This is a genomic window from Kineococcus aridisoli, assembly GCF_050871885.1.
Classification (GTDB): Bacteria; Actinomycetota; Actinomycetes; order Actinomycetales; family Kineococcaceae; genus Kineococcus.
The window spans coordinates 1-53,777 of sequence record NZ_JBJLSF010000020.1; the positions used below are offsets into that span (position 1 = coordinate 1).

The 53,777-nt window shown below is 76.8% G+C and carries 58 protein-coding genes, 1 tRNA gene, 1 other RNA gene and 1 pseudogene; 44 read left to right on the forward strand and 17 right to left on the reverse strand.

What is annotated here, in order from left to right; all coding sequences use genetic code 11:
* Window positions 1-332, reverse strand: a 332-nt coding sequence (locus tag ACRYM2_RS07815) for a hypothetical protein (RefSeq protein WP_432521269.1), incomplete at its 3' end; no start/stop codon positions are given.
* Window positions 333-371: 39 nt separating this feature from the next.
* On the opposite strand from ACRYM2_RS07815, the gene ACRYM2_RS07820 reads away from it, so the two are divergent.
* Together ACRYM2_RS07820 and ACRYM2_RS07825 are read left to right on the forward strand one after the other, a co-directional pair.
* A complete protein-coding gene (locus ACRYM2_RS07820; RefSeq protein WP_432521271.1) occupies window positions 372-1,145 on the forward strand; it encodes a tetratricopeptide repeat protein in 774 nt (257 codons plus the stop codon).
* 2 nt (window positions 1,146-1,147) lie between these two features.
* The gene (locus tag ACRYM2_RS07825) at window positions 1,148-1,681 is read left to right on the forward strand and encodes a DUF6912 family protein (RefSeq protein ID WP_432521273.1); all 534 of its coding nucleotides are present in this window, start codon (window positions 1,148-1,150) and stop codon (window positions 1,679-1,681) included.
* A gap of 3 nt (window positions 1,682-1,684) precedes the next feature.
* Here ACRYM2_RS07825 and ACRYM2_RS07830 read toward each other — a convergent pair whose 3' ends face one another.
* From ACRYM2_RS07830 to ACRYM2_RS07840, 3 genes are read right to left on the reverse strand one after another with little or no spacing between them, the layout of a single operon-like run.
* Window positions 1,685-2,185, reverse strand: a complete 501-nt coding sequence (locus ACRYM2_RS07830) for a DUF2505 domain-containing protein (RefSeq protein ID WP_432521274.1) — start codon at window positions 2,183-2,185, stop codon at window positions 1,685-1,687.
* A 2-nt stretch (window positions 2,186-2,187) separates the two neighbouring features.
* Entirely contained in the window at window positions 2,188-2,469 is a 282-nt protein-coding gene (locus ACRYM2_RS07835; protein ID WP_432521275.1) for a hypothetical protein, read from the reverse strand.
* Window positions 2,466-2,603 (reverse strand): hypothetical protein, encoded by a 138-nt coding sequence (locus ACRYM2_RS07840; RefSeq protein ID WP_432521277.1) that lies wholly within the window; start codon window positions 2,601-2,603, stop codon window positions 2,466-2,468. The genes ACRYM2_RS07835 and ACRYM2_RS07840 overlap by 4 nt, the downstream gene beginning before the upstream one ends.
* Window positions 2,604-2,699: 96 nt before the next feature.
* Between ACRYM2_RS07840 and ACRYM2_RS07845 the strand changes: the two genes are divergently transcribed.
* Together ACRYM2_RS07845 and ACRYM2_RS07850 are read left to right on the forward strand one after the other, a co-directional pair.
* Window positions 2,700-7,682 (forward strand): NAD-glutamate dehydrogenase, encoded by a 4,983-nt coding sequence (locus tag ACRYM2_RS07845; protein WP_432521279.1) that lies wholly within the window; start codon window positions 2,700-2,702, stop codon window positions 7,680-7,682.
* 46 nt (window positions 7,683-7,728) lie between these two features.
* A complete protein-coding gene (locus ACRYM2_RS07850) occupies window positions 7,729-9,231 on the forward strand; it encodes a sensor histidine kinase (RefSeq protein ID WP_432521346.1) in 1,503 nt (500 codons plus the stop codon).
* A 62-nt stretch (window positions 9,232-9,293) separates the two neighbouring features.
* Here the strand turns inward: ACRYM2_RS07850 and ACRYM2_RS07855 are convergent, their stop codons facing one another.
* Window positions 9,294-9,542 (reverse strand): WhiB family transcriptional regulator, encoded by a 249-nt coding sequence (locus ACRYM2_RS07855; RefSeq protein ID WP_166615777.1) that lies wholly within the window; start codon window positions 9,540-9,542, stop codon window positions 9,294-9,296.
* A 390-nt stretch (window positions 9,543-9,932) separates the two neighbouring features.
* On the opposite strand from ACRYM2_RS07855, the gene ACRYM2_RS07860 reads away from it, so the two are divergent.
* A complete protein-coding gene (locus tag ACRYM2_RS07860) occupies window positions 9,933-10,352 on the forward strand; it encodes a hypothetical protein (protein WP_432521280.1) in 420 nt (139 codons plus the stop codon).
* A 24-nt stretch (window positions 10,353-10,376) separates the two neighbouring features.
* Here the strand turns inward: ACRYM2_RS07860 and ACRYM2_RS07865 are convergent, their stop codons facing one another.
* The 4 genes from ACRYM2_RS07865 to ACRYM2_RS07880 all read right to left on the reverse strand — a co-directional run bounded on the left by ACRYM2_RS07865 (window position 10,377) and on the right by ACRYM2_RS07880 (window position 16,627).
* Window positions 10,377-11,354, reverse strand: a complete 978-nt coding sequence (locus tag ACRYM2_RS07865; protein ID WP_432521282.1) for an RNA polymerase sigma factor SigF — start codon at window positions 11,352-11,354, stop codon at window positions 10,377-10,379.
* Window positions 11,288-11,704 (reverse strand): ATP-binding protein, encoded by a 417-nt coding sequence (locus ACRYM2_RS07870; RefSeq protein WP_432521283.1) that lies wholly within the window; start codon window positions 11,702-11,704, stop codon window positions 11,288-11,290. The genes ACRYM2_RS07865 and ACRYM2_RS07870 overlap by 67 nt, the downstream gene beginning before the upstream one ends.
* Window positions 11,705-11,816: 112 nt before the next feature.
* Window positions 11,817-12,347: a GNAT family N-acetyltransferase gene (locus ACRYM2_RS07875; RefSeq protein ID WP_432521284.1), complete on the reverse strand. Its 531-nt coding sequence runs from the start codon at window positions 12,345-12,347 to the stop codon at window positions 11,817-11,819.
* Window positions 12,344-16,627: an FtsK/SpoIIIE domain-containing protein gene (locus ACRYM2_RS07880; RefSeq protein ID WP_432521285.1), complete on the reverse strand. Its 4,284-nt coding sequence runs from the start codon at window positions 16,625-16,627 to the stop codon at window positions 12,344-12,346. The genes ACRYM2_RS07875 and ACRYM2_RS07880 overlap by 4 nt, the downstream gene beginning before the upstream one ends.
* 158 nt (window positions 16,628-16,785) lie before the next feature.
* Here ACRYM2_RS07880 and ACRYM2_RS07885 point away from each other — a divergent pair, with 158 nt between their 5' ends.
* The 23 genes from ACRYM2_RS07885 to ACRYM2_RS07995 all read left to right on the forward strand — a co-directional run bounded on the left by ACRYM2_RS07885 (window position 16,786) and on the right by ACRYM2_RS07995 (window position 34,975).
* Window positions 16,786-18,021 carry a TadA family conjugal transfer-associated ATPase gene (locus tag ACRYM2_RS07885; protein ID WP_432521286.1) on the forward strand — a complete coding sequence of 412 codons (1,236 nt, stop codon included), beginning with the start codon at window positions 16,786-16,788 and terminating at the stop codon, window positions 18,019-18,021.
* A complete protein-coding gene (locus ACRYM2_RS07890; RefSeq protein ID WP_432521288.1) occupies window positions 18,021-18,890 on the forward strand; it encodes a type II secretion system F family protein in 870 nt (289 codons plus the stop codon). The genes ACRYM2_RS07885 and ACRYM2_RS07890 overlap by 1 nt, the downstream gene beginning before the upstream one ends.
* Window positions 18,887-19,771, forward strand: a complete 885-nt coding sequence (locus ACRYM2_RS07895) for a type II secretion system F family protein (RefSeq protein ID WP_432521290.1) — start codon at window positions 18,887-18,889, stop codon at window positions 19,769-19,771. The genes ACRYM2_RS07890 and ACRYM2_RS07895 overlap by 4 nt, the downstream gene beginning before the upstream one ends.
* A 92-nt stretch (window positions 19,772-19,863) precedes the next feature.
* Complete coding sequence (locus tag ACRYM2_RS07900; RefSeq protein ID WP_432521291.1) at window positions 19,864-20,061, forward strand: hypothetical protein; 198 nt, start codon at window positions 19,864-19,866, stop codon at window positions 20,059-20,061.
* Window positions 20,058-20,462, forward strand: a complete 405-nt coding sequence (locus tag ACRYM2_RS07905; protein WP_432521293.1) for a TadE/TadG family type IV pilus assembly protein — start codon at window positions 20,058-20,060, stop codon at window positions 20,460-20,462. Before ACRYM2_RS07900 ends, ACRYM2_RS07905 begins: the two co-directional genes overlap by 4 nt.
* Entirely contained in the window at window positions 20,459-20,896 is a 438-nt protein-coding gene (locus ACRYM2_RS07910; protein ID WP_432521294.1) for a pilus assembly protein, read from the forward strand. Before ACRYM2_RS07905 ends, ACRYM2_RS07910 begins: the two co-directional genes overlap by 4 nt.
* Window positions 20,893-21,375, forward strand: coding sequence for a pilus assembly protein TadG-related protein (locus ACRYM2_RS07915; protein WP_432521295.1), 483 nt, complete (start codon window positions 20,893-20,895; stop codon window positions 21,373-21,375). The genes ACRYM2_RS07910 and ACRYM2_RS07915 overlap by 4 nt, the downstream gene beginning before the upstream one ends.
* A 64-nt stretch (window positions 21,376-21,439) precedes the next feature.
* Window positions 21,440-22,126, forward strand: a complete 687-nt coding sequence (locus ACRYM2_RS07920) for an SDR family NAD(P)-dependent oxidoreductase (protein WP_432521296.1) — start codon at window positions 21,440-21,442, stop codon at window positions 22,124-22,126.
* Between the two features lie 90 nt (window positions 22,127-22,216).
* Window positions 22,217-23,320: a peptide chain release factor 2 gene (gene prfB / locus ACRYM2_RS07925; protein ID WP_432521297.1), complete on the forward strand. Its 1,104-nt coding sequence runs from the start codon at window positions 22,217-22,219 to the stop codon at window positions 23,318-23,320.
* Between the two features lie 118 nt (window positions 23,321-23,438).
* Complete coding sequence (ftsE, locus tag ACRYM2_RS07930; protein ID WP_432521299.1) at window positions 23,439-24,128, forward strand: cell division ATP-binding protein FtsE; 690 nt, start codon at window positions 23,439-23,441, stop codon at window positions 24,126-24,128.
* On the forward strand, window positions 24,128-25,033 hold the full coding sequence (gene ftsX / locus ACRYM2_RS07935) for a permease-like cell division protein FtsX (RefSeq protein WP_432521300.1): 906 nt from the start codon (window positions 24,128-24,130) through the stop codon (window positions 25,031-25,033). The genes ftsE and ftsX overlap by 1 nt, the downstream gene beginning before the upstream one ends.
* A gap of 48 nt (window positions 25,034-25,081) precedes the next feature.
* Window positions 25,082-25,552 carry an SsrA-binding protein SmpB gene (smpB, locus tag ACRYM2_RS07940; protein ID WP_432521301.1) on the forward strand — a complete coding sequence of 157 codons (471 nt, stop codon included), beginning with the start codon at window positions 25,082-25,084 and terminating at the stop codon, window positions 25,550-25,552.
* A gap of 88 nt (window positions 25,553-25,640) precedes the next feature.
* Window positions 25,641-26,006, forward strand: a transfer-messenger RNA (tmRNA) gene (gene ssrA, locus ACRYM2_RS07945).
* Window positions 26,007-26,108: 102 nt separating this feature from the next.
* Window positions 26,109-26,804, forward strand: coding sequence for an ABC transporter ATP-binding protein (locus ACRYM2_RS07950; RefSeq protein WP_432521303.1), 696 nt, complete (start codon window positions 26,109-26,111; stop codon window positions 26,802-26,804).
* Complete coding sequence (locus ACRYM2_RS07955; protein ID WP_432521304.1) at window positions 26,801-28,168, forward strand: FtsX-like permease family protein; 1,368 nt, start codon at window positions 26,801-26,803, stop codon at window positions 28,166-28,168. Before ACRYM2_RS07950 ends, ACRYM2_RS07955 begins: the two co-directional genes overlap by 4 nt.
* Window positions 28,169-28,330: 162 nt before the next feature.
* Window positions 28,331-29,188 (forward strand): GGDEF domain-containing protein, encoded by an 858-nt coding sequence (locus ACRYM2_RS07960; protein ID WP_432521306.1) that lies wholly within the window; start codon window positions 28,331-28,333, stop codon window positions 29,186-29,188.
* A gap of 50 nt (window positions 29,189-29,238) precedes the next feature.
* Complete coding sequence (locus ACRYM2_RS07965) at window positions 29,239-30,351, forward strand: NADH:flavin oxidoreductase/NADH oxidase (RefSeq protein ID WP_432521307.1); 1,113 nt, start codon at window positions 29,239-29,241, stop codon at window positions 30,349-30,351.
* 15 nt (window positions 30,352-30,366) lie between these two features.
* A complete protein-coding gene (locus ACRYM2_RS07970) occupies window positions 30,367-30,954 on the forward strand; it encodes a YqgE/AlgH family protein (RefSeq protein ID WP_432521308.1) in 588 nt (195 codons plus the stop codon).
* A gap of 72 nt (window positions 30,955-31,026) precedes the next feature.
* The gene (locus ACRYM2_RS07975) at window positions 31,027-31,344 is read left to right on the forward strand and encodes a DUF3039 domain-containing protein (protein ID WP_432521309.1); all 318 of its coding nucleotides are present in this window, start codon (window positions 31,027-31,029) and stop codon (window positions 31,342-31,344) included.
* Window positions 31,345-31,408: 64 nt separating this feature from the next.
* Window positions 31,409-33,232 (forward strand): DEAD/DEAH box helicase, encoded by a 1,824-nt coding sequence (locus ACRYM2_RS07980; protein WP_432521310.1) that lies wholly within the window; start codon window positions 31,409-31,411, stop codon window positions 33,230-33,232.
* A gap of 16 nt (window positions 33,233-33,248) precedes the next feature.
* Window positions 33,249-33,704 carry an SRPBCC family protein gene (locus tag ACRYM2_RS07985; RefSeq protein WP_432521312.1) on the forward strand — a complete coding sequence of 152 codons (456 nt, stop codon included), beginning with the start codon at window positions 33,249-33,251 and terminating at the stop codon, window positions 33,702-33,704.
* 34 nt (window positions 33,705-33,738) lie between these two features.
* Entirely contained in the window at window positions 33,739-34,197 is a 459-nt protein-coding gene (locus ACRYM2_RS07990) for a tellurite resistance TerB family protein (RefSeq protein ID WP_432521314.1), read from the forward strand.
* 19 nt (window positions 34,198-34,216) lie between these two features.
* Window positions 34,217-34,975: an RDD family protein gene (locus ACRYM2_RS07995; RefSeq protein ID WP_432521315.1), complete on the forward strand. Its 759-nt coding sequence runs from the start codon at window positions 34,217-34,219 to the stop codon at window positions 34,973-34,975.
* Window positions 34,976-35,008: 33 nt separating this feature from the next.
* Here ACRYM2_RS07995 and ACRYM2_RS08000 read toward each other — a convergent pair whose 3' ends face one another.
* Both ACRYM2_RS08000 and ACRYM2_RS08005 read right to left on the reverse strand, forming a co-directional pair.
* Complete coding sequence (locus ACRYM2_RS08000; RefSeq protein WP_432521317.1) at window positions 35,009-35,611, reverse strand: nicotinamidase; 603 nt, start codon at window positions 35,609-35,611, stop codon at window positions 35,009-35,011.
* Entirely contained in the window at window positions 35,608-36,894 is a 1,287-nt protein-coding gene (locus ACRYM2_RS08005) for a nicotinate phosphoribosyltransferase (RefSeq protein ID WP_432521318.1), read from the reverse strand. Before ACRYM2_RS08005 ends, ACRYM2_RS08000 begins: the two co-directional genes overlap by 4 nt.
* A gap of 29 nt (window positions 36,895-36,923) precedes the next feature.
* Here ACRYM2_RS08005 and clpS point away from each other — a divergent pair, with 29 nt between their 5' ends.
* The 10 genes from clpS (at window position 36,924) to ACRYM2_RS08055 (ending at window position 45,466) form a co-directional block, all read left to right on the forward strand.
* The gene (gene clpS, locus ACRYM2_RS08010) at window positions 36,924-37,232 is read left to right on the forward strand and encodes an ATP-dependent Clp protease adapter ClpS (RefSeq protein ID WP_432521320.1); all 309 of its coding nucleotides are present in this window, start codon (window positions 36,924-36,926) and stop codon (window positions 37,230-37,232) included.
* Window positions 37,233-37,304: 72 nt separating this feature from the next.
* Window positions 37,305-37,859, forward strand: a complete 555-nt coding sequence (locus ACRYM2_RS08015) for a DUF2017 domain-containing protein (RefSeq protein WP_432521321.1) — start codon at window positions 37,305-37,307, stop codon at window positions 37,857-37,859.
* Window positions 37,856-38,722 carry a glutamate racemase gene (gene murI, locus ACRYM2_RS08020; protein ID WP_432521322.1) on the forward strand — a complete coding sequence of 289 codons (867 nt, stop codon included), beginning with the start codon at window positions 37,856-37,858 and terminating at the stop codon, window positions 38,720-38,722. Before ACRYM2_RS08015 ends, murI begins: the two co-directional genes overlap by 4 nt.
* A gap of 474 nt (window positions 38,723-39,196) precedes the next feature.
* Window positions 39,197-39,961 (forward strand): ribonuclease PH, encoded by a 765-nt coding sequence (gene rph, locus ACRYM2_RS08025; protein ID WP_432521323.1) that lies wholly within the window; start codon window positions 39,197-39,199, stop codon window positions 39,959-39,961.
* Window positions 39,958-40,614, forward strand: a complete 657-nt coding sequence (gene rdgB / locus ACRYM2_RS08030; RefSeq protein ID WP_432521325.1) for an RdgB/HAM1 family non-canonical purine NTP pyrophosphatase — start codon at window positions 39,958-39,960, stop codon at window positions 40,612-40,614. The genes rph and rdgB overlap by 4 nt, the downstream gene beginning before the upstream one ends.
* Complete coding sequence (locus ACRYM2_RS08035) at window positions 40,611-42,209, forward strand: molybdopterin-dependent oxidoreductase (RefSeq protein WP_432521326.1); 1,599 nt, start codon at window positions 40,611-40,613, stop codon at window positions 42,207-42,209. The genes rdgB and ACRYM2_RS08035 overlap by 4 nt, the downstream gene beginning before the upstream one ends.
* Before the next feature lie 113 nt (window positions 42,210-42,322).
* Window positions 42,323-43,003 (forward strand): fasciclin domain-containing protein, encoded by a 681-nt coding sequence (locus tag ACRYM2_RS08040; RefSeq protein WP_432521327.1) that lies wholly within the window; start codon window positions 42,323-42,325, stop codon window positions 43,001-43,003.
* Between the two features lie 44 nt (window positions 43,004-43,047).
* On the forward strand, window positions 43,048-43,620 hold the full coding sequence (gene sigK / locus ACRYM2_RS08045; RefSeq protein ID WP_432521328.1) for an ECF RNA polymerase sigma factor SigK: 573 nt from the start codon (window positions 43,048-43,050) through the stop codon (window positions 43,618-43,620).
* Complete coding sequence (locus tag ACRYM2_RS08050; RefSeq protein ID WP_432521330.1) at window positions 43,617-44,402, forward strand: anti-sigma factor; 786 nt, start codon at window positions 43,617-43,619, stop codon at window positions 44,400-44,402. Before sigK ends, ACRYM2_RS08050 begins: the two co-directional genes overlap by 4 nt.
* 68 nt (window positions 44,403-44,470) lie before the next feature.
* Window positions 44,471-45,466 (forward strand): ATP-grasp domain-containing protein, encoded by a 996-nt coding sequence (locus tag ACRYM2_RS08055; protein WP_432521348.1) that lies wholly within the window; start codon window positions 44,471-44,473, stop codon window positions 45,464-45,466.
* Between the two features lie 33 nt (window positions 45,467-45,499).
* Here ACRYM2_RS08055 and ACRYM2_RS08060 read toward each other — a convergent pair.
* Window positions 45,500-45,581: transfer RNA gene (locus ACRYM2_RS08060), tRNA-Leu, on the reverse strand.
* A gap of 15 nt (window positions 45,582-45,596) precedes the next feature.
* Window positions 45,597-46,082, reverse strand: coding sequence for a thioredoxin-dependent thiol peroxidase (bcp, locus tag ACRYM2_RS08065; RefSeq protein WP_432521332.1), 486 nt, complete (start codon window positions 46,080-46,082; stop codon window positions 45,597-45,599).
* Between the two features lie 85 nt (window positions 46,083-46,167).
* Between bcp and ACRYM2_RS08070 the strand changes: the two genes are divergently transcribed.
* From ACRYM2_RS08070 to ACRYM2_RS08090, 5 genes are all read left to right on the forward strand, one after another.
* Window positions 46,168-46,458 (forward strand): DUF3618 domain-containing protein, encoded by a 291-nt coding sequence (locus ACRYM2_RS08070; protein WP_432521334.1) that lies wholly within the window; start codon window positions 46,168-46,170, stop codon window positions 46,456-46,458.
* 77 nt (window positions 46,459-46,535) lie between these two features.
* Window positions 46,536-46,829: a GroES family chaperonin gene (locus ACRYM2_RS08075; RefSeq protein WP_432521350.1), complete on the forward strand. Its 294-nt coding sequence runs from the start codon at window positions 46,536-46,538 to the stop codon at window positions 46,827-46,829.
* A 77-nt stretch (window positions 46,830-46,906) separates the two neighbouring features.
* A complete protein-coding gene (locus ACRYM2_RS08080) occupies window positions 46,907-48,235 on the forward strand; it encodes a cytochrome P450 (RefSeq protein WP_432521352.1) in 1,329 nt (442 codons plus the stop codon).
* Window positions 48,232-48,654 carry a RidA family protein gene (locus tag ACRYM2_RS08085; RefSeq protein ID WP_432521336.1) on the forward strand — a complete coding sequence of 141 codons (423 nt, stop codon included), beginning with the start codon at window positions 48,232-48,234 and terminating at the stop codon, window positions 48,652-48,654. The genes ACRYM2_RS08080 and ACRYM2_RS08085 overlap by 4 nt, the downstream gene beginning before the upstream one ends.
* A gap of 23 nt (window positions 48,655-48,677) precedes the next feature.
* On the forward strand, window positions 48,678-50,075 hold the full coding sequence (locus tag ACRYM2_RS08090; RefSeq protein WP_432521337.1) for a GGDEF domain-containing protein: 1,398 nt from the start codon (window positions 48,678-48,680) through the stop codon (window positions 50,073-50,075).
* 17 nt (window positions 50,076-50,092) lie between these two features.
* Here the strand turns inward: ACRYM2_RS08090 and ACRYM2_RS08095 are convergent, their stop codons facing one another.
* Together ACRYM2_RS08095 and ACRYM2_RS08100 are read right to left on the reverse strand one after the other, a co-directional pair.
* A complete protein-coding gene (locus ACRYM2_RS08095; RefSeq protein ID WP_432521339.1) occupies window positions 50,093-50,563 on the reverse strand; it encodes a hypothetical protein in 471 nt (156 codons plus the stop codon).
* Between the two features lie 44 nt (window positions 50,564-50,607).
* Window positions 50,608-51,573, reverse strand: a complete 966-nt coding sequence (locus tag ACRYM2_RS08100; RefSeq protein WP_432521340.1) for a P1 family peptidase — start codon at window positions 51,571-51,573, stop codon at window positions 50,608-50,610.
* Window positions 51,574-51,621: 48 nt separating this feature from the next.
* On the opposite strand from ACRYM2_RS08100, the gene ACRYM2_RS08105 reads away from it, so the two are divergent.
* Window positions 51,622-52,596, forward strand: coding sequence for a LysR family transcriptional regulator (locus ACRYM2_RS08105; RefSeq protein ID WP_432521342.1), 975 nt, complete (start codon window positions 51,622-51,624; stop codon window positions 52,594-52,596).
* On the opposite strand, the gene ACRYM2_RS08110 is transcribed toward ACRYM2_RS08105, so the two are convergent.
* Both ACRYM2_RS08110 and ACRYM2_RS08115 read right to left on the reverse strand, forming a co-directional pair.
* Window positions 52,535-53,407, reverse strand: a complete 873-nt coding sequence (locus ACRYM2_RS08110) for a metal ABC transporter solute-binding protein, Zn/Mn family (RefSeq protein WP_432521344.1) — start codon at window positions 53,405-53,407, stop codon at window positions 52,535-52,537. The genes ACRYM2_RS08105 and ACRYM2_RS08110 overlap by 62 nt on opposite strands.
* A pseudogene (locus ACRYM2_RS08115) lies at window positions 53,404-53,777 on the reverse strand (hypothetical protein); the annotation flags it as partial. The gene ACRYM2_RS08110 and the pseudogene ACRYM2_RS08115, both read right to left, overlap by 4 nt.

Sequence of the window (53,777 nt, forward strand, 5' to 3'; positions counted from 1 at the left end):
AGCGCGATGACCGCCCGTTCCGCTCCGCCGGCCCGCGCCGCGATGACCGCCCCCAGCGCGATGACCGTCCTCGCCGCGACGAGCGTCCCGCTCGCACGCAGGACCGCCCGCAGCGCGATGACCGCCCGTTCCGCTCCGCCGGCCCGCGCCGCGATGACCGCCCCCAGCGCGATGACCGTCCTCGCCGCGACGAGCGTCCCGCTCGCACGCAGGACCGCCCGCAGCGCGATGACCGCCCCCAGCGCGAGGACCGTCCGTTCCGGGGTGGGGACCGCCCGCAGCGGGAGGATCGACCCCGCCGTGACGACCGGTCGCAGTCCCAGGGGCAGCACCGGGGACAGGCGCCCAGCAAGCGCGCCGAGCGTGGGCCGGTGCGCGCTCCGGCCGCCGGGGACCGCTTCCGGGACCGGCCGGAGCGCCAGGCCGGTCCGCGCCTGCCCGAGGACATCACGGGTCGTGAGCTCGACCCGGAGGTGCGCCGCTCGCTGCAGGGGCTGACGGCCGAGAACGCCGACGTCGTCGCCCGGCACCTGGTGGCCAGTGGCCGCGTGGTCGACGTCGACCCGGAACGCGCGTGGCAGCACGCGCTGGCCGCCCAGCGTCGCGGTGGGCGCATCGCCGCGGTGCGCGAGGCGGCTGCGATCGCCGCGTACCGGGCCGGCCACTTCCGGGAGGCCCTCGCCGAGCTGCGGACCGTGCGCCGCATGACCGGCGACGACAGCTACCTGCCGCTCATGGCCGACTGCGAGCGTGGACTCGGCCGGCCCGAGCGGGCGCTGGACCTGGCCACCTCCCCGGAGGCGGCCAAGCTCGACACCCCCGCGAAGGTGGAGATGCTCATCGTCGCCGCGGGGGCTCGGCACGACATGGGCCAGCACGACGCGGCCGTTGTCTCGTTGCAGGTCCCGCAGCTGCGCACCAACAGCCGCGCTCCCTGGCGCGCACGGCTCTGGTACGCCTACGCCGACGCCCTCCTCTCGGTCGGCCGCGACGCCGAGGCGCGCGAGTGGCTCGTCAAGGCGGCCGAGGCCGACGCCGACGGTGAGACCGATGCCGCCGAACGCCTCGACGAGCTGGACGGCATCGTGTTCGACGAGGACTTCGACGGTGAGGGTGACGCGGAGCCCGACGAGGACGAGGGCTGAGCGTGCGCGTCTACTGGCCGACGACCCTGCCGGCTCTGGCGCGCGCCGCGCAGGAGGGCAGGCTGGCTCCCGGTCCCGCGAGCGTCCACGCGGTCACACCCGCGTTGCGGGACTACTACGCGGACGCGGACCCGCGCGACCTCGAGGAGGAGCTGGAGTACGTCGCCATGACGGATGCCGCCGAGCAGTCCCTGCGGCTGCTGGCGGCACCCGACGCGAGCGGCGCGGCGCCCCGTCGCGTGGTGCTGGCCCTCGACGTGCCGGACAGCGCGGTGGACGTGGGCGAGCGCGGCGCGTGGACGGCTCCCGAGCGCTCGCGCGTGCAGGTGCGCACGGCGCTGGTGCTCGACGACGTCGTCAGCGTCCACGTCGACGACGCGGACGCCGAGGCGGACGTGCGGGCAGCACTGGCGGCGCTGCCCGCCGCCGACGCCGGCGACGAGGACGCGGTGTTCACCGTCGAGGCGTGCGAGGGGCACGAGCTGCTCTGGTACGACGCCAGCGAGCTGCCGCTGCTGCTGGCCGTCGGCCCGTGAACCTCAGCGGGCGCTGAGGCGCTCGCGCGCGAGCCCGATCTCCGAGCGCACCAGGTCCAGCAGGCCCGGCAGGGCGGCCTTCTCCACGGTGCCGCCGAACAGCGGCACCTGCACGGTCAGCGCGCCGGAGAGCTCGTGCACGCAACCGCCGTCGTCGGACGACAGCGTCGAGGCGGCGAGGAGCTCGACGGGCGCGCCGCGCACGGTGAGCCGCAGAGACCCCCGCCGGGACCCGTCGGCACCGGCCGGTTCCCACCGCTCGACCTGCTCGACGACCGCCGTGGACCCCAGGAAGCGGGCCGCGGCCGGCGGCAGCCCCGTCGTGGGGACGGTGCGCGTCGAGGACACGACGGTGACCGCTCCCTCCGTCGTCACCGCCTCGGTGTGCTCGAGGGCTCCGGAGCGCTGCGCGCGGGCCGCCAGGAAGTCCGGGTCGACCAGGACGGCGAAGGCCTCCGCCGGCGGTGCGGGCAGGGGCGTGCGTTCGGCGAACTGCACAGGCACGGTCAGGGGGTCCTCTCGTCGGCGAGCGTGGTGAGGGGGCTGCGCAGGGCCTCGGCCAGCGCCTGCTCGACGGCCTCGACGTCGTGCGGGCGCGCGGGGACCGGCAGGTCCCGCAGGTCCTGGGCGGCGCTCTGGGCGGCGGTCGCGGCCTCGCGCACCGCGGCGACCTGCTGCGGCGGGCAGCCGCCCTGCAGGGCGTCGGCGCACCGGTGCAGGAGGGCGGCGAGCGATGACAGCCCGGCGGCGTCCCCGCCGCCGCGACCCACGAGGTCGACGAGCGTCACGGGCGCTCCAGCAGCGCGTGCACGCGGGCGACGAGCTCGACGACGGCGTCGGCGGCCTGCGGTGTCCGCAGGTCCGGCGCGAGAGCGGCGAGCTCGTCGGCGAGGCGGCTGCGCGCGGGGGTCTGCTGAGCCACGCCGCCACTCTAGGCCCGCCCCGGGGACCGGCGGGTGGTCCCGCCGGCGACCCGGATAGTCTGGCAGCGCGTCCCGACCCGCGACCCGGAGCAACGATGCCCGCCACGTCCGACACGTCCGCCCCGTCCGCGGTCCTGCCCGCCAGCGTGCGGGAGCTCGTCCGCTCCGCCACGGCGGCCTGCGCGCCGGCGTGGGCGGAGGACCTGCCCGACGCCCTGCGCTCCCCGACGGCCTCCGAGCGGCTGCTGCTCGACTACTTCGCGCACACCGCCGTGGAGGACATCGCCGACCGCGAGCCGGGCCGCCTGCCCGCGGCGGTGGCCTCGCACGTGCGCTGCGGGTCGCGCCGTCGTGCCGGCACCACGCTGGTGCGGGCCGTGCCGGGCGAGGACGCCGGCGCGCGCGAGGGCCGCACCGTCGTGGAGGTCGTCACCGACGACATGCCGTTCCTCGTCGACAGCCTCACCGCGGCGCTCACCCGCCGCGGCCTGGGCATCCACCTGCTCGTGCACCCGCGGCTGGCCGCCCGCCGCGACGACGACGGCCTGCTGCTCGACCTGCACGACGTGGGCACGGCGCCGCCCTCGGAACCGGCGGAGTCGTGGATCCGCATCGAGGTCGACGGGCACGCCGCCGCGCAGGGGCGCGGTGGGGACGAGCGGGACGGCGCCCTGCCGCTGGTGGAGGACCTGCGCCGCGTCCTGGACGACGTGCGCGCCGCGGTGCTCGGGTGGCAGCCCATGCGCGCCAAGGCCCTGCAGATCGCCGACAGCCTGCAGATCGACCCCCCGGTCGGTGTCGCGGACGCCGAGCTGCGCGTCGCCGAGCGCTTCCTGCGCTGGATGGCCGACGACCGCTTCACCTTCCTCGGCTACCGCGAGTACGACCTGCGCACCGACGGCGAGGACGTGGTGCTGGCGGCGCGCCCCGACACGGGGCTCGGCGTCCTGGCCGAGCGGCCCGGGCGCCCCGCCGGCCGGGTCCGCACGCTCTCGGGCCCGGTGCGCGAGAAGGCAGCCGAACCGCAAGTGCTGCTGGTCACCAAGGCCAACGCCCGCGCCACGGTGCACCGCCCCGCCTTCCTGGACTACGTGGGCGTCAAGGTCTTCGACGCCTCCGGGCGCGTCACCGGCGAGCGCCGCTTCCTGGGCCTGTTCACCTCCACCGCCTACACCGACTCCGTCAAGCGGGTCCCCGTGGTGGCGGAGAAGGTGGGCGAGGTGCTCGCCCGGGCGGGGTTCGGCTCCAGCGGGCACTCGGCCAAGGACCTGCTGAGCATCCTGGAGACCTTCCCGCGCGACGAGCTGTTCCAGGCCGACGTCGACAGCGTCCTGCGGACCGCGCTGGCGGTGCTGCGGCTGCAGGAGCGCCGCCGCACCCGGCTGTTCCTGCGGCGCGACGCCTACCGCCGCTTCATGTCCTGCCTGGTCTACATGCCGCGCGACCGGTACAGCACGCGCGTCGGCGCCCGCATCGAGGCGCTGCTGCGGGAGGCCTTCGACGGCGGGTCCGTCGAGCACACCCTGCAGGTCTCGGAGTCGGTGCTGGCCCGGCTGCACGTGGTGGTGCGGGCCAGGCCGGGGGAGGAGCTGTCCGACGTCGACGTCTCCGCGCTGGAGGACGCCGTCGCCAGGGCGGCCCGCTCCTGGGACGACGACCTGCTCGACGCGGCCCGCGCCGAGCTGGGCGAGGCCGCCGGGGCGCCGCTGGTGCGCCGCTGGGTGGGCGGCGTCCCCAACAGCTACCGGGCGGTCGTCGACGCCGGGCGGGCCACGAGCGACCTGCGGCGCGCCGAGGAGCTGCTCGCGGCGGTCGACGCCGCCGCCGGCGCCCCGGTCGCGCCGGTGCTGGACCTGCGCGAGGACCCGGCCCAGCCGCGCACCTGGCGGTTCACCTCCTACCGCACCGCGCCCGTCACGCTGAGCTCGGTGCTGCCGGTGCTCAGCGACCTCGGCGTGGAGGTCACCGACGAGCGCCCGCACGTGCTGACCCGCGACGACGGGCGCAGGGTGTGGGTCGACGACGTCGGCCTGCTGCTGCCCGTGGACGTCTGGCAGCTGGACGCCGACCCGGCCGCGGCGCGCACCCGCTTCTGCGACGCCTTCGCCGCGGCCTGGACGGGGCGCGCGGAGAGCGACGCGCTGGCCCGGCTGGTGCTGGCCGGGCAGCTGAGCTGGCAGCAGGTCGCCGTGCTGCGCGCCCTCGTGCGCTACCTGCGGCAGGTGGGGCTGGCGTACTCGCTGGACTACGTCGCCGGCTGCCTGCTGGCCAACGTCGGGCTGACCCGGCTCATCGTGCGGCTCTTCGAGGCGCGCTTCGCCCCGACCCGCCCCGGCCACGAGGGCGAGCGCGCCGAGCTCGTGGACGCGCTCGCGGAGGAGACCCGCGGGACGCTGGAGGGCGTCGACGGCCTGGACGCCGACCGCATCCTGCGCGCCCTGCTGAGCGTCGTGCAGGCGCTGCTGCGCACCAACGCCTACCAGCGCGGGGCCGACGGCGGTGCGCACCCGCACCTGTCGTTCAAGATCGACTCCCGCCTGGTCGCGGGGATGCCCGACCCGGCGCCCTTCCGCGAGGTGTGGGTGTACTCCCCGCGGGTGGAGGGGGTGCACCTGCGCTTCGGCGAGGTCGCCCGCGGCGGGCTGCGCTGGTCGGACCGCCGCGAGGACTTCCGCACCGAGGTGCTGGGCCTGGTGAAGGCGCAGATCGTCAAGAACGCCGTCATCGTGCCGACCGGGGCCAAGGGCGGTTTCGTCGCCAAGCGGCTGCCCGACCCCTCGGTGGACAGGGACGCCTGGTGGGCCGAGGGGACCGCTTGCTACCGCACGTTCATCGCGGGGCTGCTCGACGTCACCGACGACCTGCGCGTCGTCGACGGGCAGCGGGTGGTGCTGCCCCCGGCCGACGTGGTCCGCTACGACGGCGACGACCCGTACCTGGTGGTGGCCGCGGACAAGGGCACCGCGTCGTTCTCGGACACCGCCAACGAGATCGCGGTGTCCCGGGGCTTCTGGCTGGGCGACGCCTTCGCCTCCGGCGGCTCGGTGGGCTACGACCACAAGGCGATGGGCATCACCGCGCGCGGCGCCTGGGAGAGCGTGCGCCGGCACTTCCGCGAGCTCGGCCACGACGTGCAGACCGAGCCGTTCACCGTCGTCGGCGTCGGCGACATGAGCGGTGACGTGTTCGGCAACGGGATGCTGCTGTCCGAGCAGATCCGCCTGGTCGCCGCCTTCGACCACCGGCACGTCTTCCTCGACCCCGACCCCGACCCCGCGCTCTCGCACGCCGAGCGGCGGCGGCTGTTCTCGCTGCCGCGCTCCTCGTGGGCCGACTACGACACCTCCCTGATCTCCGAGGGCGGCGGCGTGCACAGCCGCACGGCCAAGTCGGTGCCGGTCAGCCCGCAGGTGGCCCGGCGACTGGGCCTGGACGGCTCCGTCACCAGCCTGTCGCCGGTGGAGCTGCTGCGGGCGGTGCTGCGCGCGCCGGTGGACCTGTTCTGGAACGGGGGGATCGGCACCTACGTCAAGGCCTCCGCGGAGTCGCACGCCGAGGTCGGCGACAAGGCCAACGACGCCATCCGCATCGACGGCCGCGACCTGCGCGTGAAGGTGGTCGGCGAGGGCGGCAACCTGGGGCTGACCCAGCGCGGGCGCATCGAGGCGGCCGTGGCGGGGCGCGGCGGCGCGGGCGTGAAGCTCAACACCGACGCCATCGACAACTCCGCCGGCGTGGACTGCAGCGACCACGAGGTCAACATCAAGATCCTGCTGGACCACCTCGTCGCGCAGGGGCAGCTGGCGCCCGCCGACCGCGACGAGACGCTGCTGCGGATGACCGACGAGGTCGGCCGCCTGGTGCTGCGCGACAACTACGAGCAGAACGTCGTCCTCAGCATCGAGAGCACCTTCGCCGCGGGTCTGCTGCCCGCGCACCGGCGCTTCCTGGACGCCCTGCAGCGCGCCGGGCACGTCGACCGCCGCCTGGAGGCGCTGCCGTCGCCGGCGGAGCTGGACCGCCGGGCCCGCGAGGGCGTCGGGCTGACGACGCCGGAGCTGTCGGTGCTGCTCGCGCACGCCAAGATCGCCCTGGGTGCGCAGGTGCTGGCGAGCGCCCTGCCGGACGAGGCGTGGGTGTCGGCGACGCTGCGCGGCTACTTCCCGGCCGAGCTCGGCGAGCGCTTCGGCGACCACCTGGCCGACCACCCGCTGCGCCGGGAGATCGCCACCACCGTGCTGGTCAACCACGTCGTCGGCACCGGCGGGCTGACGTTCGCGTTCCGGGCCGCCGAGGAGACCGGCAGCGAACCCGCGGACGTGGTGCGCGCCTTCGTCGTCGCCAGCCGGGTGTTCGGCCTGCCCGAGCGCGCCGCCGCCGTCGAGGCCCTCGACGGGCGGGTCGAGGCGTTCGTGCAGTCGCGGATGCGCCAGGAGCACCAGCGGCTGCTGGACCGCTCGGTGCGCTGGCTGCTGCAGGCGCGCCCCGACGGCATCGACGTGCCGGCCGAGGTGGCCCGCTTCGCCGGGCCGGTGGCCGAGCTGGCGGCGCGGATCGGGGAGTTCGTGGGCGGCGGCGACGCGGAGGCGGTGCGCGAGGACGCCGAGTGGTTCACCGAGCGGGGCGTGCCGGGGCAGGAGGCGCTGCGCACGGCCGCGCTGCTGGCCACGTTCCCGCTGCTGGACGCGGTGGAGGTCGCGGCGGAGTCCGGCCGCGGTGTCGAGGAGGTCGCCCGGACCTGGTTCGAGCTCTCGCGCCGCTACGGCATCGAGCCCCTGCTGGAGGGCATCGCGGCGCTGCCGCGCACCGACCGCTGGCAGGCCCTGGCCCGGGCCGCGCTGCGCGACGACCTGTACTCGACGCTGCGCGACTTCACGACCGCCGTCATCGCCCACCAGCCGGGCGGGGCGCCGGTGGACGCCGGTGCCGCGGTGGAGGCGTGGGAGGTCGCGCACGGGCCGGCGGTGCGGCGGGCGCGCCAGATGATGGCGGACCTGGACGGCGACCTCGGCCGGGGCGACCTCGCCGCGCTGTCGGTGGGGCTGCGGGTGCTGCGCACGGTGCTGCGCGCGGGCTGACGGCTCGCGCGCAGCACGAGGACCGTAGGCTCTCGGAGTGCCCACCATGGCGGACCTGCTGCAGTCCCAGACCGCGATCGACGGTGCCGAGGCGGAGTGGTTGCGCCTGCTCGTGGGCGACTGGCAGCTGATCTCCGACCTGTCCTTCGCCGACCTGGTCCTGTGGGTGCCCTCGGCCGACCGCCAGCACTTCGTCGCCGTGGCGCACTGCCGGCCGACGACCGGGCCGACGGTCCACTACGACGACGTCGTCGGCGCCCTGCTCGAGCGCGGTCGCCGCCCGCAGGTGGACACCACCTTCGACGAGGCGCGCAGCCTGCGCGGGCGCGACCCCGAGTGGGACGACGACGTGCCGGTGCGGGAGGAGACGATCCCCGTCGTGCGCGAGGGGGTGGTCCTGGGCGTGCTGGCCCGCCACACCAACCTGGCGACCTCGCGCACCCCCAGCCGGCTGGAGCTGAACTACGTCAAGTGCGCCGACGACCTCACCCGGATGATCGCCGACGGCGACTTCCCGCAGACGGCCGCGCCGACCGGCCCGCGCCGCGGCGCCCCGCGCGTGGGGGACGGCATGCTGCGCCTGGACGCCGAGGGGGTGGTCACCTACGCCAGCCCGAACGCGCTGTCGGCCTTCCACCGCGCCGGGCTCATCGGCGAGCTCGTGGGCGCCAACCTGGCGGAGATCTCCAGCTCGCTGGCGGCCAGCCACCTGCCGGTCGACGAGTCGCTGCCGCTGGTGGTCACCGGCCGGGCGCCGTGGCGCACCGACCTGGAGACCGAGGCGGCCACCTTGTCGATGCGGGCGATCCCGTTGACGCGCAGGGAGAACGGTGCGCCGGTGCGGGTGGCGGCGCTGCTGCTGGTGCGCGACGTCTCGGAGCTGCGCCGTCGCGAGCGCGAGCTCATGACCAAGGACGCCACGATCCGCGAGGTGCACCACCGGGTGAAGAACAACCTGCAGACGGTGGCGGCGCTGCTGCGGCTGCAGGCGCGCCGGATCGTCTCGGAGGAGGGGCGCTCGGCGCTGCAGGAGGCGATGCGGCGGGTGGAGACGATCGCCACGGTGCACGAGACGCTGTCGCAGGGCATCGACGAGAACGTCGACTTCGACCAGGTCCTGGACCGCTGCCTGATGATGGCGGCCGAGGTCGCCACCGAGGGGGCCGAGCGGATCCGCACCGTGCGCGAGGGCCGCTTCGGGGAGCTGCGCCAGGAGGACGCGACGGCGCTGGCGCTGGTGCTCACCGAGCTGGTGACCAACGCCGTCGAGCACGGGTTCGGGCCCGGCCGCGGCGGCAGCGTCGTCGTGAAGGTCGAGCACACCTCCGACGACCGGATCGAGGTCGTCGTCAGCGACGACGGGGTCGGGCTGCCGGCCGACTTCCAGGTGGGCAGCTCCGGGCTGGGCACCCAGATCGTGCGCTCGCTCGTGCAGGGCGAGCTGCGCGGTCGCATGGCCTTCGGCTCCAGCCCGAGCGGCGGGACCGAGGTGCACCTGGACCTGCGGGTGCGTCGCGACGCCACCCAGCTGGGCAGCGTGCGCAACTGAACGCGCGGATCGCCCCCGTCCGGCCGGGCCGGTCGGGGGCGATCCGCGGTGGTGGCGTCAGCTCAGCTGGCGCGGCGGGCGCGGGCGGCGCGGCGCTTGAGGGCGCGACGCTCGTCCTCGCTCATGCCGCCCCACACGCCGGCGTCCTGGCCGGTCTCCAGCGCCCACTTCAGGCAGGAGTCCACGACCTCGCAGCGGCGGCAGACGGCCTTGGCCTCCTCGATCTGCAGGATCGCGGGGCCGGTGTTGCCGATCGGGAAGAAGAGCTCGGGGTCTTCGTCGAGGCAGGCAGCGCGGTGGCGCCAGTCCATGGTTGTTCCACTCCTTCTCGCGTGTGCGGTCTCAGTGCGCGCGTGTCTGCTCGTTGTCACGAGTCGACACGCGGGATCCCTGAGCACCGGCAACGCCGGCGGTGCCGGGACACCCGTTCCGGCCTGTCGGAGGCCGGGTTGCGACGGGTGTCGGGGATCGCGTCGGCATCCAGGGTCACATCTCGCGGGCCTTCCGACAAGAGGTCTACCCGCGACGATCGTGGAGGAAGCGTGTCAGCTTCGTCACACGCACGTAACGCGGCGGACCCCTCCCGGTAATCCAGGATCACCCCAGGTGGGCGATCCGACACGCCGAGGCGTGTCCCCCCGGTGGGGGACGGCCCCCGGCCCCGGCCGCGGGCGCGGGCGCAGCCCCGTACGGTGCTCATCGTGCCCGCTCGCCCCGTGCCCAGCCAGCCGTCCCGACCGGGCGGCGGTGACCGGCGCTCGCCGCTGCTCACGCTGCTGGGCGTGCTCGTCCTGCTCGAAGCCGTGTTGCTCGTGGCCGGTGCCGCCTACCTGCTGCACGGCCTCCTCGTCGAGGACGCCGCCGAGCCGGTCGCCGCCGGCTTCCTGGTGGTGACGGCGCTGCTGTTCGCCGCCGGTGTCGCCTTCTGCGGGCGCGGCCTGCTGCAGCGGGCGACCTGGGCGCGCTCGCCGGTGGTCGTGTGGCAGCTGCTGGAGCTGGCGGCCGGGCTGCCCGCCTTCAGCGGCGGGGCGCCCTGGCTCGGGCTCGTGCTCGTGCTGCCGGCCGCCGTCGTCCTCGTGGGGCTCTTCCTGCCGTCGGTCTCCGCGCAGATCTCCCGCTGAGGGCCGGGCCCCGACGGCCGGCGCTCAGCCGACCTCGACGTCGCCCAGGCCCTCGCGCAGCTGCGACAGCGTCCGGTTCAGCAACCGGGACACGTGCATCTGGGAGATGCCCACCTCCGCGGCGATCTGGGACTGCGACATGCCGCGCACGAAGCGCAGGGCGAGGATGCGCCGCTCGCGCGGCGGCAGCCCCGCCAGCAGCGGGCGCAGCGCCTCGCGGTTCTCCACGTTCTCCAGCGCCTCGTCCTCCCCGCCCAGGAGGGCCACCGGTGAGGTGGGGGAGCCGGTGTCCAGCGGCAGCGTGGAGTAGGCGTTCGCCGACTCCAGCACCTCCACCACGTCGTCGGGGTCCTGGCCCGTGCGCTCGGCGAGCTCCGCGACCGTCGGCGCCCGCCCCAGCTCCTGGGTGAGGCTCTCGCGGGCCTCGCCCAGCGCCCGACCGGCCTCCTGCACCCGGCGCGGGACGCGCATGGCCCAGCCCCGGTCGCGGAAGTGGCGCTTGATCTCGCCGAGCATGGTGGGCACCGCGTACGCCCCGAAGGGCACCCCGCGCTCGGGGTCGAAGCGGTCCAGGGCCTTCAGCAGGCCGATCGTGGCGACCTGGACGAGGTCGTCGTGCGGTTCGCCGCGTCCCAGGAAGCGGGCTGCGAGGTGCTCGGCCAGCGGCAGGTGGCGGCGCGTCAGCTCCTCGCGCAACCGGACCCGCTCGGGGTCGTCCGCGGGCAGCGCGGCCATGCGCGTCAGCAGGCGCGCACCCTCCTCGTCGCGGGCGGTGGCCTGGACGGCAGGGGTCTCGGTGACGTCGTCGTCGGGGTCTGCGCCGCGCAGCGGCCGGTCCTGCGGCACTTCGCTGTCGTCGATGCACCCAGGGTCGCCGGGTCGCGTCCGGCTCGCCACCGGACCACCCGGCGCGGTGCGGGCTCGTGCCGACCGGATCACCCGAGCCCCGTCGTCAGGCCGCCCGGGCTCCCCGAGCTGCGGCTGTGGCGCAGCACGATCCACGCCCCGTCGGCGGAGGTCCCGGTGAACACCTCGCCGACGAGGGCCTCCAGGACGGCCCAGGCGAAGCTGGAGCGCTCGGGCAGCTCGCGCGCGGGCCCGCGCACCTCCACCTCCAGGGTGCCGTCGCCCAGGCGGAAGGTGGCGGTGAGGTCCCCGCCGGGCGAGGGGCCCAGCAGCAGCGTGCAGGCCTCGTCGACGGCGATGCGCAGGTCCTCGATCTCGTCGAGGGTCAGGTCGAGGCGGGCCGCGAGCCCGGCGCTCGCGGTCCGCACGACGGTCAGGTACGCGGGATCGGCCGGGACCCGCAGCTCGACCATGTCGCTGCCGGTGTCGCGCGCGGTTTCGCTCACCGGGTCTCCGGTCGTGGGGGTCGACACGTACGAGGTCCTCTCCGGGGCTGCGGGCGCGGTGCCCGCGCACCAGCTTGGTAGGTGCTCACCGTAAGACAGCGAACACGTGGGGTCACTTCTGGTCGGCACCGGGGGTCGCCAGGGCCGCGAGCCGGGCACCGTCCAGGCGCCAGACCGTCCACTCGTCCTCCGCCCTCGCCCCGAGCGCGCGGTAGAAGGCGTGCGCCGAGGTGTTCCAGTCCAGCACCCAGAACTCCAGGCGGCCGAACCCGCGCTCCGCGCACAGGCGGCCCAGCTCGGCGAAGAACGCACGGCCGATGCCGAGACGGCGGTGCTCGGGGCGCACGAACAAGTCCTCCAGCCACATGCCCTGCCGTCCCAGCCACGTCGAGAACGTGGTGTACCACAGGGCCATCCCGGCGACCTCCACCCCGGCGGGGGTCCGCACCTCGGCCAGCACGCACCCGATGCCGGTGCCCGGCCGCAGGGCGCGCGCGAAGTCGTCGGCGGTGGCGGTGGCCGACTCCGGCGCCTGCTCGTACTCCGCCAGCTCGCGGACCAGCGCCGCGACGGCGGCGCCGTCGTCGGCGGTCGCCTGCCGCAGGGTGAAGGAGGGGCGGGACCCCCCGCCGTCGGTGCTCACGCGCCCACGGTAGTGGGGCGCTCACCGGGCCAGGCCACGCGCACACCGGTCCACCGGCCGTCGACGACGACGAACCCCGCACCCGGCCCCGGACCCGGCGCCGGCAGCGGCCGCCGCGCCACCACCTCGGCGGGCACCCGCCCGTCCCGCCCGAGCAGCAGGCAGGTGCGCGCCTGCGAGCGCACCACGGCGGCCAGCCCCCGGAAGGCGCCGACCAGCTCCCCGCCGTCCCCGGCCAGCACCAGCCCCCCGGCGGGCGCCCGCGCGGCGGTCAGCGCCCGCACGAGCACCTCCTCCGCACCCGCCTCCAGCGCGGTCGGCGAGGCGTCGACGAGCACCAGGCCCCCGCCCGCCAGTGCGGCCTCGAGCGCGTCGGCGCGCGCGCCGCGGGCCCACACCACCGCGCGGGCGCCACCGCCACCGCCGCCACCTGCACCGCCGCCACCTGCACCGCCGCCACCCCCACCGCCGCCACCTCCACCGCCGTCGCCCACCGCCCGGGCGAAGGCCGCCGCCAGGGTGCGCAGCGCGCTCGTGCGGCCGCTGCCCGCCGGACCGGCCACCACCAGCGGACGGCTCAGGTCCACCGCCACGACGGCGCCCGCGTCCCCGCCCACCCCCACCGGCAGCGCCGTCACCGGCCCCGGGGGCAGCGCGTGCACCGGCACCAGCGCGGGCAGCGCCGCAACCTCCAGCCGGGCCGCCCGCCCCGGCCGGTCCGCTCCGGCGCCCGGAGCCGTCGCGGGCTCGAGCACCTGCACCTCGAGGGCGACCCCCTCGCGCACCAGCAACCCGCGCCCCGGCGGCGCCGCCCGCGGGAGCTCCGCGGCCCGCAGGCCCAGCAGCGCCGCGTCCGCGCGGTCGGCCAGCCGCAGCAGCAGCACCTGCCCGCAGGCGGAGGCCACCGCGCCGGTCAGCAGCGCCCGGTCCCCGGTCAGCGCCACCCGCACGCCGACCGCCGAGGCCTCGCGCAGCAGCCGCAGCAGCGCGTCGGCGCCGCACCCGGGATCGGCGTCGGCGAGCGCGCCCGCGAAGGAGTCCCAGCCGTCGACGAGCAGGACCAGGTACGGCTCCAGCGGCTCGCCGGCGGCGCGCGCCCGCGCGTGCTCGGCCGGCAGGTCGGCCACGCCCGCGCGGGCGAACCGGGCGCGCCGGCGCTCGACCTCCTCCTGCAGCCGCTGCAGCAGCCGGCCGGCCCGCCACACCTCCTCGAGGCCCACGACCGAACCGGTGCAGCCGGTGCCCGCGAGGTCGCCGAGGCGACCGCCGGCGTCCAGCACGTGCACCTCCACCGGCACCGCGCACCGACCGGCCTGCGTCGCCAGCGCGCGCAGCAGCGTGCTGCGCCCGCTGCGGACGGTGCCCACCACGAGCAGGTGCTCCCCGCTCGCCAGGTCCCAGCCCGCGCTCGCGCGCCGCTGCTCGGCCGGCACGTCCAGCAGCCCCCACACCAGGACCGCCTCGCCCACGCCGTCCGCACCGGTCCCGGCACCGGTCCCGTCGCTCGGTGCGCCGGCGGGCAGGTCGCCGCGCCCGGCCCGGGCCGGCAGCGGCGGCAGCCACGGCGCGGGCGGGAGCGCCCGCCCGCGCAGCCGCACGGCCTCCCGCACGGCCGCCACCAGCCCCGGCAGGTCGTCCACGAGCTCACCGGCGGGCGGGGCCGGGGCGTCCGCGCGCCGCACGCGCACCCGCCCCCCGCGGCGGGGAGCGCGCAGGCTGGCCGCCTGCACCAGCTCCGGCGCCCGCGGACCGCGCCGCACCAGCGCCCGTCCCGGCAGCCGGTCGCTGAAGGCGGCGGGCGCCGGATCGCCCACGACGTCCTCGGCGTCGGCGCGCTCCTGCACCCGCAGCGCGATCCGCAGGTTGGTGTTCGCCCGGATCTCCGGGCTCACCACACCGGCCGGGCGCTGGGTGGCCAGCACCAGGTGCAGGCCCAGCGAGCGGCCCACGACGGCCAGCCGCACCAGCTCCTCCACGAAGGCGGGCAGCTCCTGCGAGAGCACCCGGAACTCGTCGACGACGAGCACCAGGCGCGCCAGCACCCCGGCCGGCAGGTCGGCGAGGTCGGCCGCACCGGCCCGCGCCAGCACGAGCTCGCGGCGGCGCACCTCCGCGCGCAGGCTGCGCAGCACCCGGCCGGCCAGCTGCTCGTCGAGGTCGGTGACCACCCCGGCCACGTGCGGCAGGCCCGCGCAGGCGCCGAAGGCGGCGCCGCCCTTGTAGTCGACGAGCACCAGCTGCAGCGCGTCCGGCGGGGCGCCGGCGGCCAGGGAGGCGACGAGGGACTGCAGCAGCACCGACTTGCCCGACCCGGTGGTGCCCGCCACGAGCGCGTGCGGGCCGTCGGCGGCCAGGTCGACCCGGCACGGCCCGTCCGCCCCGGCGCCCAGCACCGCCTGCAGCCCCGCGGCCGGGACCTCCCAGCGCCGCGCGAGGGCCGCACCCTCCAGCGGGCCCAGCAGCTCCGCGAGCCGGACGTCGCCGGGCACCTCGCCGCCACCGCCGCGCCCGCCCGCGTCCCGGACGGCGGCCAGGGCGCGGGCGCACCGCTGCGCCCACGCCGCACCGACGCCGTCGGCACGCGCGCGCGCCGTCCCGGCGGGGGTGCGCACGAGGGCCGGGGAGGTGGTCAGGTCCAGCAGCGTGCGGCACTCGGCCGGCAGCCCGGCCGCGGCCGCCTCCAGGCAGACCGGGTGGATCCCGTGCGCGGGCCCCTCCGCCAGCAGCACGCCCAGGGCGGGCTCGGCGCGCAGGGCGGCGCAGTCGTCGACCACCACGACGACGGCGGGCACCGCCGCAGCGGGTGCCCCGGGCCGCCCGGCCCGCGGGCGCCGCGCGTCCAGCTCCGCGCGCAGCGCGGCCAGCACCTGCGCGGGCGCCCCCGGCGACGGGCGGGAGTGCGGCAGCCAGGCCGTCCACGCCCAGTCCCGCGGGCAGCCCCCGTGCTCACCGCCGCCGTCGCCGGCCGGGCCGACGAGGACCAGGTGCACCTCCTCGGGGGAGTGCCAGGCCGCGACCTGGGCCAGCAGGTGGCGCACCACGCGCAGCCGGGCCTCGCGCGGCCCGGCGATCCCCAGGGCGCCCTCGTGCAGCGAGACCACCACCGGCACGTCGCGCAGCAGCGGCGGGGCCGACCCCTCGCCGCCGCGCTCGTCCGCCGGCCGCACGCTGCTGCCGGTGGCCGCGCGCTCGCCGAGCCCGGTGCGCAGGACGAGGTGGTCGCCGTCGCCGGGGCGGCGCTCGTACAGCCGGCTGCCGCGCTGCTCCGCCTGCGCGAGCAGCGCGGCGGGGTCGGGGAAGTCGTCGTGGGCGCGGGCGTGCTCCTGCGCCAGCGCCGCGTGGTGGCGGCGGCGGACCTCGGCGCGCGCGAGCGCCAGCGACCGCTCCGCGCCGGCGCGCTCGGCCGCTGCGCGGCGGCGCGCCGACCACCACTGCCCGCCGACGAGCACGGGCGAGGCCAGGCCCAGCAGCAGGGACAGCGGTGACCACAGCAGCGCCAGCGCCCCGGCCACCGCGAGGGGGACGAGCAGGGCGAGCACCGGCAGCGCGGGCGGTGGCGCCGGCGCCGGGCGCGCCGGCCAGCGCAGCACCTGCGCGGCGGTCGAGGCGCGCCAGCGCGGAGCCCTGTTGAGCAGCACGTGCCCGGCCCCGTCCGGGCGCGCCTGCGCGGCCTCGACCGCGGGCGGACCGACGGTCAGCACCGTGTCCCCGAGCCCCACCCGGGCCGGCAGCCGCAGCGCCGTGCGGTCGGCGAGCGCCCGCCGCCCGCCCTCGCGCAGCAGCGCCGTGCCGTTGAGCGAGCCGGCGTCGCGCACGAGCACCGTCCCGTCCGCGCGCACCTCGAGCACCGCGTGCCGGCGCGAGAGCGAGGGGTCCGCCAGCGCCGGCCGCCCCGAGCGCCCCACGACGTGGGCGCCCGTCCCGAGCACCAGGCGGCGGCCGGCGTCGGGACCCCCGCTGACGTGGACCACCACACCGTCCAGCGCCCCGTCCGCGGGGTCGCCGTCCGCGGGGTCGCCGTCCGCGGGGTCGCCGGCCGCGGGGTCGCCGGCCGCGGGGTCGCCGGCCGCGCCCGAGCGCACCTGCGCGCCCGCCAGCAGCGGCGGCAGCCCCAGGACCGCGCCGGCCACCGGGGAACCGCCCACGTGCAGCAGCCGCTCCCAGCCGGGCGGCCACGGGCCGGTGAGCTCCTCGACCTCGCGGCGCACGTCCGCGAAGGGGGTTCCGGCGGGGACGTCGACCTCGAGGTCGACCCCGAGGACGGTCAGGCGGAAGGGCACCGGCGGATCGTGGCAGCGGCGCACGGCCCGCCGGCCGCCGTCCACAACGCCCGGGGCGGCGCCGCGGGTTGTCCACATCACCCGAACGCCGCGGCCCGCGCCTGACCTACGGTGCCCCGGCGCGGGAGGGGCCCGCCGGTGCGGGTGGAGGAGTTCGGGTGGACGCGGTGCGGCTCGTCGAGGACGAGGTGCGGACCCTCGTGCGGCGGCGCACGGCCGCGGGCGGCTTCCACGGCGGCGCCGACGAGCTGCGCGAGCTCGTGGACGCCGCGGTCCTCGACTACGACCTGCGCTCGCTGGACGGCTCGCTGCCCGCCCTCGCCGACCGCGCCGCCGCCGTGCGCGACGTGGTCGCCGCGGTCTCGGGGTTCGGCCCGCTGCAGCGCTACTTCGACGACCCCGACGTCGAGGAGATCTGGATCAACGAACCCGGCAAGGTCTTCGTCGCCCGCGGCGGCGTCCCGGAGCTGACGACGACGATCCTCGACGAGGACGCCGTCGCCGAGCTCGTCGAGCGCATGCTGGCCAGCACCGGCCGGCGGGTGGACCTGTCCAGCCCGTTCGTCGACGCCTCGCTGCCCGACGGCTCGCGCGTGCACGTCGTCATCCCCGACGTGACCCGCCGGCACTGGGCGGTGAACGTCCGGCGCTTCGTCGCCCGCGCGCGGCGCCTGGACGACCTCGTCGACCTCGGCGCCCTGCCCGCGCAGGCGGCCGCCTTCCTCGCCGCGGCCGTCGCCTCCGGCCTGAACCTCCTGGTCTCCGGAGCGACCCAGGCGGGCAAGACGACCCTGCTGAACTGCCTGCTCGCGGCGGTCCCCGCGCAGCAGCGCATCATCACCTGCGAGGAGGTCTTCGAGCTGCAGGTCGCCGCCCGCGACGTCGTGGCCATGCAGTGCCGGCAGCCCAACCTCGAGGGCCGCGGGGAGATCCCGCTGCGCCGGCTGGTCAAGGAGGCGCTGCGCATGCGCCCCGACCGGCTCGTCGTCGGCGAGGTGCGCCAGGCCGAGAGCCTGGACCTGCTCATAGCCCTGAACTCCGGGCTGCCCGGTGCCGCCACGATCCACGCCAACTCCGCCGCCGACGCGGTGGCGAAGATGTGCACGCTGCCGCTGCTGGCCGGGGAGAACGTCACCAGCGCCTTCGTCGTGCCGGCCGTCGCGGCCAGCCTCGACCTCGTCGTCCACGCCGAGCTGGACCCCGACGGCCGGCGCCGGGTGCGCGAGGTCGTCGCCGTCACCGGCCGCTGCGAGGGCGGTGTCGTGGAGACCGCCGACGTCTTCGTCTCCGACGCCGCCGGTGCGCTCGTGCGCGCCGGCGGCTGGCCGCCGCACCGCGAGCGGTTCGCCCGCGCCGGTTTCGACCTGCCCGCCCTGCTGGCCGGGGCGCCCTGATGGGCGCCGCTCCCGTCGCGGTCGGCGCGCTGCTCGGCGCCGGGCTGTTCTGCCTGTGGTGGTCCTGCTGGCCGCGCCCGCGGGCCCACCACGCGCGGGACAGCCCGCGGCGCCGCCCGGTGCGGGCCGCCCTCGACGCCGCCGGGTGGGCGGACGTGCCCGCCGCCCTGCTGCCGTCGGCGTGCCTGCTGGCCGCGCTGCTGGCCGCGCTCGCGGTCGCCGGGAGCACCGGTGTCCTCGTGCTCGCGCTCGCGGCGGGCGCCGCCGCCGGCTGCGCCCCGGTGGCGGCGCTGCGCGCGCGCACCCGCCAGCGCAGCGGCGAGCGGGCCGCCGCGTGGCCGGACGTCGTCGACACCGTCGCCTCGGCGGTGCGGGCCGGGGCGCCCCTGCCGGACGCGGTGTGCGCGCTGGCCGTGCGCGGCCCGGTGCACCTGCGCCCCGCCTTCGCCCGCTTCGCCGTCGGCCACCGCTCCAGCGGCGCGTTCGAGCCCCAGCTCGCGCAGCTGCAGGCCGAGCTCGCCGACCCCGTCTTCGACCGCCTCGCGGCCACGCTGCGGATGACCCGGCAGGTGGGCGGCAGCGACCTCGGCGGCACGCTGCGGACCCTGTCGGCGTACCTGCGCGAGGACCAGCGCGCCCGCGGCGAGCTGCTGGCCCGGCAGAGCTGGACGGTCTCGGCGGCCCGGCTGGCCGTGGCCGCGCCCTGGCTGGTGCTGGCCCTGCTGGGGACCCGCCCGGGTGCGCTCGCCGTCTACGACACCCCGCGGGGCGCGGCCGTGCTCGTCACCGGTGCGCTCGTCTGCGCGCTCTCCTACCGCCTCATGGTGCGCCTGGGACGGCTGCCCGCGGCGCGCCGGGTGCTCGCGTGAGCCCCGCGGGCACCGGTCTGCTGCTGGGCTCGCTGTGCGGCGCCGGGTGCTGGCTGCTGGCGCGGGCGCTGCCCGTGCGCCGCGCCCCCGCCCTGGAGGACCGGGTGGGCCCCTACCTGGGCGCTCGCGGCGGCGGTCCCGGCGACCGGCTGCGCACCGCGCTGCTGGCCGCCGGCGCCCGCGCCGGCGGGGCGCTCGGCTCCACCGAGGTCGTCCGCCGCCGCCTGGCCGTGCTCGACCCCGACCGCGACCCGGCCCAGCACCGCGCCGAGCAGGTGCTGTGGGCCTTCGCCGGGGTGGCGCTCGCCGCGCTGGCCGCTGCGGCGCTCGCCGCCCGCGGGCAGGTGCACCCCGTGGGGGTGCTGGCCCTGCTGCTGGCCGGCGGCCTCGGCGGCGCCCTGCTGCGCGACCGCGTCCTGGCGGGCGCCGTGCGGCGCCGGCGCGCCGAGGTGCTCGAGGACCTGCCCGCGGTCGCGGAGCTGCTGGCCCTGTCGGTGGGCGCGGGCGAGAACGTCGCGGCCGCGCTGGAGCGGGTCGCCGCCGGAGGTGGACCGCTGTGCGCGCAGCTGCGCCGCGCGCTCGGCGAGGTGCGCACCGGGACCCCGCTGCTGGAGGCCCTGGCCGCCCTGGCCGACCGGCTGGGGGTGGGTGCGCTCGACCGCTTCGTCGACGGCCTCGCCGTGGCCGTGGAGGCCGGCAGCCCGCTGGCGGAGGTGCTGCGCGCCCAGGCCGGGGACGTGCGCGAGGCGCAGCGGCGCCGGCTGCTGGAGGAGGGCGGGCGCCGCGAGGTGCAGATGCTCGTGCCCGTCGTCTTCGGCGTCCTGCCCGTGACCGTCGTCTTCGCCGTCCTGCCCGGCCTGGCGCAGCTGCAGCTCGGCTGAACCCCCACCCACCCCCACCCACCCCTCGCCCGTCCCGGCACCGGACCGACCCGGCGCCGCACCGACCCGTCCACCACACCCCGGAGGAAGCCGTGACCCTCGACCTGCACACCCTGCGCACCTGGCTGGCCCGGGCGCTGCGCACCGGCGACGACCGCGGCGACGTGCCCGGCTGGGTGCTGGTGACCCTCATGACCGCCGGTCTCGTCGTCGGCCTGTGGGCCGTGGCCGGCCCGCGCCTGGAGGCGTTGTTCACCCAGGCCATGGACGCCGTCGTCGGGCAGCTGTGACGGGGACCGCCCCGGGCGCCGGGGCCCGCGGCGACGAGGGGTCCGCGGTCGCGGAGTTCGCGGCCGTCGCCGGGGTGCTGGCGCTGCTGTTCGCGGCGCTCGTCCAGCTCGCCGTCGTGCAGCACGTGCGGGCGACGGCGGTGGACTGCGCGGGGGAGGGTGCGCGCCACGGGGCGCTCGCCGGCAGCAGCCCCGCCGCGGGGGCGGCCCGCACCCGCGAGCTGCTGGCCGCCTCGCTGTCACCGCGCTTCGCCGAGCACGTGGACGCCCGCGTCGTGCGGCGCGGCGGGGCGGCCGTCGTCGAGGTGCGCGTGCAGGCGCCGCTGCCGGTGCTGGCCCTGCTCGGCGCGGACCGCGCCCTGCGCGTCAGCGGGCACGCCGCCCTGGAGGGCGCCGCGTGAGCCCGGTGGCCCGCGAGCGCCGCGGGTGGCGCGGCCGCGCCGACGAGGGCAGCGCCGCCGTGGAGTTCCTCGCCGTCGGGGTGCTGCTGCTGGTGCCGCTGGCCTACCTCGTGCTGACGCTGGGGCGCTTGCAGGCGGCCACCTTCGCGGCCGAGTCCGGCGCCCGGGAGGCCTCGCGGGTGCTGGCCAGGACCGACGGCGAGGCCACCGCCCGCCGGTGGGCGCAGGAGGCGGTCGTCCTGGCGCTGGCCGACCAGGGGTTCACCGCGGCCCCCGGTGCGCTGGAGCTGGAGTGCGCGGCGGACCCGTGCCGCTCCCCGGAGGCGGTGGTCGCGGCGACCGTGCGCGTGGAGGTGGCGCTGCCCCTGCTGCCGGGGGCCGTGCCGGTGCAGGTGCGCCGGGTGGCCGTCGCCGACCGGTTCGTCGGCTCGTGAGCACCGCCGGTCCGCGCGACGAGGGGCGCATCGCGCTGCTGTCGCTGGGCTTCGCCCTCGTCGCGGTGCTGCTCGTTCTGGCGCTCGCCTCCGCCTCCGCGGTGCACCTGCAGCGCAAGCGGCTGGTGGCGCTGGCCGACGCGGCGGCGGCGGACGCGGCCGACGCCGTCGACGAGCGCGTCTACTACGGCGCCTCCTCCGCGACCGGCGGCGGTGCGGGCGGAGCCGGTGGTGCGGGCGGGCGGGTGCTGCTCTCGGACGGCTCGGTGCGCGCGAGCGCCGAGGACTACCTGCGCCGCCACGGCGACCTGCCCGGTGCGTTCGTCGCGCCGGGCACCGGCACCTCCGACGGCCGCACGGCCGAGGTGGTGCTGGCGGTGCGGGTGCGCCCGCCGTTCGCCGACGTCGTGCCCGGTGCCCCGGGCGCGGACGGCCTGCTGCTGCGCGCGCGCAGCCGCGCGGTGGCGGTGCTGCGCTGAGGGGTGCTGCGCCGGGGGGTGCGCGGACCTGCGCCGGGGCCCGCGCTGTGCGAGCGTGCGGGGCGTGACCGACCTCGACGGCGCTGCCGTCCTGCTCACCGGTGCCGGCGGGGGGCTGGGCCGCCCGATCGCCCGGCGGCTGGCCGCGGCCGGCGCCCGGCTGGTCGTCAGCGGCCGCGACGCCGCCCGCCTGGAAGGGCTGGGGCACCCGGTGCTCGCGGACCTGCGCCTGCCGGGGGAGCCGGAGCGGCTGGTGGAGGAGGCCGTGGCGCACCTGGGGCGCCTGGACGGCCTCGTGCACGCGGCGGGGGTGGTCGCCTTCGGCCCGGCGGGGGAGGCCGACGACGACCTGCTCGACGAGCTGTTCCTGGCCGACGCGATCGGGCCGGTGCGCCTGCTGCGCGCGGCGGTGCCGCACCTGCTGCGGGCGCAGGCGCAGCGGCCGGGGGCGTTCGCGGCGGTCCTGAGCGCCGTGGTCGCCGAGCGCCCGCAGCCGGGGATGGCCGCGTACTCGGCGGCCAAGGCGGCGCTGAGCGCGTTCACCCGGGCGCTGGCCGGCGAGGTGCGCCGCGAGGGGGTGCGGGTGCTCGACGTGCGCCCGCCGCACACCGAGACGGGGCTGGCGGGGCGGCCGGTGGCCGGCAGCGCGCCGCGGCTGCCGCGGGGGCTGGAGCCGGACGCGGTGGCCGAGCGCGTCGTGGCCGCGCTGGCCGGCGGCGAGCGGGAGCTGCCCTCCACCGCCTTCGGCTGAGCGGGCACCGGCGCCCGGCTGGGGCGCCGGGTGCACCACCGGGGGCGCGAGCGGGTGGGGAGGGGGCGGGCGGACGTAGACTCGTCGGTCGTGGCCATCGACTTCCCCTCCGAGATCTCCGCCCTCCGCACGACCTACGGGTCGATCCGGGAGGTGTCGGACCTGGAGGGGCTGCGCAAGGAGCTGGCCGACCTCAACGAGCAGGCGGCCGCGCCGGACCTGTGGGACGACCCCGAGAGCGCCCAGACGGTGACGAGCCGCCTGTCGTCGGTGCAGGCCGAGCTGGACCGCATCGAGAAGATGGGCTCGCGCATCGACGACCTCGAGGTGCTCGTGGAGCTCGCCGAGGGCGAGGGCGACGCCGACTCCCTGGCCGAGGCCGAGGAGGAGCTCACGAGCATCAAGAAGTCGCTGGAGGAGCTGGAGGTCCGCACCCTGCTCTCCGGCGAGTACGACCCCCGCGAGGCCCTGGTGACGATCCGCTCGGAGGCCGGCGGCGTGGACGCCGCGGACTTCGCGGAGATGCTCATGCGGATGTACCTGCGCTGGGCCGAGCGCAAGCACTACAAGACGGAGGTCTACGACACCTCCTACGCCGAGGAGGCGGGCATCAAGTCGGCGACGTTCAAGGTCGCCGCGCCCTACGCCTACGGCACCCTGTCCGTCGAGCAGGGCACCCACCGCCTGGTGCGCATCTCGCCCTTCGACAACCAGGGCCGCCGCCAGACCTCCTTCGCCGGCGTGGAGGTCCTGCCGGTGGTGGCCGAGACCGACCACATCGACATCCCCGAGAACGACGTGCGCGTGGACGTGTACCGCTCTTCGGGCCCGGGTGGGCAGTCGGTCAACACCACCGACTCCGCGGTGCGCCTGACCCACATCCCCACCGGCATCGTCGTCACCTGCCAGAACGAGAAGTCGCAGCTGCAGAACAAGGCCGCGGCCATGCGCGTGCTGCAGGCCAAGCTGCTGGAGAAGGCCCGCCAGGACCGCCAGGCCGAGCTGGACGCCCTCAAGGGCGAGGACTCCGGCTCGTGGGGCAACCAGATGCGCTCCTACGTCCTGCAGCCGTACCGGATGGTCAAGGACCTGCGCACCAACCACGAGGTCGGCAACGCCGAGGCCGTCTTCGACGGCGACATCGACGGCTTCCTGGAGGCCGGCATCCGCTGGCGCCGCCAGAGCGAGGACTGAGCGGCCCGGGCGTTCACCCGGACGGCCCAGTGCGGTCGCGCCCCGTCAGCGGACCGTAGAGTGAAGGACGGCCAGGCAGCACCACCTCCTCCCGTCCCCGAGACTGGCCACCCACCGAGTGATCACCTTCGAGCAGGTCAGCAAGGTCTACGGCGAGGGGCACCGCCCCGCGCTCGCCGAGGTGACCCTCCAGATCGACCGCGGCGACTTCGTCTTCCTCGTCGGCCCCTCCGGCTCGGGCAAGTCGACCTTCCTGCGGCTGGTCCTCAAGGAGGAGAAGGCGAGCCGGGGGACCGTGCAGGTCGCCGGGCGCGACGTGGGCCGGCTGCGCAGCTGGAAGGTGCCGGGGCTGCGCCGCCAGATCGGCGTGGTCTTCCAGGACTTCCGGCTGCTGGCGGACAAGTCCGTCTACGAGAACGTCGCCTTCGCGCTGCAGGTGCTCGGCAAGCCCCGCCACGTCATCGCCCAGACCGTGCCGGAGACCCTCGGCCTGGTCGGCCTGACCGGCAAGGAGCGCCGCCGCCCGCACGAGCTGTCCGGCGGTGAGCAGCAGCGGGTGGCGATCGCCCGCGCCTTCGTCAACCGGCCGGCGATCCTGCTGGCCGACGAGCCCACCGGCAACCTCGACCCGGAGACCAGCGTCGGCATCATGAAGCTGCTGGACCGCATCAACCGCACGGGGACGACGATCGTGATGGCCACCCACGACGACGACATCGTCGACCAGATGCGCAAGCGCGTCGTCGAGCTGCGCGACGGCCGCGTCGTGCGCGACGAGGACCGCGGCGTGTACGGGTCGGGCCGCTGATGCGCGTCGGGTTCGTCCTGGGCGAGATGTTCGCCGGGCTGCGCCGCAACATCACCATGACCCTGTCGGTGGTCCTGGTGACCATGGTGTCGCTGTTCTTCTTCGGCGCCGGGCTGCTCGTGCAGCAGCAGGTGTCCATCCTCAAGGGCGACTGGTACGACCGCGTGCAGGTCTCGATCTTCCTGTGCGGGGAGGACAGCCCGGCCGAGGCGTGCCCGGAGGGCGCGATCACCGCGGCCCAGCGCGACGCGCTGCGCTCGCAGCTGCAGGCCGACCCGCTCGTGGACGAGGTCTTCTACGAGTCGCAGGCGGACGCCTTCCGCAACTTCCAGCAGATGTACGACACCTCCATCACGGCCAACGTCACCGCCGAGCAGCTGCCGGAGTCGTTCCGGGTGCGCCTGAGCGACCCCTCCCGCTACCAGGAGGTGACGGCGGAGTTCGCCGACGCGGCCGGGGTGGAGGACGTGCCCGACCAGCGGGCGATCCTGGAGCCGCTGTTCACGGTGCTCAACACGGCCACCCAGATCGCCCTGGGCCTGGCCGCGCTCATGCTGCTGTGCTCGGTGATGCTGGTCTCCACCACGATCCGGCTGACGGCCTTCAGCCGCCGCCGCGAGACGACGATCATGCGGCTGGTCGGGGCCTCCCGCGCGCTGATCCAGCTGCCCTTCGTCCTGGAGGGCGTCATCGCCAGCCTGCTGGGCGGCCTGCTCGCCTCGGCGGCGCTGTGGGCGATGGTGCACTTCGGCGTCGCGCGGCTGCGGGCGCGGCCGGGCTTCACCACCCGCCTCATCGACACCCACGACGTGCTGTGGCAGACGGCGCCGGTCATCCTGGCCGTCGGGCTGGTGTTCGCGATCGGCGCATCGCTGTTCAGCCTGCGACGCTGGCTGAAGGTCTAGACTCGAAGGTCAGCCCGAGGGACCGAGCAGACCACGAGGAGGAGCGACGTGCCGCGCGAGACCGGTCGCAAGGTGATCGCCAGCAACCGCAAGGCGCGCCACGACTACTTCATCGAGGACACCTACGAGGCGGGCATCAGCCTCATGGGCACCGAGGTCAAGGCCCTGCGGATGGGCCGCGCCTCGCTGGTCGACGGGTTCGCCCAGATCGACCGCGGCGAGATGTGGCTGGAGGGCGTGCACATCCCCGAGTACGTGCAGGGGACGTGGACCAACCACACCCCGCGCCGGCGCCGCAAGCTGCTGCTGCACCGCGCCGAGATCGACAAGTGGATCGGCAAGGTCCGCGAGTCCGGTCTGACGATCGTGCCGCTGTCGCTGTACTTCAACGACGGCAAGGTCAAGGTCGAGATCGGCCTGGCGCGCGGCAAGAAGAACTACGACAAGCGCCACGCGCTGCGCGAGCGGCAGGACCGCCGCGAGGCCGAGCGCGCCATGTCGATGCGCCAGGACCGCTGACCCGGGACCGCCGGCCCCGGGAACAAGCGGCGGGTGCGCGCCGTTGACGTGTACGCTGGCACTGCTGGTGACAGCGACAACTCAACAAGGGGATGACAGGTTTCGACGTCGGTCGTCGAGCCAGGGGAAGCGGGTCGAGGATGCACGGTCATCTCGTCAACGCTCCGTGCAAACCAATAGGTGCCGATTCCAAGCGCACCGAGTTCGCCCTCGCCGCCTGAGCGAGTGCGACTCTGTCAGCCCGGGTGAGCTCCCGCCCCGGGTCCTGGCATCGACTAGGGGGCTCACCTCTCACCGAGGTCGCGTAGGTGAGAGGGACACGCAACGCGGCTGGGCCCGGCGATGACATGCCTGTGTGAGCATCGGGGCCGAGCAGACCGCTGAACAGGATGCACCCGGAGAAGCCCTGGTACCACGCTGACGGACGCGGGTTCGATTCCCGCCATCTCCACCACCTGTCCCGCCCCCGGTCCTACGACCGGGGGCGGACCCCGTCCCGGGCGGTTCCGCCCCCGCTCCGACGCGCCGGTGCCCACCTCCCCGGCAGCCTCGAGCCATGGACATCCTCACCGCCCGTGGTCTGGTCATGACCTACGGCTCCACCCGCGCTCTCGACGGCGTCGACGTCACCCTGCGCGCCGGGGAGTCGGTCGCCGTCATGGGGCCCTCCGGCTCCGGCAAGACGACGCTGCTGCACGTGCTCGCCGGCATCGTGCGCCCCACCTCCGGCTCGGTCGACCTGGCCGGCACCGAGCTCACCGCGATGAGCGACGCGCGGCGCACGCAGCTGCGCCGCACCGACTTCGGCTTCGTCTTCCAGTCCGGCCAGCTGCTGGACGAGCTGCCCGCGGAGGAGAACGCCGCGCTGCCGCTGATGCTCGGCGGCCTCGACCGCGCCACCGCCACCGCCCGCGCCCGCGACCTGCTGGCCCGCCTCGGCCTGGCCGGCACGGAGCGCCGCCGGCCGGGGGAGCTGTCCGGCGGGCAGGCGCAGCGGGTGGCCATCGCCCGCGCCCTCGTCGGCCGGCCCAAGGTCGTCTTCGCCGACGAGCCGACGGGGGCGCTGGACCAGGCCACCGGCCGCGAGGTCCTCGACCTGCTCACCGGTGCCACCCGGGCCCAGGGCTCCACCCTCGTCGTCGTCACCCACGACGCCGGGGTCGCCCGCTGGTGCGACCGCACGCTGGCCGTGCGCGACGGGCGCGTCGTGCAGGAGTTCCGCGCCCCGCTCACCGGGGCGGTGCAGCCGTGACCGGCGCCCTGCGGCTGTGGTTCACGCTGGCCCGGCACGTGCAGGGCACCCGCTCCGGCGGCGGCCGGCTGCCGAGCGTGCTGGCCGTCGTGGCGTTCGCGGTCACCACCTGGTCGGTGCTGACGGTCGCCGGGGGCGTGCAGGCGTTCGCCGAGCGCGCGGCCGCCCCCGGCGCCGGCCCCGACGCGCAGACCTACCCGTTCCTGTCGTGGGTGTCGGTGGCCCTGCTGCTCGTGCCCACCGCCACCCTCGGGGCGGCGGCGGCCCGCCTCACCGTCGCCCGCCGCGACGAGCGGCTCGCGCGGCTGCGCCTGGCGGGGGCCACCAGCGCCCAGATCGGGCTCGTCGCCCTGCTGGACGCGGCGGCGCAGGCCGTCGCCGGTGCCGCGCTGGGCGTGGTGGCCAACCTGCTGGCCACCCCCGCGGTGGCGCTGCTGCGCTTCCAGGGCCGCCCCTTCGAGCCGGCCGAGCTGCGGCTGGGGCCGGTCCTGGTGCTGGCGACGGCGGGGGCGGTGCTGCTGGTCTCGCTGCTCTCGTGCGCGGTGAGCCTGCGGCGGGTGGCCATCACCCCGCTCGGCGTGGCGCAGCGCCTGCCGGTCGCCGGGCTCAGCTGGGCGCGGGTGCTGCCCGTGCTGCTGCTCGGCGGCGGGTTCGTGGCCGCCTTCAACGCCGCCGGCGCGCTCTTCGGCCTCGGGCAGGCCTTCGGGGCGCTGGTGCTGGTCGGCTTCCTCGCGGGCGCCTTCGCCGTCTTCAACCTCGTCGGCCCGCTGCTGGTCTCCGTGCTGGGTCGGCTGCTGGCGCGGCGGGCCCGCGGGGTGCCGACGCTGCTGGCGGCCCGCCGGATGGTCGACGACCCCAAGAGCACCTGGCGCAGCGTGGGCGGGATCTCGCTGGTGACCTTCGTCGCCGGCTGCCTGAGCGTGACCCCCGGCCTGACGGCGGACGCGCAGGAGGGCGAGCAGGTCCTGCTCGCCGACATCGGCACCGGTGCGGCCGTCACCCTCGTCATCGCCGCGGTGCTGGCGGCCGTCTCGACGGGGGTCACGCAGGCCTCGCGGGTGCTGGACTCGCGCACGCAGTACCGGACCCTGCACCTGGGCGGCACCGACGTCGCCGTCCTGCACGCCGCCCGCTCGCGGGAGACGTGGGTGCCGCTGGTGGTCACGATGGGCGGGGCCGCGCTGCTGGCGCTGCTGATCGTCTCCCCGGTGATCGGGCTGCTGGGGTCGGCGCCCGTGGGCGTGCTGCAGTTCGCCGGGTGCGCGGCCGGCGGGGCGGGGCTGGTGCTGCTCGCCTCCCGCGCCAGCAGGCCGCTGGTCGAGGCCGCGGCCGCCGGCGCCGGTGCGGGGGTCGGCTCCCGGTGAGCCGCCGATCCGCCCAGCGGTGAGTCCCGACCCGAACACTCTGTGTCGCAACGTGTCCGCCGACCCGGGCATCTTCGGTCGGTGGCACGGGCGTGTCGCGCGCCGCCTCGTAGCGTCGGGTGCAGGACGACCCGCCCGGGTCGCCGGACCGAGGGGGTACGCGTGCAGGACGCCGACTACCGGCGCCTCGTCGAGGAGTCCCCGATCGCCACGTTCCTCGTGCGCGCGGGGCGGCGGGACCCCGCCCGCACGCTGCTGTGGGCCAACGCGGCGGCGCTGGAGCTGCTCGGGCGCGCGGCCTACGAGGTCGTCGGCCGCCCGCTGGAGGAGTTCGTGCACCCCGCCGACCGCGAGGACGTCGCGGCCCTGCTGCAGGCGGGCGGGCCCGCGCAGCGCGGTGCCCTCGAGTGGCGGATGCTGCGCGCCGGCGGCGGCACCGCCACCGTCGAGGTGCTGACGGCCGCGGTGGACGCCGACGGCGAGGACGCGCTGAGCCTGGCCTGCTGGGACGTCTCCCAGCACGTGGAGCGCACCCGCGACCTCACCCACCGCGCCACCCACGACCTGCTCACCGGCCTGCCCGACCGCGGGCTGCTGGAGGACCGCTGGGCGCAGGCGCGCTCGCGGGCCCGGCGCAGCGGTGTCGCGCCCGTCGTGGCCTTCTGCGACGTCGACGACCTCAAGCGCGTCAACGACCTGCACGGCCACGCCGCCGGCGACGCCGCCCTCGTCGCGGTCGCCGGGCGGCTGCGCAGCGCCGCCCGCGGCGAGGACACCGTCGCCCGCTTCGGCGGCGACGAGTTCATCGTCCTCGTCGAGGCCGCCGACGTGGAGCCCGAGGTGCTCGCGGCCCGGCTGCGGGAGGCCACGGCCGCGGTGCCGGTGCAGCTGCCGGACGGGACGTCGGCGACCCTCTCGTGCAGCGTCGGCCTCGTGGTCGACGACCTGGCGCGCACGAGCGCCGAGGTGCTCGCCGAGGCGGACCGGCGCATGTACGAGGACAAGCGCCGCCCGCGCTGAGCGCCTCCCCGGCGGGTGCGCCCGGCGGGCGCGACGTAGCGTGCGCTGGCGTGAGCCGACTGCTGGAACCCCTGACCCTGCGAGGCACGACCTTCGCGCACCGCGCGTGGGTGTCGCCGATGTGCCAGTACTCCTGCGACCCCGAAACCGCCCCCGGCGTGCCGAACGACTGGCACCTGGTGCACCTGGGCTCCTTCGCCGTCGGCGGCGCCGCCCTCGTCGTGACCGAGGCCGCGGCCGTCGTGCCCGAGGGGCGCATCACCCCGCACGACGCCGGCCTGTGGAACGAGGAGCAGGCGGCGGCCTGGTCGCGCGTCGTCGACTTCCTGCACGCCCAGGGCGCCGCGGCGGGCGTCCAGCTCGCCCACGCCGGCCGCAAGGCCAGCACCCACCGCCCGTGGTCGCCGGTGCAGGGCAGCGTGGCGCCCGCCGAGGGCGGCTGGGGGACCGTGGGCCCCAGCGCGCTGGCCCACGGCGACCTCGCGGTGCCCACCGCGCTGGACGAGGCGGGTCTGCGGCGCGTGGTGGAGGCGTTCGCGGCGGCCGCCCGCCGCGCCGACGAGGCCGGCTTCGACGTCGTCGAGCTGCACGCCGCGCACGGCTACCTGCTGCACCAGTTCCTCTCGCCGCTGTCCAACCACCGCACCGACGCCTACGGCGGCGACCTCGCCGGCCGCAGCCGGCTGCTGCTGGAGGTGCTGGACGCCGTGCGCGCGGTCTGGCCGCAGGACAAGCCGGTCTTCGTGCGGCTGTCCACCTCCGACTGGGTCGAGGGCGGCTGGGACGTGGAGGACTCGATCGAGCTGGCCCGGTGGCTGGCCGAGCGCGGCGCCGACCTCGTCGACGCCAGCTCCGGCGGCAACGCCCCCGAGCAGCGCATCCCCGTCGGCCCGGGCTACCAGGTGCCCAACGCCGGGCGGGTGCGCCGCGAGGCGGGCGTGCCGGTGGCCGCGGTCGGCCTCATCCTCGAGCCCGCCCAGGCCGAGCAGGTCCTCGTCAGCGGCGAGGCGGACGCCGTCTTCCTGGGCCGCCCGCTGCTGACCGACCCGCGCTGGCCCCAGCGGGCGGCCCTCGCGCTGCACGACGTGCGCGCCGTCGCCTGGCCCCCGCAGTACGTGCGCGCCACGCGCGAGGACGTCCCGCTCGTCCAGCCGCGCGGGTGAGCACAGAATGGAGGGGTGACCAGCCAGCTGCCCTCCACGACCCTCACGGGCCGCCTGCTGCTCGCGACGCCGTCGCTGACCGACCCGAACTTCGACCGCACCGTCGTCCTCGTGCTCAACCACGACGAGGACGGCGCGCTCGGCGTCGTCGTCAACCGTCCGCTGGACGTGGACGTCGACGCCGTGCTGCCCGGCTGGCAGCCGTTCGCGACGGCGCCCGGCAAGCTCTTCCAGGGCGGCCCGGTCGCCCTCGACTCCGCCCTGGGCCTGGTGGCGGTGCCGGGGGACCGGCCGGACCCGCTGGGGGTGCGCCGCGTCTTCGGGTCGGTGGGGCTGGGCTCGGTCGGGCTGGTCGACCTGGACACCCCGCCCGAGGCCGTCGTCGCCGAGCTGTCGGGCCTGCGCATCTTCGCCGGCTACGCGGGCTGGAGCGCCTCCCAGCTGGAGTCGGAGATCTCCGAGGGCGCGTGGTTCGTCCTGCCGGCCGAGGCGCGCGACCCCTTCTCCGACACCCCGCAGACCCTGTGGTCGCAGGTGCTGCGCCGCCAGGGCGGCGACCTGGCCCTGGTGGCCAGCTTCCCGGCGGACGTGACGCTCAACTGACGTGACGCTCGGCCGACGCGGCGCCCGGCCGACGCGGCACCGCCCGTCACCGGCGCCGCGTAGCATCGCGGCATGAGCTCGCCGACCGACGACCCGTTCCGCACCCGGCCCGAGCAGGCGCCGTCGACGACCCCCTCGCGCACCGCCGTCCTCGACCGCGAGGAGCGGGTCGAGGAGGAGGTCCAGCCCGGTGACCACGAGCGCTTCGCGCACTACGTCAAGAAGGAGAAGATCATGGAGTCCGCCCTCTCGGGCGACCCCGTGATCGCGCTCTGCGGCAAGGTGTGGGTGCCCGGGCGCGACCCCAAGCGCTTCCCCGTGTGCCCGACGTGCAAGGAGATCTACGAGAGCCTGACCGGCGGCGGGGACGGCGGCGGCGAGGACTCCTGAGCCCGGCGACCCGCGCGCCGCTGCCGGGGCGCGCTCCCGGCCGTCGTCTACGGTGGACGGACCGATGAGCACGACACACCACGAACCCCAGCTGGCCCTGTCGGGCACCACGTCCGGTCCCGTCGTCGACGCCCCCGGCGCCGCGGCCGCCCGGCCCCTGCGCGCGTGGCAGCACGCCGCGCTCGAGCAGTACTTCGACCCCGCCGCGGGCGAGCGCGAGGACTTCCTCGTGACGGCGACGCCCGGGGCGGGCAAGACGACGTTCGCGCTCGCGCTGGCCCGGCGGCTGCTGGACTCGCGGCGGGTGGACCGGGTCGTCGTCGTGGCCCCCACCGACCACCTGCGCACCCAGTGGGCCGAGGCGGCCCACCGCGCGGGCATCGAGCTGGACCCGACGATGACCAACGCCGTGGGACCGGTGCGCGCGGACGTGAGGGGCTACGTCACCACCTACGCGCAGGTGGCCGGGCACCCGATGCTGCACCGCGCCCGCGCCACCGCGAAGAAGTCCCTGGTGATCATGGACGAGATCCACCACGCGGGCGACGGCCTGTCGTGGGGCGACGCGGTCTCGGAGGCCTTCGGCGACGCCCGCCGCCGGCTGTCGCTGACGGGCACGCCGTTCCGCACCAAGGCCGACGAGCGCATCCCGTTCGTCAGCTACGTCGAGGACGACTCCCCGGAGTCCGAGGGCGGGCTGCGCAGCGCCGCGGACTACACCTACGGCTACAAGGAGGCGCTCGCCGACGGCGTCGTGCGCCCCGTCGTCTTCGCCGCCTACACCGGCACCTCCCGCTGGCGGAACTCCGCCGGGGAGGTCGTGGCCGCCTCGCTGACCGACGCCAGCACCAAGGCCGTGGAGTCGCTGGCGTGGAAGACGGCCCTGGACCCGCGCGGGGACTGGGTGCCGCACGTCATCGCGGCGATGGACGAGCGGCTGAACCACCTGCGCGAGCACGGCATGCACGACGCCGCGGGCCTGGTGCTGGCCTCCGACCAGGACGACGCCCGCGCCTACGCCAAGATCGTGCAGCGCGTCACGGGGGAGAAGCCGGCGCTCATCCTCTCCGACGACCCCAAGGCCTCCCAGCGGATCTCCGAGTTCGCCGAGTCCGACCAGCGCTTCGTCGTCTGCGTGCGGATGATCTCCGAGGGCGTCGACGTGCCGCGCGCGGCCTGCCTGGCCTGGATGACCTCCTACCGCACGCCGCTCTTCTTCGCCCAGGCCGTCGGCCGCGTCGTGCGCTCGCGCCGGCGCGGGGAGTCCGCGACCGTCTTCCTGCCCGCGGTCCGCCCGCTGCTCGCGCTGGCCGCGGAGATGGAGAGCGACCGCAACCACGTCATCCCGCCGCCGGCGTCGGTGTCCTCCGAGGAGGTCGACGAGGGCGGGCTGGACCTGCTGCCGCCGCCCGAGCGCGAGGCGGGCGGGCCCAAGGAGTACGAGGCGCTGGAGGCGCAGGCGGAGTTCGCGCACGTCCTGCACGGCGGGCGGGCCGTCACCGGCGCGCTGGAGCCGGTGCAGGTCAGCGCGGAGGAGGAGGACTACCTCGGCCTGCCGGGCCTGCTGTCCCCGGAGCAGACGGCCACGCTGCTGGCCCAGCGCGACGCGGAGATCCGCAAGCGCGCGGCGAGCCCGCGCCCGGTCGGCGAGGAGGACGCGCCCGTCCCGGCGCCGCAGGCCGAGCAGGCCGAGGAGGCCACCTGGCACACGGCGGCGCTGCTGCGCAAGGAGATCCACGGCCTCGTCGGGCGCATCGCCGCGGGGCGGCAGCTGCCGCACGCCACCGTCTACGCCAAGGTGCGCACGGCCGTGCCGGGGCCCCCGTCCGCCTCGGCGCCCGTGGAGGTGCTGCGCCGCCGGCGCGACCACCTCCTGTCCCTGCTCTGACCGGTAGGTTGCGACAGTGCCCGAGATCGTCCAGCGGACCATGGTCCGCGCTCCCGTCGCCGACGTCTTCGAGGTCTCCCTCGACCTCGACGTGGAGCGGGTCGCCGGCCGCCGCTACCGGGTCCGCGCCGTCGAGGGCGCCGGGCGCACCAGCGGCCGCATCGAGCTGGGGGAGAAGGTGCGCTGGCGGCTGCGGGTGCTGGGGGTCCCGCTGACGCACACCTCGCACATCGTCGAGCTGGAGCGCCCGCGGCGCTTCGTCGACCAGATGGAGCGGGGCGCGTTCGCGGAGTTCCGCCACGAGCACTCCTACGAGGCCGAGGGCCCGCAGATGACGATCATGACCGACCGGATGTCCTGGCGCTCGCCGTGGGGGCTGCTCGGCCGCGTCGCCGACCTGCTCTTCGTCACGCGGACCCTGCACCGGCTGCTCGCGGACCGCAACTCCGAGATCGTCCGCCGCTTCAGCTGAGGAACCGCCCGGCGGCGCCGCCCGTTGGCCAGGCATGGGTTTCCTGGACTCGCTGAAGAACAAGGGCCTGCTCGCGGGCGACCAGCTGAAGACGAAGGTGGGGCAGTTCAAGAGCAAGGACTTCGCGGAGGCCAGCATGGCCACCTGCGCGCTCATCGCCGCCGCCGACGGCAGCATCGACCCCTCCGAGCGGCAGAAGACCGCCGCGTTCATCGCCGGCAACGACGTGCTGTCGGTGTTCGACGCGGGCCAGCTGCGGGAGTCCTTCGACCGCTGGTGCGGCAAGCTGACCGCCGACTACGACTTCGGCAAGATCGAGGCGCTGCAGGCGGTCGGCAAGCTGCGCAGCAAGCCCGAGCAGGCCCGCGCGGTCGTGCAGGTGGGTGTCGTCGTGGGCGGTGCGGACGGCGACTTCGACGCCGACGAGAAGCGAGCGGTCCGCGAGGTGTGCCAGGCGGTGGGCATCGCCCCCAGCGAGTTCGGCGTCGCCTGACCTGGCAGGCTCTGCGCCCATGGAGACCCCGGCCGGGTGGTACCCCGACCCCTCGAACCCCGACCCCACCAGGCAGCGGCTGCGCTGGTGGGACGGGGCCCGCTGGACCGAGCACCTCCACGAGGCGACCGGGCCCGCGCCCGTCGCGTCCGGCTCCGCGCCCTCGCTGACGAAGGCCCCGCGGCTCGGGCACGAGGGCCACCGCGGCGCCCCGCACACCCCGGCCCAGCAGTACCCGCCCTCGCAGTACCCCGCGCCGGGCGTGCGGGCCATCGCGACCCCCGACGGCCAGGCCCTGGGCAACCTCGGGCTGCGGCTGCTGGCCCGCCTGGTCGACGGCCTCCTCGTCACGGCCATCGCCGCCGTGGCCGGCTGGTCGCTGCTGGAGCGCATGGCGCGGGTGGTGCTGGAGCGCACCGACGAGATGGCGCCGGGGCAGGTGCTCTCGCCGTTCGCGCTCGTGGGCGACCCGGCCCTCACCTCGGCGTCCTCGACGTTCACCCTGGTGCTGCTCGCGGTGAGCGCGGTCTACACGATCCTGCCGCTGAAGTTCTACGGCGCGACGCCCGGCAAGGCGCTGTGCCGGCTGCGGGTGCGCGACTGGCACCGTCCCGGGCTGCCCGGCTGGGGGCAGTGCATCGCCCGCTGGGCCGGCTGCGACCTGCTGGGCCAGGTGCTGGGCATCTGGTACCTCGTCGACTTCCTGTGGCCGTGCTGGGACCAGCGCCGCCAGGCCCTGCACGACAAGTTCGCCCGCACCGTCGTGGTGGGCCGCTGAGGGTGGGCCGCTGAGGGCTCTCGTGCGCGGCGCTCAGCCCTGCACGACGGGGTCGCCGACCAGGGCGACCCCGGCCCCGCGCAGCTGCTCCAGCGCCGCGTCGACGCCCGCGCGGGAGATCCCGGCGGTCAGGCCCAGCAGCACGGTGGCGCGCAACCCCTCGCGGGCGGCGTCGAGGGCGGTGGCGCGCACGCAGTGGTCGGTGGCGATCCCCACCACGTGCACCTCCTGGACCTCCCGGGCGCGCAGCCAGTCCGCCAGGCCGGTGACCAGCTCACCGCCCTCGGCGGTCACCGACGTCGTCGTCCCCTCGAAGCCGGAGTAGGCGGCCGCGTACTGGCCCTTGCGGAAGACCGCCTCGATGCGCCGGGTCTCCAGCGCGTCGTGCAGCAGCGCGCCGTAGCTGCCGGCCCGGCAGTGCGGCGGCCAGCTGTCGACGAAGTCGGGGGTGTCGGAGAAGTGCGGGCCGGGGTCGACGTGGAAGTCCTGGGTGGCCACCACGTGCTCGTAGCTGATGCCCCCGCGGGCCAGCAGCTGCGAGATGGACGCGGCGATCTCGTCACCGCCGGCCACGGCCAGCGAGCCGCCGGGGCAGAAGTCGTTCTGGACGTCGACGACGATCAGCGCGCGGGTCACCGCGCACCCTCCGGCGCGAGCACCGTCGTGGGGATCGCCGGGTCGCCCTTGGACAGCGCCAGCCCGTCCCAGGGCAGCGTCACCAGCGCCCGGCGCAGGTGCTCGCGCGAGGCGCGCAGGTCCGGCAGGTCCTCCACCCGCTCCCCGTCGACGACCAGCGGCACCTGCAGCGGCCGGTCGTTCGGCTCGCGCGGCGGAGCGGCGCCCACCCCGAGCACCTCGTCGGTCGCGGTGCCGGTGGGGCGGTGGCGGCGCACGGCCACCTTGCGCCCGCCCTGGGTCGTCTTGGAGGTGGAGCGCTTGGCGACCGGGCGGCCCTCGACCTCGACGAGCTTGTAGACCAGCCCCGCCGTGGGGGCGCCGGAGCCGGTGACCAGCGAGGTGCCCACCCCGTAGCCGTCGACGGGGGCGGCGGCCAGCGCGGCGAGGGCGTACTCGTCGAGGTCGCCGGAGACGACGACGCGCGTGCTCGTGGCCCCCAGGGCGTCCAGCTGCTCGCGCGCCTGCACGGCCAGGACGGCCAGGTCGCCGGAGTCGATGCGCACCGCCCCCAGCTGCGGGCCGGCCACCCGCACCGCCGTCTCGATGCCGCGGGTGATGTCGTAGGTGTCCACCAGCAGGGTGGTGCCGACGCCGAGCGCTCCCACCTGCGCGGCGAAGGCGGCCTCCTCGGTGTCGTGCAGCAGCGTGAAGGCGTGCGCGGAGGTCCCCGAGGTGGGGATGCCGTAGGTGGCGCCGGCCTGCAGGTTGGAGGTGGAGGTGAAGCCGGCGAGGTAGGCGGCGCGGGAGGCGGCCACCGCCGCCTGCTCGTGGGTGCGCCGCGAGCCCATCTCGATGAGGGGGCGGTCCTTGGCGGCGGTGGCCATCCGGGCCGCCGCCGCGGCGATGGCGCAGTCGTGGTTGAGGATCGACAGCAGGACCGTCTCCAGCACCACGGCCTCGGCGAAGGTGCCGGTGACGGTGAGGATCGGCGAGCCGGGGAACCACAGCTCGCCCTCGGCGTAGCCCTCGATCGAGCCGCGGAAGCGGTAGGTGGACAGCCAGGCCAGCGTGGGCTCGTCGAGCACGCCCCGCAGCCCGGCCAGCACCTCGGGGGTGAAGGTGAAGTCGCGCACCGCGTCCAGGACGCGCCCGGTGCCGGCGACGACGCCGTAGCGGCGCCCCTCGGGCAGCCGCCGCCCGAAGACCTCGAACGTGCAGCGCCGCTCGCCCGTCCCGTCGGACAGCGCGGCCTGCAGCATCGTCAGCTCGTAGTGGTCGGTCAGCAGCGCGGTGCTCGCCATCGGCTCAACGTATCGGCAGGCCGCCTAGAATGCCGTGCGTGCCTCCCGCAGTGACCGCTCCCGTGGAGCTGGACCGCCCCGAGGCCGACCTCGCCGCGGTCCCCGACACCCCCTGGGTCACCCTGGTCTGGAACGACCCGGTGAACCTCATGTCCTACGTGTCGTACGTCTTCCGCACCCACTTCGGCTACTCCGAGGCCAAGGCCGACGCGCTCATGCTCGACGTGCACCAGAAGGGTCGCGCCGCGGTGAGCTCGGGCAGCCGCGAGCAGATGGAGCGCGACGTCGAGGCCATGCACGGCTACGGCCTGTGGGCCACCCTCCAGAAGGACGAGTGAACGACCCTGGCCACCTTCCGCCGCTCCCGCCACGGCCTGTTCTCCCTCACCCTGCAGCCCACCGAGGCCGACGTGCTGGCCTCGCTGGCGCGCGAGGTCCTGGAGCTGCTCGAGGTGCCCGAGCGGGCGCCCGAGCGCCCCGTCGACCCGCTGCAGGCCGAGCTGGGCCTGGCCGACCTGCCCTCCTTCGCGGCGCCGCTGGAGCAGCTGGAGGGGCTGGGCGGCGGCGACGGGCCGGTGGCCGCCCCCGAGGACGCGGTGCTGCGCCGGCTGCTGCCGGACGCCTACGGCGACGACCCGCAGGCGTCGGCGGAGTTCCGCCGCTTCACCGAGCGCGGGCTGCGCGAGCGCAAGGCGGAGAACGCCCGCGGCATGCTCGCCGCGCTCGCCCCGGTCGCCGGGCAGGGCGGGCGGGTGCAGCTGGACGCCGAGGGCGCCCGGACCTGGCTGGCCGCGCTCAACGACATCCGGCTGGCGCTGGGCACCCGCCTGGGCGTGCGCGACGACGTCGACGCGTTCGCCGAGCTCGACGAGGACGACCCCGCGCGCTGGGCGTGGGCGGTCTACGACTTCACCACGCACCTGCAGGAGACGCTCGTGCGCTCGATGGGACGAGGAGGGGCGTGAGCGTGAGCGCCGCCGCGACGGCCGACAGGGACCTGCCGATCGGCATCTTCGACTCCGGCGTGGGCGGGCTGACCGTGGCCCGCTCGGTGCTCGACCAGCTGCCGCACGAGTCGATCCACTACGTGGGCGACACCGCGCACAGCCCGTACGGGCCCAAGCCCATCGCCGAGGTGCGCCGGCTGGCGCTGGACGTGCTGGACAGCGTCGTGGAGTCGGGGGTGAAGATGCTCGTCATCGCCTGCAACTCCGCCTCCGCGGCCATGCTGCGCGATGCGCGCGAGCGCTACGACGTGCCCGTCGTCGAGGTCATCCAGCCGGCCGTGCGCCGGGCCGTGCGCGCGACCCGCAACGGGCGGGTCGGGGTCATCGGCACCCGGGCGACGATCTCCTCGCGCGCCTACGAGGACGCGTTCGCGGCCGCGCCGCACCTGGCGCTGACCACCGCGGCGTGCCCGGCGTTCGTGGAGTTCGTCGAGCGCGGCACGACCTCCGGCCCGGAGCTGATGACCGCGGCCCGCGGGTACCTGGCCCCGGTGATCGCCGCCGACGTCGACACCCTCGTGCTCGGCTGCACGCACTACCCGCTGCTGATGGCCGTGCTGCGCAGCGTCGTCGGCGACGACGTGACGCTGGTCTCCAGCGCGGAGGAGACCGCCTTCGACGTCTACCGCGAGCTGGCCGCGCGCGAGCTGCTGCGTCCCGACGACCGGCCCGCGCCGCGGCACCGCTTCACCGCGACAGGAGATGCGTCAGCGTTCCGGCAGCTCGCGCAGCGCTTCCTCGGACCGCGCTTCGGCGCCGGCGAGGGGTCCGCGCCGGTCGCGGTCGACGAGACGGGGCCGCTGTACCTCGGGGCGCTGTGAGCAGCGGCCGCTGAGCGGGCACCAGGACCTCGACGGCGGGGTGCCAGGGCCAGCCGGCGAGGGCGGAGACGGGCTGGCTGCGGGCACCGTCGGTGAACTCGACGACGCGGCGGCCGAGGTGGCCGTGCGCGTGCACGGCGGCGACCTCGCGGACGACGAGCCCGTCCAGGGGCAGGGCCGTGACGCGCAGCGGCCGGAGGACCACGCCTTCGTGGTCGGCTCTGCTGGTGGCGATCCGGTCGCCGGGGCGCAGCGCCCGTGTCGTGCGGAGGACCATGGGCACATGGTGGCGCCCGGAGCTGGGCTTCGGCTGGACATTCCACCGATCCGGTGCCGCGTTGCCCCGAACGACGCAGGATCGTGACCCTCCGTGACAATCGTTGCAACGCCACGTGTTCGACGAGTCGCTGACCGTCACCGCCGGGGCCGGGAGCCCCTCCTCCGGGGGGCACGGGCGGGTGAGAGGCTGGGCGGGTGACTGAGGCGACTCCTGCTCCCCGCGCGGACGGCCGCGCCCCCGACCAGCTGCGGCCGGTGCGCATCACCCGCGGCTGGCTCGACCACGCCGAGGGCAGCGTGCTCGTGGAGTTCGGGCGCACCCGGGTGCTGTGCGCGGCCAGCTTCACCGAGGGCGTGCCCCGCTGGCGCAAGGGCTCCGGGCAGGGCTGGGTGACCGCCGAGTACGCGATGCTGCCCCGCTCGACGAACACCCGCAGCGACCGCGAGTCCGTCAAGGGCAGGATCGGCGGCCGCACGCACGAGATCTCCCGCCTCGTCGGCCGCAGCCTGCGCGCGGTCGTCGACACCCGCGCGCTCGGCGAGAACACGGTCGTCCTCGACTGCGACGTCCTGCAGGCCGACGGCGGCACGCGCACCGCCGCCATCACCGGCGCCTACGTCGCGCTCGCCGACGCGATCGCGTGGGCGCGGGGCAGGGGCCTGGTCAAGGCGTCCGCGAAGCCGCTCACCGGCTCGGTCAGCGCGATCAGCGTCGGCGTCGTCGACGGCCGCCCCGTGCTGGACCTGCCCTACGTCGAGGACGTGCGCGCCGAGACCGACATGAACGTCGTCGTCACCGGCGACGGCCGGTTCGTGGAGGTGCAGGGCACCGCCGAGGGCGTGCCCTTCGACCGCAGCGAGCTCGACGCGCTGCTGGACCTGGCCGTCGGCGGCTGCGCGCAGCTGGCGCGGCTGCAGGCCGAGGCGCTGGCCGGCGCGGCCCCCGGGGCGCCGGCGTGAGCGGGCCCGGCCGCCGGGTGGTGCTGGCCACCCGCAACGCCCACAAGACCGGCGAGCTGCGGGCGGTCCTGGCGCCGCTGCTGCCCGACGTGGAGGTCCTGGGGCTGGACGCCTTCGAGGACGTGCCCGAGGTCGCCGAGACCGGGGTGACGTTCGCCGAGAACGCGCTGCTGAAGGCGCGCGCGGTCGCCGCGGCCACGGGCGTGCCCGCGGTCGCCGACGACTCCGGCATCGCCGTCGACGTGCTCGGCGGGGCACCGGGGATCTTCTCCGCGCGCTGGGCGGGGCGCCACGGCGACGACGGGGCCAACCTGGAGCTGCTGCTGGCGCAGGTCGCCGACGTGCCCGCCGAGCACCGCGGCGCCGCGTTCGTGTGCGCCGCGGCGATCGCGCTGCCCGGCGGCGGCGAGGCCGTGCGCACCGGTGAGCTGCGCGGGCGGCTGGCGAGCGCACCGGCGGGCGGCGGCGGCTTCGGCTACGACCCCGTCTTCGTCCCCGAGGGCTCCTCGAGGACCCTGGCCGAGCACGACGCGGCGGAGAAGAACGCGATCAGCCACCGCGCCCGCGCCTTCACCGCGCTGGCCCCCCTGGTGGCCGACGCCCTGGCCGGGCGACCCATCCCGGGGGCCGCCCGCTCCGAACCCCGGGGGTGAGGACACCGCAGGACGAGCAGGAGAGCGCGGCGACCGGTGCGGAGGGGAGCCCGGGACCGCGGCGGCGGCCCCGGACGCACCGGACGGCCGCGCTGTGCGGCGTCCTCGCGGCAGGGCTGACGCTCGGCGTGGGGCAGCTGGTGGCGGGGGTCGTCTCCCCGTCGGCGGCTCCCCTCGTCGTCGTCGGCGACGCCGTCGTGGACCGGGTGCCGGCGTGGCTGAAGGACGTCGCCGTCCGCACCTTCGGCACGAGCGACAAGGTGGTGCTGCTGTCGACGATCGCCGTCCTGGTGCTGGCGCTGGCGGCGCTCGCGGGCGTGCTGGCCCGTCGCCGCCTCGCGGCCGGGGTCGCGCTCGTGGCGGTGCTGGGCGGCGTCGGCGTGCTGGCCGCGGCCACCCGCCCGGACGCCAGCGCCCTCTCGCCGCTGCCCTCGGCGCTGGGCGCCGCGGCCGGCGCGTACGCGCTGACGCTGCTGACCCGCCGGCTGGCGCCCGCGCCCGCGGGCGCCGCGCAGGAGCAGCGCCCGCCGCGGCGCGCGGTCCTGCTGGGCGGCGTCGCGGCCGCGGGCCTGGCCACCGGCGGCGCGGGCCAGGCGCTGGTCGCCGTCCGCAGCGCGGAGCGCTCGCGCTCGCGCGTGGTGCTGCCCGCACCGGCCGACCCCGCGCCCGCGCTGCCCGCGGGGCTCGACCCCGCCGAGGCGCTCGCGAGCGGGCTGACGACGTACGCCACGCGGACGGCGGACTTCTACCGCATCGACACCGCGCTGGTCGTCCCCGACGTCGTCGCCGAGGAGTGGTCGCTGCGCATCCACGGCGACGTCGAGCGCGAGGTCGTCCTCGGCTTCGACGAGCTGCTGGCCAAGCCGCTGCGCGAGCGCTGGATCACCCTGACGTGCGTGAGCAACGAGGTCGGCGGCTCCTACGTGGGCACCGCCCGCTGGCTGGGGTACCCGCTGGCGAACCTGCTGGAGCAGGCCGGGGTGCGCGGGGGCGCCGACATGCTGCTGGCCACCAGCGTCGACGGGTTCACCCTGTCCGCGCCGCTCGCGGAGGCCACCGACGGGCGCGACGCGATGCTCGTCGTCGGCATGAACGGCGAACCGCTGCCGCGCGAGCACGGGTTCCCGGTGCGCATGGTCATCCCCGGCCTCTACGGCTACGTGTCGGCCTGCAAGTGGGTCACCGACATCGAGGTGACCCGGTTCGCCGAGAAGACCGCGTACTGGACCGACCGCGGCTGGGCGCAGCGGGGGCCGATCAAGACGGCCTCGCGCGTCGACGTGCCGAAGTCCTTCGCGAAGGTGCGCGCCGGCACCGTGCCCGTGGCGGGCGTCGCCTGGGCGCAGCACCGCGGGATCTCCCGGGTCGAGGTGCGCGTGGACGAGGGGGAGTGGCAGCAGGCGCGGGTCCTGCCCTCGGCCTCCAGCGACACCTGGTGCCAGTGGGTGTGGGAGTGGAACGCCACCGAGACCGGCAACCACAGCCTGCAGGTGCGCGCGACCGACGGCACGGGTGCCGTCCAGACCGACGTCGTGGCCGCGCCGATCCCCGACGGTGCGAGCGGCTACGACTCGGTGTCCGTCACCGTGGTCTGATCGGGTGACGACCGGAAAACCCTGCGGCACGGGCAATCCGGGCGCCCCGCGGTTCCGAACCCCTGGTGTTCGACCAGCCGGGAGGACCGGCTGGCACCGATGGGAGGAAACTCGTGAAGCGCTCTGGAACCCTGCTCGCCCTGGCGGCCACCGCGACGTTCGGCCTGGCGGCCTGCGGCGGCGGTGACGCCGCCTCGTCGGAGTCCTCGATGAGCAGCACCACCAGCTCCAGCCCCAGCTCGTCGAGCTCGTCGAGCTCGTCGAGCTCGTCGAGCTCGGCGATGAGCCCGGCCGCGGTGGACGGGCCGGTCGGCCCGGGCTGCGCCGACTACGCCGCGGCCAACGCCTCGGGCCCGGCCTCGGTGGACGGCATGGCCGCCGACCCGGTCGCCACCGCGGCGGCCAACAACCCGCTGCTGAAGACCCTCACCGCGGCCGTCTCCGGCCAGCTGAACCCGCAGGTGAACCTCGTCAACGACCTCAACGGCGGCGAGTTCACCGTCTTCGCCCCGGTCGACGACGCCTTCGCCGCGATCGACCCGGCCACGGTCGAGGGGCTGAAGACCGACAGCGCGACGCTGCAGAAGATCCTCACCTACCACGTCGTGCAGGGCCGGCTCTCCCCGTCCGAGGTCGTCGGCACGCACACCACCCTGGAGGGCCAGGACCTCACCGTCGCCGGCACCCCGGAGATGCTGACCGTCAACGGCGGCTCCGACGTCGTCTGCGGCGGCGTCTCGACGGCCAACGCGACCGTGTACCTCGTCGACGCGGTCCTCATGCCCCCGGCCTGACCCGGGCGAGCCAGGTCGAGGGGCAGGTGCCACAGTTGGCGCTGATGACGACCTCCCGACCCCGCGACGCAGCGGCAGCCGGTGCCGACGAGGCGCTGGTCGCCGCTGCCCGCGGCGACCAGAGCGCGTTCGCGGCGTTCTACGACGCGACGGCGGCCGCCGTGCACGGCACGGTGCTGCGGGTGCTGCGCGACCCCGCCCAGTCCGAGGAGGTCGTGCAGGAGGTGTTCCTGGAGGCGTGGCGGCAGGCGCCGCGCTTCGACCCGGAGAAGGGCTCCGCGCGCGGGTGGGTGGTCACGATGGCCCACCGGCGGGCGGTCGACCGGGTGCGGGCCAGCCAGGCCAGCACGGCGCGCGACGAGCGGGTGGGGGTCCGCGAGCTGCCGCCGTACGACAGCGTCAGCGAGGAGGTGCAGGTGCTGCTGGAACGGGACGAGGTGCGCCGCGCGCTGCAGTCGCTGACGCCGCTGCAGCGCGAGGCCGTGGACCTCGCCTACTACGGGGGACGGACCCAGAAGGAGATCGCCGACGAGCTCGAGGTCCCGCTGGGCACGGTGAAGACACGGCTGCGCGACGGGCTCATCCGGCTGCGCGACGCGATGGGGGTGTCCCGGTGAGCGACCAGGGACGACACCCGGGGGACGACCCCCTGCTGGCGGGCGCGTGGGCGCTGGACGCCCTCGACGAGGACGAGCGCGCGGGCTACGAGGAGCGGCTGCGCCGCCACCCCGAGGAGCGCGCGGACGCGGAGTCGCTGCGCGCCGCGGCGGCCCGCCTGGGGGAGGCCGAGGCCGTGGCGCCGCCGGCGCACCTGCGCGGGGCGGTGCTCGCCGCCATCGCCGGCACCCCGCAGGAACCGGGGGGACCGCAGGAGCCCGCGCGGACGCAGGAGGGGCAGCGGCCGCAGGTGGTCGACCTCGCGGCCGAGCGCACCCGTCGCCGCGGTCCCTCGCGCTGGAGCGTGCTCGTGGCCGCGGCCGGGGTCGTCGTGGCCGCGGTGGGGGTCGGTGTCGGGGTGGGCCAGCGCGGCGAGCAGCAGGTGGTCGCGCAGCCGAGCGCCGCCCAGCGCGCCGCGGAGCTGCTCACCGCCCCCGGCGCACGGGTGTCGACCGTGGCGGCCAGCTCCGGGGGCACGGCCACGGTCGTGCGCGCCGGGCAGCAGGTCGCCGTGCTCACCACGGGGCTGCCCGCCGCGGGTGCGGGCCGCGACTACCAGCTGTGGCTGGTCTCGGGCGACGCGCTGACCTCGGCCGGGATGCTGCGGGTGTCCGCGGACGGATCGGCGGCCACCGTCGTGGACGCGCCGTCGGTGGACGCGGTGGGCATCTCGGTGGAACCGGCGGCCGGCTCGCAGCAGCCGACGACCACCCCGGTCGTGCTGGCACCGCTCGGCGCCTGAGCCGCGGGGGCGGGGGCACGGGCGGGAGCGCGGCGGGGGTGGCGGGTGCCGTCCCGCCCCGGCGCGCGATGCTGTCCCGCGTGAGCACTCCCGCCGTCCACGTCCTGCACGAGAACCCCGAGTGGATGCCGCCCTTCGTGGCGGCCTTCGCCGCCGAGGGCGTGCCCCTGGTCGAGCACGAGCTGACCGGCGGCGTCCTCGACCTCGCCGAGCAGCCGGCGCCCGGCGTGTGGTGGTCGCGCATGTCGGCCTCCTCGCACACCCGCGGGCACCTGGCCTCCAGCGCGCACACCCGCGCCGTGCTGTCCTGGCTGGAGGCCGCCGGCCGGCGCACCGTCAACGGCCGCGCCGTCCTGGAGCTGGAGCTCAGCAAGGTCGCGCAGCTGACCGCGCTGGCCGCGGCCGGCATCGACGTCCCGCGCACCGTGGCCGTCGTGGGCGGTGCGGGGCGGGAGCTCGTCGCGGCCGCGCGGGCGTTCGCCACCGGGCTGGGCGACGGCTTCGTCACCAAGCACTCCCAGGGCGGCAAGGGGCTGGGCGTGGCCCGCTTCGAGACGGTCGACGAGCTGGAGCAGGCCGTGGCCGAGGGCGGGCTGGAGGAACCGGTCGACGGCGTCTGGCTGCTGCAGGAGTACGTGCGTCCCGCCGACGCGAGCATCACCCGCGCCGAGTTCGTCGGCGGGGAGTTCCTCTACGCGGTGCGCGCCGACACCGCCAAGGGCGGTTTCCAGCTGTGCCCGGCGGACGCCTGCGCCATCGACCCGGCCACCGGCCGGCCCGTGCTGCCGCCCGGCGCCACCGTGCAGCAGGAGGTCGGCGACACGATCTTCAGCCTGCGCGAGGGGTTCGAGCACCCCGTGCTGCAGCGCTACGAGCGGTTCCTGGAGGCCGCAGGCGTCGAGGTCGCCGGCGTGGAGCTCATCGAGTCCGCCGACGGCCGGCTGGTCACCTACGACGTCAACACCAACACCAACTACAACGCCGCCGTCGACGCGGCCGCCCCGCGCTCGGGCCCGCGCGAGATCGCCCGGTACCTGGGCCGGCTGCTGGCCGAGCAGGGCTGAACGCGGGGCTGGACGCGGGGAGGGGCTGAGGCGTGCGGGAGGCGGGACTCGAACCCGCACGCCCGGGGGCACAGGATCCTAAGTCCTGCGTGGCTGCCAGTTACACCACTCCCGCTCGCGGACGCCCAGCCTAGCCGTCCAGGCCGAGGTCCTTGCGGAGCTTGGCCACGTGCCCGGTGGCCCGCACGTTGTACTGCGCCAGCTCCACCACGCCCTGCGGGTCCACCACGACCGTCGAGCGCACCACGCCCACCGAGGTGCGGCCGTAGTTCGTCTTCTCGCCCCACGCCCCGTACGCCTCCAGCACCCGGTGGTCGGGGTCGGACAGCAGCGGGAAGGTGAGCCCGTCGCGCTCGGCGAACTCGGCGAGCCTGGCGACCGGGTCCTTGGAGACGCCCAGCACCCGGTAGCCGGCGGCGGCCAGCGCGTCCAGGGAGTCGCGGAAGTCGCAGGCCTGCGTCGTGCAGCCGGGGGTCATCGCCGCCGGGTAGAAGTAGACGACCACGTGCTCGCCGCGCAGCTGCGAGAGCGTGACGCTCGAGCCGTCGTGGGCGGTCAGCGTGAAGTCGGGCGCGAGGTCGCCGGGAGCCAGGCGCCCGGTCGTGGACGAGGTCATGCCCGCACGCTAGTGCGCCCCGGGAGGAGCGCCAGCGCACCCTCCGGTACGGTTCCGGGACCATCAGCGAGAGCAGGAGGTGGCCGTGGCGGCCAGCGGCGGCAAGGCCGAGATCACGACGAGCGACCCGCGGGTGCTCGAGCGCGAGGTGGAGCTGCGTCGGGCCCAGCTCGCCGGGACCATCGACGAGCTCACGTCCCGGTTGGCCCCGGCGGCCATCAAGGAGCGGTCCATCGCGACCGCGCGGGCGAAGGTCCTCGACTTCACCACCGACGGGCACGGCTCGGTGCGCGTCGGCCGCGTCGCGGCCCTGGCCGGCGTCGCGGTGGGCGTGGCGGTCGTCGCCGTCGTCCGGGCGGTGCGCAAGCGCCGCTGAACCGGCCGCGGGCGGGGGGCGCTACGGTTCGCGGGGTGAGCACCCCCCCTGCCGACGACCCCCGCCTGCCGGTCCGGATGCTGCACGACCGCGTCCTCGTCGCCGCCGACGAGGCGGGGGAGCGCACCTCCACCGCGGGCATCCTCATCCCCGCCACCGCGACCGTGGGGCGCCGGCTGTCCTGGGCGTCGGTGGTGGCCGTCGGCCCGCACGTGCGCCAGGTGCAGACCGGCGACCGGGTCCTGTTCGACCGCGAGGAGAAGGCCGAGGTCGAGCTCGAGGGCAGGACCTACGTGCTGCTGCGCGAGCGCGACCTGCACGCCGTCGCGGCCCCCCGCGTCGAGGGCGGCCGGACGGGGCTGTACCTCTGAGCACCTCCGCACCCCCCGGCCCGTCCCCCGCGCCGCGCCGCAACGCCCGCTACACCCCGCTGGCGGCCGACGGCCCGCTGCCGTGGGACATGGTCCGCGCGGTCCCGGGCATCCGGCGCGCCCCGCACGAGTTCCTCGCCGCCGTCGCCGCCCGCCACGGCGGCACCGCGGCGCTGCCGCTGCCGCGCACGCCCGTCCTCGTCCTCACCGACCCGCACGGCGTGCGCCGCGTCCTCGTCGACAACGCCCGCGCCTACGGCAAGGGCACGATCCAGTACCGGGCGCTGGCCGGCGTCACCGGTCCCGGCCTGCTGGCCAGCGACGGCGGGACCTGGCGCCGGCACCGCCGCGTCGCGCAGCCGGCCTTCCACCACGGCTCCCTGGACGCCGTCGCCGCGCACGCCGTCGACGCCGCCCGCCGGCTGGTCGCCGAGGTCGACGCCCTGCCCCCGGGCCGGCCGCTGGAGGTGCTGGGGGCCACCTCGCGCACCAGCCTGGAGGTCGTCGGGCACACCCTGGCCGCCGCGGACCTGTCCGGTGTCGCCGAGCGCCTGGTCGAGACCGTCGGGCGCGCCCTGGAGGTCGTCGTCGCCCGCGCCGCCAGCCCGGTGCCCGCGCGCTGGCCCACGCCGGCGCGCCGGCGCCTGCGCCGCCTGGTCGCCGAGATCGACGAGGTGTGCGCGCGCGTCGTGGCCCAGCGGCGCGCCGCCGGCCGCCTCGACGACCCCGCCGAGGCGCCGCAGGACCTCGTGGGGCTCATGCTCGCCGCCGGCATGGGCGAGCGCGAGGTCCGCGACGAGCTGGTGACCTTCGTCGTCGCCGGCCACGAGACCGTCGCCTCCTCGCTGACGTGGACGCTGGACCTGCTGGCCCGCCACCCGCACGTGCAGCAGCGGCTGCACGCGGAGCTGGCCGGGGTCCTCGGGGCGCCGGGGGCGGCGCGCGAGCCCGGCTGGGACGACCTGCGCCGGCTGCCGTACACCCGCGCCGTCGTCGACGAGTCGCTGCGCCTGTACCCGCCCGCGTGGGTGGTGACCCGCCAGGCGCTGGCCGACGACGTCGTCGCCGGTGTCGCCGTGCCCGCGGGCACGCTGGTCGTCATCAGCACCTGGGCGCTGCACCGCCACCCGGACGTGTGGGCGCAGCCGGAGGAGTTCCGCCCCGAGCGCTTCCTCGACGGCACCCGCCGGGAGGTCGGCTACGTGCCCTTCGGCGCGGGCCCGCGGCTGTGCATCGGGCGCGACCTGGCCCTGGTGGAGGAGGTGCTCGTGCTGGCGACGCTGCTGCGCGAGCACGCCGTGCGGCCCGCGCCCGGTCCGCGCCCGGCCGTGGAGGCCCTCGTCTCGCTGCGCCCGCGCGGCGGGCTGCCGCTGCTGGTGGAGCGGCTGGCAGGCTCCCCGGCATGAGCCGCAAGGAGACCGTCGTCCTCAGCCCCGCCGAGGGCGTGCCGCCGCAGGTGGGCCCGTTCGCGCACGCCGTCCGCTTCGGCGACCTCGTCTTCGTCACCGGGCAGATGCCCACCGACCCCGCCACCGGCGAGCTCGTCGCCGGCGGGCTGGCCGAGCAGGCCGAGCAGGTGCGCGCCAACCTCGCGGCCGTCCTCGCCGGCTGCGGGCTGAGCTGGGACGACGCCCTGCAGGTGCGGGTCTACCTGCGCCGCTTCGAGGAGCACTTCGAGGAGTTCAACGACGCCTACCGCGGCTGGTTCGCCGGGCCGCTGCCGGCGCGCACGACCGTCGGCGTCACGGGGCTGGCCGTCGGCGCGCTCGTCGAGGTCGACCTCGTGGCCGGCGTCCCCTCGTCCGCGGAGCCGATCAAGGGCTGAACCGGCGCTGCCGATGAGGAGGCGTGGCCCTGCACCGGCGGCTGCCGGTGCCCGTCGCCGCAGCCCTCCTCGCCCTGGCGGTCGTGCTCGTCGCGGCCTGCCGCCTCGGCGCGCCCGCGCAGGCCGCGGCCGCGGTCCTGCCGGGGGTGCTGGCCGTCGCCGTCGCCGTGCTGCGGCTGCCCGGCCGGCCCGCCGGCCGGCGCACCGCCTGGCGGCTGCACGCCGCCGGCCTGGGGCTGGTCACCGCCGGCTACGCGCTCTTCCACGCGGGCCTGTCCCGCGGGGACGCCCCCGGCTACCCGCTGCCGGCGGACGTCCTCTTCGTGCCGGGCTCCCTGCTCGTCACCGCGGCGCTGCTGCTGCTGGGGCGCGGCAGCCGCGACCTGGCGGCCAGCGTCGACGCGGCGATCGCCGTCACCGGGGCGGCCGTCGCCGTGGCGGCCGTCCTGGTGCGCCCGGTGCTCGCGGAGCTGTCCGACCCGCTCCTGGTGGGCCTGACCGCCCTGTACCCGGCGCTGGACCTGCTGGGGCTGGGGCTGGTGCTGCGGCTGTGGCTGACCGGGTGCACCCCGAGCCGGCCGGCGCTGCTGCTGGCGGCGGCCTCCACCTGCCTGCTCGTCGGCGACGCGGCCTTCGGGGCGCTCGCGGCGGTGCTGCCGGTCGACCTGACGCCCTGGCTGGGGGTGCCCTTCAGCTGCGCGCTGCTGCTGCAGGCGCTCGCGCTGGACGCGCCGGGCTCGGACGAGGTCGGCGCCGGGCCGCCGCGCGCGCGGACGTGGTCGCGGGCGCACTGGTCGATGGTGGGCGCCTCCTCGTGCGTGCCCCCGCTGGTGCTGCTGGGCCAGGGCCTGCGCGGCGGGCCCGTCGACTGGGCCGTCATCGGGACGGGGGCGCTGCTGCTGTCCACGCTGTCGGTGACGCGGGTGCACCACGCGGTGGTGCGGGTGCAGGAGCAGGCGGAGCAGCTGGAGCGGCTGGCCCGCACGGACGCGCTGACCGGGCTGCCGAACCGCCGCAGCTGGGACGCCGAGCTGGGCCGGGAGCTGGAGCGCGGGCAGCCGCTGGCCGTGGCGCTGCTCGACCTCGACCACTTCAAGCGCCTCAACGACAGCCAGGGCCACCCGGCCGGCGACCGCGTGCTGCGCGAGGTGGCCGCCGCCTGGCGGGCGGTCCTGCCGCCCGGGACCTCCCTGGCCCGCTACGGCGGCGAGGAGTTCGCGCTGCTGCTGCCCGGCGAGGCGGCGGCCGCGGCGCCCGGGCTGGCCGAGCGGCTGCGGGCCGCCTGCCCGGCGCCGCAGACGGTGTCGGTGGGGCTGGCGCACCGCCGCCCCGGCGAGGGCGCGGGCGAGCTGCTGGCCCGCGCCGACGCGCAGCTGTACCGGGCCAAGGCCGCCGGTCGCGACCGGGTGTGCGAGGGCTGAGGCCGCGCGGGCACCGCTCAGGGCAGCTCCATCGTCTCCGCCCGGCGCACCTCCGCCAGAGCGGTCTCCAGGTGGCGCTGCAGCGGCCGCCGCGTCGCCGCGACGAGGTCGTGCACGAGCAGCAGCGAGTGCGGCAGCACCAGCGCGTGCGGCAGGCGCGGCAGCTCCTCGGGGTCCGGGTGCTCGCCCAGCGCGGCCGTGAGGACGACGACCAGGACGCGCGGGTCCAGCCCCGGCCACCACCCGGCGGCCCGTGCCGTCGCCGTGACGGCCGCGCGCACGTCGTCGCCGTCCAGGCCGTCGGGGTGCAGCTCCTCCAGGGCCCCGCGCAGCACCCAGCCGAGCACCGTGCGCACCTGCTCGGCGTCGAGGGCCGCCAGCTCGCCCGCCGCCGCGCTGAAGGCGGCGGCGTCCTGGGCGGCGGCCGCCTCCACGGCGCGGGCCGTCAGTCGTCGCAGGGTGCTCGGGTCGGTCGCAGCGCTGGGCACGGCGGCATCCTCGCGCACGTCCGCCCGGCCCTCCGACCCGCCGGTCAGCCCGGCCAGCGGGGCACGAGTAGCTCGCCGACGCGGACGGTCTCGGCCCGCTCGACGCCGTCGACGACGGCCGCGCGCACCGCCTGCGCGGCCGCGGCCTGGATCCGCACGAGCGCCTCCACCCGCTCGGCGCGCCCGGCGGGCAGGGGCAGCTGCCCGGTGGCGAGCGCGAAGGCGGTGTCGCCGTCGGTGAGGGTGTGCGCGGGCTCCAGCGCGCGGGCCAGGCCGTCGTGGGCGGCGGTCGCGGTGCGCGAGGTCTCCGCGGGGTCCAGGGCGGCGTTGGTGGCGACGCAGACGAGGGTGGTGTTGAGGGCGGGGGCGCCGTGCGGGCCGCTGCCCGGATCGCCGTGCCGGGCGCGGCCGGCCCCGTCGCGGGGGGCGCCGCCCCAGGTGGGCAGCCCGGCGGCGTTGACGACGGCGAGTGCCCCGACCACGAGCCCGGCGGCGAGGTCGTCGAGGCGGACCGAGGAGGTACCGGTCCCGCCCTTGAAGCGCCGCCCGAGCAGGGCGCCCGTGCCCGCCCCGGCGACACCGCGCTCGACGTGGGTGCCGGCGGCCGCGGCCGCCTCGTAGCCCATCTGCTCGGTGGGGTGGTTGCGGAACTCCCCGCCGCGGCCGAGGTCGAACACGGCGGCCGCGGGCACGATCGGGACGACGTCGTGCTCGCCGGGCCCCACCCGGAAGCCCCGGCCGCGCTCGGCGCACCAGCGCTGCACCCCGTGGGCGGTGACCAGGCCGTAGGCGCTGCCGCCGGTGAGCACGACGGCGTCGGCGGTCGGCACGAGCGTGCGCGGGTCGAGGGCGTCGGTCTCGTGGGTGCCGGGTCCGCCGCCGCGCACGTCGACGCCGGCGACCGTGCCGGGCGGGGGCAGCACGACGCTCACGCCGGTGAGCCAGCCGCCGCCGCGGCGGGTGACCTGGCCGACGAGGACGCCGGGGACGTCGGTGAGGGAGGGGTCCACGGCGCCAGTCTCGCGGTGCCGCCCGGGCGCCCGCCCTACGGTGTGCGGGTGCCCCTGGACCGCGTGCCGGACCTGCTGTCGCTGCGGTTGTTCGTCGCGGTCGTGGAGGGCGGCAGCATCGGGGCCGGGGCCCGCGCCCTCGGCGTGACGCAGCAGGCGGCCTCGGAGCGCCTGCGCGCCGTGGAGTCCCTCGTCGGGGTGGCGCTGCTGCACCGCAGCCGCCGGGGGTCGCAGCCGACGGAGGCGGGGACCCTGCTCGCCGGCTGGGCCGCGCGCCTGCTGGAGGCCGCCGCGGAGGTCGGGGAGGGGATCGCCACGCTGCGCGCGGACAGCGCGGCCCGGGTGCGCGTCGCCTCGAGCATGACGATCGCCGAGCACCTGGTGCCGCGCTGGCTGCTGGAGCTGCGCCGGCGCTCCACCCGGGCGGGGCGGACCCCGCCGGCGGTCGAGCTGACGGCGACGAACAGCGTCCGCGTCCTCGCCGCGGTCTCCGGGGGGCAGGTCGACCTGGGGTTCGTGGAGGGCACGGAGGCGCCCCGGGGGCTGCGCTCGCGCGTGGTCGCGGTCGACGAGCTCGTCGTCGTCGCCGCGCCCGGCCACCCGTGGGCGCGCCGCCGCCGGCCGGTGCCCGCGGCCGAGCTGGCGGCGACCCCGCTGGTGGCGCGCGAACCGGGTTCGGGCACCCGCCAGGTGCTGGAGCGGGCGCTGCTGGGGGCCGGCTGCGCGCCGGTGGCGCCCGCGGTGGAGCTCACGACGGCGACGAGCGTGCGCGAGGCGGTCCGGGCCGGCGCGGGGGTGGCGGCGCTCAGCCGGCTGGCCGTCGCCGACGACGTGGAGTCCGGCCGGCTCGTGCGGATCGCCGTCGACGGCCTCGACCTCACCCGGCGGCTGCGCGCGACGTGGGCCGGTCCGGCGAGGCTGCCGCCGGGACCGGCCCGCGAACTGCTGGAGGTGGCGGTGCTCAGCCCGCCGGGCGGGCGCACGGCAGCCCGGCCCGCAGCGCCGCCAGGTTCTCCCGCATGAGCTGCGGGTAGGTCTGGTCCTCCGCGACCCGCTCGATCGGGTGCAGCACGGCCGTGGCGACGCCGAGCTCCTCGGCCAGCAGCTCGGCGACCGCGGGGTTCGCCGTCGCCTCGAAGAAGATCGTCGAGACGCCGTCCTCGCGCACCACGCTCAGCACGTCGCGCACCCGGGCGGGGGAGGGCTCGACGCCGGGGTCGATCCCGGCGATCCCCACCTGCCGCAGGTCGTGGCGCTCGGCGAGGTAGGCGAAGGCCTCGTGCGCGGTCACCAGCACGGCGCCGGCGCAGCCCGCCAGCGCCCGCTCGAACTCCCCGTCGAGGGCCTCCAGGTCGGTCACGAGGCGCTCGGCGGACTCCGCGTACGCCGCGGCGCCGTCGGGGTCCACCTCGGTGAGCTCGGCGGCCACGTCGCGCCCCACCTGCGCCATCCGCAGCGGGTCGAGCCAGAAGTGCGGGTCGCGGTCGAGGTCGGCCACCCCGGCGGCGTCGACGAGGTGCTCCGGCGGGCGGGTGCGCAGCACGTCGTCCACGGCCGGCTGCAACCCGCTCAGGTGCACCACGACGTCGGCGTCCACGACCTCGGCGAGCTGGCGGGGGGAGACGTCCGCGTCGTGGGCGTCGGCGCCGGCGGCGAGCAGGTTCTGCACCCGGGCCCGCTCGCCCCCCACCTGCTCGGCCAGGTACTGCAGCGGGTAGGAGGTGGTCACCACGTCGAGCCCGCCGTCCCCGGCGGCCGGGTCCTCGCCGCCGCCGCACCCGCATAGGGCGAGGCCGCAGCAGGCGAGGGCCCCGGCGAGGGCGCGCAGCCTCACGCGTTCGCGCCCTCGTCCTCGTGCTCGCCTTCGTGGTCGCCTTCGTGGTCGTGGTCGGTGTGCTCGTCGGCTTCGCCGCTGACGCCCTTGAGCTCGTTGGGCGTCACGCTCAGCTGGCCGCTGCGGTAGACCTCGCCGGTGGCGATGTCGACCGCGTGCACGGACTTGGTGGCCGGGTCGCTGACGTAGGCGGTGCCCTCCATGGTGAACACCTGCGGCTGGGGGGCCTGCCAGTCCTCCTGGACCTGCCAGGGGGCGATCAGGGGGGTGGAGCGGGTCAGGGTGGCGGTGGCGGTGTCGATCACGTGCAGGGCGCCGTCGGTGCCCAGCACGACCGCTTCGCCGTGCTGGCCGCGTCCGATGGAGCGGT

What these genes read in the sequence shown, in the direction of transcription:
- ACRYM2_RS07845 (WP_432521279.1), top strand. Translation starts at nt 2,700, where the DNA reads ATGCCCGCCACGTCCGACACGTCCGCCCCGTCCGCGGTCCTGCCCGCC.
- ACRYM2_RS07850 (WP_432521346.1), top strand. Translation starts at nt 7,729, where the DNA reads ATGGCGGACCTGCTGCAGTCCCAGACCGCGATCGACGGTGCCGAGGCG.
- ACRYM2_RS07855 (WP_166615777.1), bottom strand. Translation starts at nt 9,542, where the DNA reads ATGGACTGGCGCCACCGCGCTGCCTGCCTCGACGAAGACCCCGAGCTC.
- ACRYM2_RS07890 (WP_432521288.1), top strand. Translation starts at nt 18,021, where the DNA reads ATGGGCGCCGCTCCCGTCGCGGTCGGCGCGCTGCTCGGCGCCGGGCTG.
- ftsX (WP_432521300.1), top strand. Translation starts at nt 24,128, where the DNA reads ATGCGCGTCGGGTTCGTCCTGGGCGAGATGTTCGCCGGGCTGCGCCGC.
- ACRYM2_RS07950 (WP_432521303.1), top strand. Translation starts at nt 26,109, where the DNA reads ATGGACATCCTCACCGCCCGTGGTCTGGTCATGACCTACGGCTCCACC.
- ACRYM2_RS07975 (WP_432521309.1), top strand. Translation starts at nt 31,027, where the DNA reads ATGAGCTCGCCGACCGACGACCCGTTCCGCACCCGGCCCGAGCAGGCG.
- ACRYM2_RS07980 (WP_432521310.1), top strand. Translation starts at nt 31,409, where the DNA reads ATGAGCACGACACACCACGAACCCCAGCTGGCCCTGTCGGGCACCACG.
- ACRYM2_RS07990 (WP_432521314.1), top strand. Translation starts at nt 33,739, where the DNA reads ATGGGTTTCCTGGACTCGCTGAAGAACAAGGGCCTGCTCGCGGGCGAC.
- ACRYM2_RS07995 (WP_432521315.1), top strand. Translation starts at nt 34,217, where the DNA reads ATGGAGACCCCGGCCGGGTGGTACCCCGACCCCTCGAACCCCGACCCC.
- ACRYM2_RS08005 (WP_432521318.1), bottom strand. Translation starts at nt 36,894, where the DNA reads ATGGCGAGCACCGCGCTGCTGACCGACCACTACGAGCTGACGATGCTG.
- clpS (WP_432521320.1), top strand. Translation starts at nt 36,924, where the DNA reads ATGCCGTGCGTGCCTCCCGCAGTGACCGCTCCCGTGGAGCTGGACCGC.
- sigK (WP_432521328.1), top strand. Translation starts at nt 43,048, where the DNA reads ATGACGACCTCCCGACCCCGCGACGCAGCGGCAGCCGGTGCCGACGAG.
- ACRYM2_RS08055 (WP_432521348.1), top strand. Translation starts at nt 44,471, where the DNA reads ATGCTGTCCCGCGTGAGCACTCCCGCCGTCCACGTCCTGCACGAGAAC.
- bcp (WP_432521332.1), bottom strand. Translation starts at nt 46,082, where the DNA reads ATGACCTCGTCCACGACCGGGCGCCTGGCTCCCGGCGACCTCGCGCCC.
- ACRYM2_RS08075 (WP_432521350.1), top strand. Translation starts at nt 46,536, where the DNA reads ATGCTGCACGACCGCGTCCTCGTCGCCGCCGACGAGGCGGGGGAGCGC.
- ACRYM2_RS08085 (WP_432521336.1), top strand. Translation starts at nt 48,232, where the DNA reads ATGAGCCGCAAGGAGACCGTCGTCCTCAGCCCCGCCGAGGGCGTGCCG.